General features: G+C 69.5%; 46 protein-coding genes and 2 pseudogenes (2 of these 48 cut by a window edge). 30 read left to right on the top strand and 18 right to left on the bottom strand.

Annotation, left to right across the window (positions count from 1 at the left end; genetic code table 11):
• Both OHB49_RS36240 and OHB49_RS36245 read right to left on the bottom strand, forming a co-directional pair.
• Nucleotides 1–109: the 5' end (the start) of a fumarylacetoacetate hydrolase family protein gene (locus OHB49_RS36240; protein ID WP_329165117.1), read on the bottom strand. 830 nt of this gene lie to the left of the window's left edge; 109 of the gene's 939 nt are visible here — the first part of the coding sequence; the start codon lies at nt 107–109; its stop codon lies off the left edge, out of view.
• Nucleotides 106–1,251: a VOC family protein gene (locus OHB49_RS36245; protein ID WP_329165118.1), complete on the bottom strand. Its 1,146-nt coding sequence runs from the start codon at nt 1,249–1,251 to the stop codon at nt 106–108. The genes OHB49_RS36240 and OHB49_RS36245 overlap by 4 nt, the downstream gene beginning before the upstream one ends.
• A 136-nt stretch (nt 1,252–1,387) precedes the next feature.
• Here OHB49_RS36245 and OHB49_RS36250 point away from each other — a divergent pair, with 136 nt between their 5' ends.
• A complete protein-coding gene (locus OHB49_RS36250) occupies nt 1,388–2,023 on the top strand; it encodes a TetR/AcrR family transcriptional regulator (protein WP_329165119.1) in 636 nt (211 codons plus the stop codon).
• Nucleotides 2,024–2,791: 768 nt separating this feature from the next.
• Here OHB49_RS36250 and OHB49_RS36255 read toward each other — a convergent pair.
• Together OHB49_RS36255 and OHB49_RS36260 are read right to left on the bottom strand one after the other, a co-directional pair.
• Nucleotides 2,792–3,838, bottom strand: coding sequence for a zinc-binding dehydrogenase (locus OHB49_RS36255; protein WP_329165120.1), 1,047 nt, complete (start codon nt 3,836–3,838; stop codon nt 2,792–2,794).
• Between the two features lie 134 nt (nt 3,839–3,972).
• Nucleotides 3,973–7,188: a bifunctional cytochrome P450/NADPH--P450 reductase gene (locus OHB49_RS36260; RefSeq protein ID WP_329165122.1), complete on the bottom strand. Its 3,216-nt coding sequence runs from the start codon at nt 7,186–7,188 to the stop codon at nt 3,973–3,975.
• 246 nt (nt 7,189–7,434) lie between these two features.
• Here OHB49_RS36260 and OHB49_RS36265 point away from each other — a divergent pair, with 246 nt between their 5' ends.
• Complete coding sequence (locus OHB49_RS36265) at nt 7,435–8,064, top strand: TetR/AcrR family transcriptional regulator (RefSeq protein ID WP_329165124.1); 630 nt, start codon at nt 7,435–7,437, stop codon at nt 8,062–8,064.
• Between the two features lie 629 nt (nt 8,065–8,693).
• Nucleotides 8,694–11,072: an ATP-binding SpoIIE family protein phosphatase gene (locus OHB49_RS36270; RefSeq protein ID WP_329165126.1), complete on the top strand. Its 2,379-nt coding sequence runs from the start codon at nt 8,694–8,696 to the stop codon at nt 11,070–11,072.
• A 428-nt stretch (nt 11,073–11,500) separates the two neighbouring features.
• Here the strand turns inward: OHB49_RS36270 and OHB49_RS36275 are convergent, their stop codons facing one another.
• On the bottom strand, nt 11,501–11,893 hold the full coding sequence (locus OHB49_RS36275) for a hypothetical protein (RefSeq protein WP_329165101.1): 393 nt from the start codon (nt 11,891–11,893) through the stop codon (nt 11,501–11,503).
• 581 nt (nt 11,894–12,474) lie between these two features.
• Here OHB49_RS36275 and OHB49_RS36280 point away from each other — a divergent pair.
• Both OHB49_RS36280 and OHB49_RS36285 read left to right on the top strand, forming a co-directional pair.
• Nucleotides 12,475–12,822: pseudogene (locus OHB49_RS36280) on the top strand (amino acid permease); the annotation flags it as partial.
• A 34-nt stretch (nt 12,823–12,856) separates the two neighbouring features.
• The gene (locus OHB49_RS36285) at nt 12,857–12,997 is read left to right on the top strand and encodes a hypothetical protein (RefSeq protein ID WP_329165127.1); all 141 of its coding nucleotides are present in this window, start codon (nt 12,857–12,859) and stop codon (nt 12,995–12,997) included.
• A gap of 160 nt (nt 12,998–13,157) precedes the next feature.
• Here the strand turns inward: OHB49_RS36285 and OHB49_RS36290 are convergent, their stop codons facing one another.
• Nucleotides 13,158–14,429 carry an FAD-dependent oxidoreductase gene (locus OHB49_RS36290; protein WP_329165128.1) on the bottom strand — a complete coding sequence of 424 codons (1,272 nt, stop codon included), beginning with the start codon at nt 14,427–14,429 and terminating at the stop codon, nt 13,158–13,160.
• 107 nt (nt 14,430–14,536) lie between these two features.
• Here OHB49_RS36290 and OHB49_RS36295 point away from each other — a divergent pair, with 107 nt between their 5' ends.
• Nucleotides 14,537–15,763 (top strand): cytochrome P450 family protein, encoded by a 1,227-nt coding sequence (locus OHB49_RS36295; protein WP_329165129.1) that lies wholly within the window; start codon nt 14,537–14,539, stop codon nt 15,761–15,763.
• A 108-nt stretch (nt 15,764–15,871) separates the two neighbouring features.
• Here OHB49_RS36295 and OHB49_RS36300 read toward each other — a convergent pair whose 3' ends face one another.
• Complete coding sequence (locus tag OHB49_RS36300; protein ID WP_329165130.1) at nt 15,872–17,362, bottom strand: UDP-N-acetylmuramoyl-L-alanyl-D-glutamate--2,6-diaminopimelate ligase; 1,491 nt, start codon at nt 17,360–17,362, stop codon at nt 15,872–15,874.
• Between the two features lie 920 nt (nt 17,363–18,282).
• On the opposite strand from OHB49_RS36300, the gene OHB49_RS36305 reads away from it, so the two are divergent.
• The 11 genes and pseudogenes from OHB49_RS36305 to OHB49_RS36355 all read left to right on the top strand — a co-directional run bounded on the left by OHB49_RS36305 (nt 18,283) and on the right by OHB49_RS36355 (nt 28,643).
• Entirely contained in the window at nt 18,283–18,777 is a 495-nt protein-coding gene (locus OHB49_RS36305; protein ID WP_030977469.1) for a lamin tail domain-containing protein, read from the top strand.
• 172 nt (nt 18,778–18,949) lie between these two features.
• Nucleotides 18,950–20,209, top strand: coding sequence for a sensor histidine kinase (locus OHB49_RS36310; RefSeq protein ID WP_329165131.1), 1,260 nt, complete (start codon nt 18,950–18,952; stop codon nt 20,207–20,209).
• Nucleotides 20,181–20,876, top strand: a complete 696-nt coding sequence (locus OHB49_RS36315) for a response regulator transcription factor (protein WP_030977465.1) — start codon at nt 20,181–20,183, stop codon at nt 20,874–20,876. Before OHB49_RS36310 ends, OHB49_RS36315 begins: the two co-directional genes overlap by 29 nt.
• 149 nt (nt 20,877–21,025) lie before the next feature.
• On the top strand, nt 21,026–21,964 hold the full coding sequence (locus OHB49_RS36320; RefSeq protein ID WP_030977463.1) for an ATP-binding cassette domain-containing protein: 939 nt from the start codon (nt 21,026–21,028) through the stop codon (nt 21,962–21,964).
• Nucleotides 21,961–22,779: an ABC transporter permease gene (locus tag OHB49_RS36325; RefSeq protein WP_329165132.1), complete on the top strand. Its 819-nt coding sequence runs from the start codon at nt 21,961–21,963 to the stop codon at nt 22,777–22,779. The genes OHB49_RS36320 and OHB49_RS36325 overlap by 4 nt, the downstream gene beginning before the upstream one ends.
• Nucleotides 22,780–23,117: 338 nt before the next feature.
• Entirely contained in the window at nt 23,118–23,585 is a 468-nt protein-coding gene (locus tag OHB49_RS36330; protein WP_078852962.1) for a zf-HC2 domain-containing protein, read from the top strand.
• Nucleotides 23,586–23,920: 335 nt separating this feature from the next.
• Complete coding sequence (locus OHB49_RS36335; RefSeq protein WP_329165134.1) at nt 23,921–24,598, top strand: hypothetical protein; 678 nt, start codon at nt 23,921–23,923, stop codon at nt 24,596–24,598.
• A 166-nt stretch (nt 24,599–24,764) separates the two neighbouring features.
• Nucleotides 24,765–25,010, top strand: a complete 246-nt coding sequence (locus tag OHB49_RS36340; RefSeq protein ID WP_329165136.1) for a ferredoxin — start codon at nt 24,765–24,767, stop codon at nt 25,008–25,010.
• On the top strand, nt 25,000–26,394 hold the full coding sequence (locus OHB49_RS36345) for an NAD(P)/FAD-dependent oxidoreductase (RefSeq protein WP_329165138.1): 1,395 nt from the start codon (nt 25,000–25,002) through the stop codon (nt 26,392–26,394). Before OHB49_RS36340 ends, OHB49_RS36345 begins: the two co-directional genes overlap by 11 nt.
• 75 nt (nt 26,395–26,469) lie before the next feature.
• The gene (locus tag OHB49_RS36350) at nt 26,470–27,711 is read left to right on the top strand and encodes a cytochrome P450 (protein ID WP_329165139.1); all 1,242 of its coding nucleotides are present in this window, start codon (nt 26,470–26,472) and stop codon (nt 27,709–27,711) included.
• A 103-nt stretch (nt 27,712–27,814) separates the two neighbouring features.
• Nucleotides 27,815–28,643: pseudogene (locus OHB49_RS36355) on the top strand (SDR family oxidoreductase).
• Between the two features lie 164 nt (nt 28,644–28,807).
• Here the strand turns inward: OHB49_RS36355 and OHB49_RS36360 are convergent.
• The 5 genes from OHB49_RS36360 to rhaI form a co-directional block, all read right to left on the bottom strand.
• Nucleotides 28,808–30,475, bottom strand: coding sequence for a carbohydrate binding domain-containing protein (locus OHB49_RS36360; protein WP_329165140.1), 1,668 nt, complete (start codon nt 30,473–30,475; stop codon nt 28,808–28,810).
• 379 nt (nt 30,476–30,854) lie between these two features.
• On the bottom strand, nt 30,855–32,324 hold the full coding sequence (locus OHB49_RS36365; RefSeq protein WP_329166754.1) for a rhamnulokinase: 1,470 nt from the start codon (nt 32,322–32,324) through the stop codon (nt 30,855–30,857).
• A 229-nt stretch (nt 32,325–32,553) separates the two neighbouring features.
• Entirely contained in the window at nt 32,554–34,599 is a 2,046-nt protein-coding gene (locus OHB49_RS36370) for a bifunctional aldolase/short-chain dehydrogenase (RefSeq protein ID WP_329165141.1), read from the bottom strand.
• Nucleotides 34,599–34,808 (bottom strand): hypothetical protein, encoded by a 210-nt coding sequence (locus tag OHB49_RS36375; RefSeq protein ID WP_329165142.1) that lies wholly within the window; start codon nt 34,806–34,808, stop codon nt 34,599–34,601. Before OHB49_RS36375 ends, OHB49_RS36370 begins: the two co-directional genes overlap by 1 nt.
• 55 nt (nt 34,809–34,863) lie before the next feature.
• Entirely contained in the window at nt 34,864–36,033 is a 1,170-nt protein-coding gene (gene rhaI / locus OHB49_RS36380) for an L-rhamnose isomerase (RefSeq protein ID WP_329165144.1), read from the bottom strand.
• 211 nt (nt 36,034–36,244) lie between these two features.
• Here rhaI and OHB49_RS36385 point away from each other — a divergent pair, with 211 nt between their 5' ends.
• The 7 genes from OHB49_RS36385 to OHB49_RS36415 all read left to right on the top strand — a co-directional run bounded on the left by OHB49_RS36385 (nt 36,245) and on the right by OHB49_RS36415 (nt 43,990).
• On the top strand, nt 36,245–37,774 hold the full coding sequence (locus OHB49_RS36385) for a sugar ABC transporter ATP-binding protein (RefSeq protein ID WP_329165145.1): 1,530 nt from the start codon (nt 36,245–36,247) through the stop codon (nt 37,772–37,774).
• 31 nt (nt 37,775–37,805) lie between these two features.
• Entirely contained in the window at nt 37,806–38,882 is a 1,077-nt protein-coding gene (locus OHB49_RS36390) for an ABC transporter permease (RefSeq protein ID WP_443079598.1), read from the top strand.
• On the top strand, nt 38,879–39,865 hold the full coding sequence (locus tag OHB49_RS36395; protein WP_329165148.1) for an ABC transporter permease: 987 nt from the start codon (nt 38,879–38,881) through the stop codon (nt 39,863–39,865). The genes OHB49_RS36390 and OHB49_RS36395 overlap by 4 nt, the downstream gene beginning before the upstream one ends.
• A 45-nt stretch (nt 39,866–39,910) precedes the next feature.
• Nucleotides 39,911–40,999, top strand: a complete 1,089-nt coding sequence (gene rhaS, locus OHB49_RS36400; RefSeq protein ID WP_030977431.1) for a rhamnose ABC transporter substrate-binding protein — start codon at nt 39,911–39,913, stop codon at nt 40,997–40,999.
• Between the two features lie 16 nt (nt 41,000–41,015).
• The gene (locus OHB49_RS36405) at nt 41,016–41,345 is read left to right on the top strand and encodes an L-rhamnose mutarotase (RefSeq protein WP_329165150.1); all 330 of its coding nucleotides are present in this window, start codon (nt 41,016–41,018) and stop codon (nt 41,343–41,345) included.
• Nucleotides 41,342–42,796: an arabinose isomerase gene (locus tag OHB49_RS36410; RefSeq protein ID WP_443079599.1), complete on the top strand. Its 1,455-nt coding sequence runs from the start codon at nt 41,342–41,344 to the stop codon at nt 42,794–42,796. The genes OHB49_RS36405 and OHB49_RS36410 overlap by 4 nt, the downstream gene beginning before the upstream one ends.
• 333 nt (nt 42,797–43,129) lie before the next feature.
• A complete protein-coding gene (locus OHB49_RS36415) occupies nt 43,130–43,990 on the top strand; it encodes a methyltransferase domain-containing protein (protein ID WP_329165153.1) in 861 nt (286 codons plus the stop codon).
• A 4-nt stretch (nt 43,991–43,994) separates the two neighbouring features.
• On the opposite strand, the gene OHB49_RS36420 is transcribed toward OHB49_RS36415, so the two are convergent.
• Nucleotides 43,995–44,171 (bottom strand): hypothetical protein, encoded by a 177-nt coding sequence (locus tag OHB49_RS36420; RefSeq protein WP_158711241.1) that lies wholly within the window; start codon nt 44,169–44,171, stop codon nt 43,995–43,997.
• Between the two features lie 77 nt (nt 44,172–44,248).
• Nucleotides 44,249–44,797: a DoxX family protein gene (locus OHB49_RS36425; protein WP_030977423.1), complete on the bottom strand. Its 549-nt coding sequence runs from the start codon at nt 44,795–44,797 to the stop codon at nt 44,249–44,251.
• Nucleotides 44,798–45,527: 730 nt separating this feature from the next.
• Between OHB49_RS36425 and OHB49_RS36430 the strand changes: the two genes are divergently transcribed.
• Together OHB49_RS36430 and OHB49_RS36435 are read left to right on the top strand one after the other, a co-directional pair.
• Complete coding sequence (locus tag OHB49_RS36430) at nt 45,528–47,879, top strand: molybdopterin cofactor-binding domain-containing protein (RefSeq protein WP_329165154.1); 2,352 nt, start codon at nt 45,528–45,530, stop codon at nt 47,877–47,879.
• A gap of 16 nt (nt 47,880–47,895) precedes the next feature.
• Nucleotides 47,896–48,372: a (2Fe-2S)-binding protein gene (locus tag OHB49_RS36435; RefSeq protein WP_030977418.1), complete on the top strand. Its 477-nt coding sequence runs from the start codon at nt 47,896–47,898 to the stop codon at nt 48,370–48,372.
• A gap of 131 nt (nt 48,373–48,503) precedes the next feature.
• Here OHB49_RS36435 and OHB49_RS36440 read toward each other — a convergent pair whose 3' ends face one another.
• A complete protein-coding gene (locus OHB49_RS36440) occupies nt 48,504–49,043 on the bottom strand; it encodes a DinB family protein (protein WP_329165156.1) in 540 nt (179 codons plus the stop codon).
• Between the two features lie 272 nt (nt 49,044–49,315).
• Between OHB49_RS36440 and OHB49_RS36445 the strand changes: the two genes are divergently transcribed.
• Nucleotides 49,316–50,482, top strand: a complete 1,167-nt coding sequence (locus OHB49_RS36445; RefSeq protein WP_329165157.1) for a PP2C family protein-serine/threonine phosphatase — start codon at nt 49,316–49,318, stop codon at nt 50,480–50,482.
• Here OHB49_RS36445 and OHB49_RS36450 read toward each other — a convergent pair.
• Nucleotides 50,466–53,009: a polysaccharide lyase family 8 super-sandwich domain-containing protein gene (locus tag OHB49_RS36450; RefSeq protein ID WP_329165158.1), complete on the bottom strand. Its 2,544-nt coding sequence runs from the start codon at nt 53,007–53,009 to the stop codon at nt 50,466–50,468. The genes OHB49_RS36445 and OHB49_RS36450 overlap by 17 nt on opposite strands.
• A gap of 202 nt (nt 53,010–53,211) precedes the next feature.
• On the opposite strand from OHB49_RS36450, the gene OHB49_RS36455 reads away from it, so the two are divergent.
• Both OHB49_RS36455 and OHB49_RS36460 read left to right on the top strand, forming a co-directional pair.
• A complete protein-coding gene (locus OHB49_RS36455) occupies nt 53,212–54,129 on the top strand; it encodes an adenosine kinase (RefSeq protein ID WP_030977411.1) in 918 nt (305 codons plus the stop codon).
• Between the two features lie 61 nt (nt 54,130–54,190).
• Complete coding sequence (locus tag OHB49_RS36460; RefSeq protein WP_329165159.1) at nt 54,191–54,631, top strand: GNAT family N-acetyltransferase; 441 nt, start codon at nt 54,191–54,193, stop codon at nt 54,629–54,631.
• A 303-nt stretch (nt 54,632–54,934) separates the two neighbouring features.
• Here the strand turns inward: OHB49_RS36460 and OHB49_RS36465 are convergent, their stop codons facing one another.
• Nucleotides 54,935–55,402: a DUF5709 domain-containing protein gene (locus OHB49_RS36465; RefSeq protein ID WP_030977409.1), complete on the bottom strand. Its 468-nt coding sequence runs from the start codon at nt 55,400–55,402 to the stop codon at nt 54,935–54,937.
• 466 nt (nt 55,403–55,868) lie between these two features.
• On the opposite strand from OHB49_RS36465, the gene OHB49_RS36470 reads away from it, so the two are divergent.
• Nucleotides 55,869–56,618, top strand: a complete 750-nt coding sequence (locus tag OHB49_RS36470; RefSeq protein ID WP_030977401.1) for a DUF4118 domain-containing protein — start codon at nt 55,869–55,871, stop codon at nt 56,616–56,618.
• Between the two features lie 95 nt (nt 56,619–56,713).
• Here the strand turns inward: OHB49_RS36470 and OHB49_RS36475 are convergent, their stop codons facing one another.
• Nucleotides 56,714–57,671 carry the 3' portion of a discoidin domain-containing protein gene (locus tag OHB49_RS36475; protein ID WP_329165160.1) on the bottom strand. The gene runs 1,226 nt beyond the window's last position, so the window shows 958 of its 2,184 coding nt (coding positions 1,227–2,184); its start codon lies beyond the right edge, outside the window; its stop codon occupies nt 56,714–56,716.

Genomic DNA, 57,671 nt, shown 5'->3' on the forward strand with positions numbered 1-57,671 from the left:
GGTCGGCGAGCAGATCGGCAGTGGTGACTGCCTGGGTCTCGATACGGACGGCGCGCTCGTCCCGGACGGCCCACCAGCCGTCGGTGGTGCGCATAACGTTGGTGCTCATGAGCTCATCGCTTTCATCAGGCCCAGCAGGCGTGCGGGGTCGAGTTCGTTGTCGTCGCGCAGGGCCGTCATGACCTCGCGGAGCTTGGCGGGAGACGGGTTTGTGCCCAGGAAGTCGCGGGTGACCGGCGGGCCCCACTGGGCCAGGCCGCTCCCCGACATCGGCGCCCAGCCCGGTTCGAGGTCGCAGGAGAACAGGTCGCCGTCGGCGAAGTGCTCCAGCATGAAGTGGTCGGGGTCGCGCCAGTAGTCGAAGAGCTGGCTGCCCTGGATGTGCCGGCCGATCCCCCAGCTGCGCCGGTAGCCACGCTCGGCAAGGTACTCACCGCCGACGGCGATCGCGTCGAGGTCGGTGACCTGGTAGGCGGAGTGGACATAGCCGGTTCCGGGTCCCAGGTGCAGGGCCAGCGTGTGGTGATCGACGGCCACGCCTCCCTGGTCGCACCGGATGAACGCCATGGTCGGCCCGCGCCCGCGCTGCCCGTCCAGGAACAGGAAGTCGGACACGATCATCCCGAGGGTGTCCAGGTACCAGTCCAGGGTGCGGGCAAACACCCGAGTCTCCAGCACCACATGGCCCAGCCGCTGGATACGGGACGGCTCACGGGGCGGACGCTGGGCGGTGTTCGTACGACGGGGCTCGGTGCCGAAGTTGAGGATCAGCGGCTGCTGCTCGGGCAGCGCGGGTAGCTGCTCGGCGCAGTACACGACCCGGACCGCCAGGCCCGAGGGATCGAGCAGGGCGACCGACTGCCCACCGCCAGGTACGCCGATGTCCCGGACGGTACTGCCGGTAGCGCGGGCGAGCCGGTCCAGGTCGGCCCGCTCGGCCGCGCGGAACGCCGGCCCGACGAACCGGGACGCACGCCCCAGCCGGATGACCATGCAGGGTGAGCCCGCGAACGTGCCGCGCAGCCACAGCTCCTTCTCGGTGCGGGCGGCGATCGCGAACCCGAAGTCACGCGCGAACACCTCGGCCTGGTCCAGGTCCGGCTTCTCGAACTCCAGCCAGGCCAGATCCGCCACCTTGAGCACGGGATTCCGGGAACGTCCGGGGTGCTCTCCGCGCAGGGCGCCCTGCTCACTGTGAAGGTCTTGGTGGGGCGTCGGGGGAGTGGCCCTGTTAACGGGGGTGTGGGACATGGTGTCCTCCAAGCAACATTGCCGTAATGAGAAAATCATCAACTTTGACTTGCTCATCGTCAATGGGTTCGGGCCAAATAATTGATAATCTCATCAGTAATGGCAGACTGATCGTAACGGTTGTTACACTCGCCGTATGCCGACGTCAGCCCTGACCAAGAACCGCTTCGAGCGGCGCCGCGCCGAGACCCGGCAAGCGCTCGTCCGCGCGGCCCGGCAGATCCTCGCGGAGACCGGGGACACCAGCGCCAGCATCCAGGCCATCGCCGAGCGCGCCGACGTGGGTTTCGGCTCCTTCTACAACCACTTCGAGTCCAAGACGGAGCTGTTCGACGCCGCGGTGACGGACGCCCTGGAGGAGTTCGGGCAGGTCATCGACGACCGTGTCGAAGGGATCGAAGATCCGGCCGAACTGGTCGCCGCGGGCTTCCGGCTCACCGCCCGGATGGCCGACTCTCACCCGGAACTCATGCGGATCCTGCGTGATCGCGGTCTGGCCCACATTCACGCGGACCGTGGCTTGTCACCGCGAGCCCTGCGCGACCTGGAGATCGGAATCGCCTCGGGCCGCTTCAACTGCAGCAACGCGACCACCGCTCTGTCCGCCCTGGGCGGGACCCTGCTGTCCCTCGTGGCGCTGAGGCTGGCCCGCCCGGACCTCGACGGCGACGAGACCGCCTCCGACCTGGCCGAAATGGTCCTGCGCATGCTCGGCCTCCCGCCGGACGACGCCCATGAGGTCACCCGGCGTTCCCTGCCCGCCCTCGACTGACAGCTCAGGGACCGGCGTCCGTCCAGAAGCCTCCGGGCCCCTGCGTGCTCGCACCGGATGGCGGCGGCCCCGCCGCCGCTGCAACGTAAGGCCAGCAGCCAGCTTCAGCACTGCCGACTCGAGTGCATTGCAGTCGAGAGGGAACTGCCGGCTCGGGGCGTGCGGACACGGGCGATCTACTCGATCCAGGTGCTGGCCATGCTTGAGCACACTGAACTGCTCCAGCACCTCGTGCTCCTCGGGGGAACAAGCCCGGGTGCTGCCCCATGTGCCGTCGAAGCTGCTGGTATTCGACCGCCGCGATGCCGTCGTTCCGCTCACCGCCGGCGCCGACGGCCTGCGCAGTACCGCCCCCTGGTCCACTGGGCACCGCCGGGCGACACCCTCGTCGACCTCTTCGAGGCCAGCTGGCAGCAGGCCACCCCGTGTTCGGCAACGGGCCCAGGAGACGGATGACCATCCCGACCTGATCGACGCCGACTGTGCTGTGCTCCACCTGCTCCACGCGGGGCTGAAGGGCGAGACCTTAGCCCCCCAACTCGGCCTCAGCGAACGTACCCTGCGCCGCCGAATCACCGACCTGACCACCCGCCTTGGGGCAACGAGCCGACTCCAGGCGGGCGCGCAGGCGGTCCGCCGCGGGTGGCTCTGAACCCCCTGTGCTTCAGGGGGCCGTGAGCGAAAGACCGTGGGCGCCGGTGCTCTGTCAAGCTCCGGCGCCCACTCACCCCTGCCCGAGGTGGTCTTGATGAACTCTCTGTTCAGTTATTAGGGGACGAGGATGAGGCGGATCGGGTCGCCGATCTTGTTCTCCAGCCGGTTGACCGCGTCGGCGGCCTCGGTGAGCGGGATGTGGTCGGTGATGGAGGGCGCCAGGTCGAGACGGCCGACCTCGGCCAGCCGGACCAGCTCGGTGACGGACTCGGGGCTGCCGCCGTAGTGGCCGCGCACCTGCTTGCCCAGGTAGTTGAAGGTCAGGCCCTCGGTGATGGTGAGGGGCCTGGGGCTGATGCCGACCAGGATGAGGGAGCCGCTCAGGCCGAGTGCGGCGGCGGCCTGCTCGCGGACCGCCGGCACGCCGGCGCAGTCGAAGGCGAAGTCCAAGCCCCTTCCTCCGGTGGCCGTGCGGACCTGGTCGGCGAAGTCGGGGGCGGCGGGGTCCAGGGCGAAATCCGCGCCAAAGGCCAGGGCGCGTTCGCGGGCGCTGGGCAGCGGGTCGACGGCGATGATCGGCGCGGCGCCGGCCAGGCGGGCGACGCGGACGTTGTGGGCGCCGACTCCGCCCACCCCCCAGACGCCGACGGACTGGGCGGGGCGTACGCCTGCGGTGGTGACGACGGCGGCGTAGGGGGTGGAGACCGCGTCGGGGATGATCGCGGCCTGGTCGAAGGGGAGGTTGTCGGGGATGGGGATGAGGGTGTCCTCGCGGGCGACGGTGTACTGGGCCCAGCCGCCGTTGTAGTCGATGCCGGCGGTGCGCATCTGGGTGCAGGGGCGGCTGCGCACGCAGCCGGCGCACTGGCCGCAGGTCTTGCCGGCCTCCAGGGTGACGCGGGTGCCGACGGTCAGGCCGCGCTTGAGGTCGGGGCCGAGGGTGTGGATCACACCAGCGACCTCGTGGCCGACGGTGACCGTGTCGGAGGTGGCGAACAGCGGGACGAGGGAGCCGTCGAGCAGGTGGACGTCCGACAGGCAGACGCCTGCGGCCTTCACCTCGATCAGGATTTCACCCGGGCCCGGAACGGGGACGGGGACCTCCTCCACGGCGAACTTCTTGCTGTCCAGGTGGAAGCGTCCGGCGAGCATGGTGTCCATGGTGATCTTCCTTCTATAAGTGGCGCTTCCGGCCGGTTCGGGCCGATGGGTGCCGTGTGGTGGCTGGTGGGCTTGTGGTGGCCGGGAGGCGTGCGGGGGGAGAGGTACGCCGCACGCCTCCCGGGGTCTGGGGGTCAGGCGAAGACGTCCTGCTGATAGCGCTCGTCGGCCTCGAGCTGGGCGAGCCACTGCTGGGCTGTCTCGTCGTCGGCGCCGGTCCGCTGGCGGTAGATCGCGGCCAGGGCCTCGCGCACGGCGGGCGCCATCCGGCGGCCGTCACCGCAGACGTAGACGTACGCGCCGTCTTCGATGGCCTGCCACACCGTGTCGGCGGCATTGGCGATGGCGTTCTGCACGAACCGGGCCGGGTGACCGGCCACCGCGGAGAAAGCGGTGTGGACCTGCGCGATCCCGGACTGCTCCCAGTTCTGCATCTCCTGCTGGTAGAAGTAGTCGTGCTCCGGGTGGCGGCAGCCGACGAAGACCTGCGACAGGCCCACCGCGGTGCCGTTCCCCTGCTGCGAGGCGCGCTCCTCCAGGAATCCGCGCAGCGGCGCGATGCCGGTGCCCGGGCCGATGAGGACCAGCGGCGTGGCCGGGTCGGCCGGCGGGGCGAAGGTCGGGGAGGGCACCCGTACGTAGCCGTAGAAGACGTCTCCGGGCTCGAGGCCTGCGATGTAGGACGAGCAGGTACCGCGGTACTGGCCGTCGCCGGACAGGGCCGGGCCTTCCAGCAGGCCGACGGTCAGCCGCACCTGGCGCGGGTTGGCCAGCGGGGCAGAGGAGATGGAGTAGAACCGCGGGCGGATCGGGCCCATCATCTCCAGGAAGACCGCCAGCGGCAGCTCGACCGCCGGGAAGCGCTCCAGCAGGCCCAGCACCGAGACCCGCTTGCCCAGGATCTCAGTCTGGTAGCGCTCCTCGGCCTCCTCGGTGTCAGCCGTGTAGGCCTGCAGCTGCGGCCGGGTCCACGGGCACTCGGTGTGCTCGGTCAGCGTCTGTATCTGGGAGCGCGTGGCTACGTCCTGCAGCTCCAGGAACTCGGTGAGCAGCAGGCCTGCGGTCACGGGGGTGCCCACCGGGAGGTGGGTGCGGCCGCCTGCCGGCAGTTCCAGGCGCAGGACCTGGTCGCGGTCGACGCCGAGGCGGGCGAGGGCGCGGTTGACCAGGGCCGGCTCGTTCTTGGCGAAGACGGCCAGGTGGTTGCCGGTGTCGTAGGTGACGCCTTCCGGCAGTTCGATGGTGATGGACTTCGCGGCGGGGCGCGGCGGCTCGATGCTGAAGTCCCACAGCCCGGTCGCGTCGCTGACGAGTTCCTCGTTGGCGACGACGGTCAGCGAGTAGGCCTGCTCGGAGACGATCGCGGGGCGCACGTCGGCCTCGGTCAGCAGCTGCACCTGGTAGCGCGGGCCGCTGGCCTGGGAGGTGTCGGCCGCGTACTCCTCGGCCAGGGTGGTCCACAGGGTGTCCATCCAGCGGGTGGCCATGCCGTCGAAGTCACCGGCGGCATCCGCGATGCCGCGCTGGATGATGGGGGTGGCGCCGGCGGCCAGCAGGCCTGCCTCGATCCGCTTGGGGAAGCCCTGGTAGGTGGCCACCCACTGGGTGTTGCCGGCACCCAGCAGCGCGAACTGCACGTTGGACAGCGAGCCCTCCGGGAGTCCGGCGGCGAGCAGGTCGTCGAAACGCTGCGAGTTGTCCGGGGCCTTGCCGTTGTAGCTGGAGGCCACGACGACGAGCAGGCCCTCGGTGGGCAGGTTGTCGACCAGCTCGTCCAGGCCGACCAGGGTGGTGCCGAACCCGGAGCGCTCGCTGCGGTCGGCGATGGTGCGCGCCAGGTCCTCGCACGAGCCGAGGCTGGAGCCGTAGGCGACGGTCAGGTTCACCCCGACACCGCTGACCGTGGCCTGCGCCTGCGTGTCGTCGGTCTGCAGGTCCACTGCGCCGAAGACGGTCCGCTCGTGGTCCCGACGGGACCGCACTTTCAGTTCGAAGCCGCCGGGCTTGCGCGTCAGCGCCTCCTTGACGTCCATCTTGTAGTCGTCGGTGTCGGCGAACTTGAACTTCTGCAGCACCAGTGCGAGGGCCAGACGGGCCTCGGTGAGCGCGAACTGCCGGCCGATGCAGGCACGCACGCCGTTACCGAACGGCTTGTAGGCGTGCGGGTGGTGGTTGACCCGGTTCTCCGGCAGCCACCGCTCGATGTCGAACTCCTCCGGCCGGTCCCACGCCTTGGGGTGGGTGTGCAGCGGGCCCTCGAGGAGGTTGACCTGTGTTCCCTTCTTCAGCTCGTAGCAGCCGCCGATGACCGTGTCCTCGATCGGCGACTTGCCGATCATCGGGATGGGAGCCCACAGACGCAGGGTCTCCTCCAGGATGCGCGGGATCACGTCCATCTGCATGATCGTGTCGTAGTCCGGGACAGTGTCGCCCGGCAGCAGCCGGTCCACCTCGGCGTAGGCCTGGGCCAGCACCTGCGGATTACGCATCAGCGAGTACGTGGCGAACGACAGCAGACCACTGGTGGTCTCGTGACCGGCGATCAGGAACGTCACCACCTGGTCGCGGACGTTGTCGTCGTCCAGCCCCTTGCCGGTCTCCGGGTCGGTGGCCTCCAGCATCAGACCCAGCAGGTCATCCTCAGCGATGCCCTTCCCCTCACGGCGCTCCTTGATCACACTCTCGACCAGGTCCCGCATCAGCTGGATGTTCGCGCGGTACTTCTTGTCATCGGCCTTGCGCATCTTGGTCATCATCGGCAGCTCCTGCGAGCGCCGCAGCGACTCAACCAGCGCCTCCAGCAGCGCTTTGAGGAAGGGGTGCAGATCCTCCTTGGCGAAGGAGTCGAACCGGTAACCGAACCCAGACAGGGCGATGGTGTCCAGGGTCAGCCGGGTGTAGTCGTCGGTGATGTTGACCGGCTGGCCCTCCTTACGCTCCCACTTGCCCACCAGGTTCTGGGCGATCTCCAGCATCTGCCCGTAGTAGCCCTTCATGGCCCGCTGGCTGAAGGCCGGGAGGAGGACTCGGTGCGCCATGCCCCATTCCTCCTCGTGCTGGTGGGCCGTGAACAGACCGGCTCCCGTGTAGTCCCGGACATGGGCCAGCGGCGTCTTGTCGATCTGCTTGAAGAACCGCGTCTCGTCGCAGACCTCGGCCACCAGGTCCGGGTCCCAGACGAAGACCTGCTCGATGCCGGCGATCTCCAGGCCGTAGAGCCCCTCGGGAAACTGCTTGGACAACTCGCCGAAGTACTCCACTGGGTTGGTGCTGGGGATCTGCGGCGTGTGGCCGAGGAAGGGGACCCTGCGCGGGGACCGAATGGGGCGAAGGTCGTTCGACGTGGTCATGGCTTGCTCCTTTGGGTGGAGAGGGATAGGCAGGGGCGCCGGTCGATGCCGGGATGTACCTCAGAAACATACGCCGTATGGAAGAGAACCGTACGCCGTACGGAACGTCGAGCGCAACCCGGGGCGCGGGAAGTGTCTGCTCGGTCACGGTGTGGCCGAGCCCATTTCCGTACGACGTATGGAACCGATACCGTACGGTGTATGACAAAAGCGAAGCGTCCCCAGCGGGGGACAAGGAAGAGAGACGTGCCTCTGACCGAGGCCGGGATCTATGCAGCCGCCCTACGGCTTATCGACGCGGACGGGGTCGAGGCGCTCACCATGCGCAAACTCGCGACCGCGCTGGATGCGAACCCGATGTCGCCGTACCACCACGTGCCGAACAAGGACGCCCTGCTGCGCGGAGTGGCGAGCATGATCGGCGCCCAGTTCCGCACCGTGACTCTGGAGGACGCTCCCTGGCAGGAGCGCCTCCGCCTGCTCGCCACAGATTTCCGGACACTGGCGTACCGCCACCCCAACCTCATGGCCTACTCATTCAGCCACCCTGACTTCATCCAGCCCGACGACCCGTTCTGGGCCGCGCTCATCGCGACACTGGCTGCCCTAGGGGTACCGCCCTCAGAGATCCAGCAGATCGCCGCTCTCATGTGCGCCGTCGTCATCGGTGTCCTCATCGCCGAACTCAACGGTGCGCTTCACCAGTGGTCGAACCTCAAGCCCACCGCCCCCGCTTCCGGCGAAGACGGCGAAGACGGGCCCCCGGACGGAGCCCCTGACGAGGACCGCATGTTCCGCCTGGTGCTGGACACGATCATCACGGGCCTGGAAAGCCGACTCACCGCCAATCGTGACGGCCAGGGTGCCAGCCATTGAGTCCTGAGGCATTGCGTGCGGCCTGGGGCAGGCCCGTGACCGAGCGAGCTCGGCCTACGCGTGGTCACAGATTCCCCCTCGCCGGCATCCGAACCAGGTCGACGTCGTCATCTTCCACAGGGTCCGCGGCAGCGAAGGTACGTCCGAGGCGTCCCAGTACCTTTGCGGCCGCTGGGGCGTGGCGCAGTTGATGGGGCTCGTCGGGTCGGACAATGCCGCCGCGCGGTCGTTCCACTCGCTCCTCACGGTCGAGTACGTCCACCGGCGCACCTCCGCCACCCGCACCGAGGCGCGGCTGAAGTGACTCCATGCAGTCCACGGCAGCACCGATGACAGGTGACCGTCCCGCCGACGCTCGCTACCGCGCCCGGGCGAAGACCGCTGTGGCGGTTCGCCGGCGTCGGAGCTGGGGCCACCCAAAGACCAGCAGGGACTGACAGCACCTACGGCGGGCCAGGCTTGCCGTCTAGCCCTCTGCGCCCAGCCCCGCATCCAAGGCGCGACATACATGATCACGATAATCTGGGCAAGCGGCCACAGATCCCCACTCGCCAGCATCCGACAGTGGAGTGAAAAATGGGCACGAAAGGAACGACTGTCCGGCGCTGGATTGCCAGAGGACAACGAGCATGATCAGTCCGAAACCTGGCGGTTGGCCGTACGCCTTCGACGGCCTGGCCACCGCCGTACTCGACAGCCGGGGGACCGTGCTGGGGTGGACCGAGACGGCGGCGGACCTGACTGGGCTGACGGCCAAGGATGTCTGCGGCCGCCCTGTGCAGGAACTGCTGGCCGACCTCCCGGGCGACGCGGATACGGCCACGGAGATACCTGCATTCGGCCAGGTACGGCTGCGCCGCCGTTCTGGAGAGATCATCCCCGTCACATTCCGGGCGACGCGGGTTACAGGGTCTTCCGATCTCCTCGTCGTGGCAGCGCCTACACAGAACGTGTCCGATCAACAGCAAGGCGTAGAACTCCTGCGCGCGTTTTCCTCCCAGGATCGGATCGCAATCGCCCTGCATGATCGGGACCTGGTCATCGTGCACAGCAACAACGTGTCGGGCGTCTTTGGCTGTCCCTCCGTGCCGCCGAGGGGCCGGCTGCGCGACGTGCTGATGGACGGGGACGCTGAGGAAATCGAAATGTTCCTGCGTCAGGTCCTCGACACGGGCGCACCGTTGGTCCGCAGGGACCAGCCAGTGAGGTGGCAGCACGACCAGGCACGGCAGCGTGCCATGTCACTGTCCGCCTTCCGCCTCGAGGACGGGCGGGGGCGACCGACCGGAGTGGTAGCGCTGTACATCGATACCACTGATCAATGGCGGGCTCGTCGGGACCTGGACCTCGCTCGTAAGACGGCCGAGCGCGTCGGGGGGTCCCTCGATGTCGTGCGCACGGCGCAGGACCTGGCGGATGTAATGGCGCCGGCCTTCGGAGACTTCGCCGCGGTCGATCTCGCGGAGGCCGTATTCGACGGTGACGAACCCGCGATGCGGCTGGGCGGTGGAGATCTTTGTCTACGCAACGCTGCGATGGCACCGGCCGCCGAGGGGTGGCCGGCTGGCATCGAGCGCGGCGACCCGGTTCCACCGTTCCTCGATCACCCCATCCTGCGCAGTTTTCAACACGGTGAGACGGTCATCCTCAGCCGCGACGAGTACATTTCTGTGATCGGCGATCCGCAGCTGGTCGAGTTCCTTCTGCCGAAGGGCTGTCATTCGGTGATGGTGGCGCCGTTGCACGCTCGCGGCCTCACGCTCGGCGATGTGTCCGTCTGGCGCGTCGGTTCCTCCGTTCCGTTCACTGAGGACGAGGCGGATCTCATGGCTCAGATCGCGTCGAGGGGCGCACTCGCCATCGACAATGCCCGCCGTTACACGCGAGAGCACCGGGCGGCTGTTGCATTGCAGCGACGTCTTCTTCCTCCGGCCACGACCGACGCTCCGGCAGGCGAGACTGCAGGTGTCTACCTGCCCGCGGGCGGCGGAGCGGAGATCGGCGGCGACTGGTTCGATGCCATTGCTTTGCCTTCTCTCCGGCTGGCCCTTGTCGCCGGGGATGTCGTCGGCCATGGCATGCCCGCGAGCGCCACCATGGGACGCCTGCGCGCCGCCATCCAGACGCTCGCGGACCTCGAACTCGAGCCCGACGAGCTGCTCACCCGGATCGCGGACTTGGTCCAGCGCCTTGCGACCGAAGCCCCACCGGCAGACCAGGACACCGTCGGTGCCACGTGCCTGTACGCGGTCTACGACCCAGTCACTCAATGCTGCACCCTGGCCAGTGCCGGGCATCCGCCGCCCGTTCTGGTCCGGCCCGACGGGACCGTCGAGGTGGTTGAGGTCTCCCCGGGACCACCACTCGCCATCTGCGGCATGCCGTATGAGACCACCACGATCGACCTCGAGCCGGGTAGCGTCCTCGCCCTCTATACCGACGGGCTGATCGAACGGGAGGGCGACGACATCGGCCAAGGGCTGCGGCACCTGATGGACACTCTCGCCGCGACCTGTCGGCCGGAGCGCCCTCTGGAAGAAACCGGCGCGGCTCTCCTCGCCAACCTGGCTGACCAGGCGCCGCGCGACGACGCGGCCCTGCTGCTGGCTCGCACCCGCGCCGTCCCGGCGAAGGACACCGCTCAGTGGCAGATCCCGGCCGATCCTGCCGCCGTCTCCGAGGCCCGAGCATGGACAACCCGCCAACTCACCAGGTGGGGGCTGGACGACCTCCTGTTCACCACCGAACTCATCGTCAGCGAACTGGTGACCAACGCCATCCGCTATGGTCGTCCGCCTGCGGAACTGCGTCTGATTCGCCACGACGTTCTGGTCTGCGAGGTCACCGACTCCAGTCCCACCCAGCCTCGCCTGCGGCGTGCCGCAACCACCGACGAGGGAGGACGTGGCCTGTTCCTCGTCGCCCAGCTCGCCATGCGCTGGGGCTGCCGCTACAACCCAGGCGGCAAGACGATCTGGGCCGAGCAGCTCGTCGAGTACCCGCACTGAACCGCGGCCCCCTCGTTGTGCTGCAGGCGACGACGCGGTGAGCGCGGCTCCTGCGCAGTGAGAGTCGCTGCGCGCCCTTTAACGCAGATTGTTTGCACATAGTCATTAAGTGCGGCTGGGTTGACCTGGCCCATTGAAGTGAGCGAAGACCACGCATGACAGCCGCGCCCACGGCCACTGACAGCGCCCGTTCTGCCACGGGCCGAGCCTGGCTGAGGTCGTAGCGGTCCCGGTCGGCGGGGCCCTCTGAGCCGAGGAGCACAACGGTGAACTGTGGGGTGCACGGGTTCCCCCTGCCCCTGGCGGTCGCCGAGCATGGCGACTCGCAAGTCCGTTCCGGTCAGGTGCGTTCGCGGTCGATTCAGGGCGCGCACAGCCTGCCGGCGATGCGAACGGTTTGGGCCTGTGGGCGCAAGGTGGTGTGTGTCTCAGTGGTCGTTGTGGTTGCGGTTGTGGTGGTTCCAGTCGCGGGCGTCGTGTTCATAGCGGTTCCAGTGGTGCCGGTACGACCTGTCGAACTTCCAGCCGCATTCAGTGTCATCCCAGCGGTAGCAGTGACCATCGCGGCTGTATCGGGTCGAGTCGTTGACGCGGTCGTCGTGATGCCGGCCGCGGACTCCGTCCCAGCAGTAGCCCTGCTCGATCAGGTAGCTGACACCGTGGTCCCAGCGGTAGTCGGTGGCCTTGACGCTGACGGCCGGACGCTGAACGTGTGCGAAGTCAGGAGTCGCGGCCGAAGCGGTGCCCCCGGCACCGAGAACGGCAACACCTGCCACCACTACGGAGGTAGCAGTGAGAGAGAGGCGCTTCTTGAGCTTCATGGTCATTCCTTCCGGATTGGTGCAATCTGCACCATCAGTTGCTTGCGCAGGCGATGTGATGCGCCCGGCGTCCTCGAAGAGTGCCTTTCCATACGCCGTACGGAACTGCCCTTCATTAATACCATACGGCGTATGGAAGTGTCGAGGGCGACTCACGGAAGAGGGGCTAGGGCGGACTGGGTGTCCGTCTAACGAGCAAAAAAATTTCCCTCGGCCAGTCACCTGGGCGCTGTGGCAGTTGCATCTGCTCCTCGGCCACGGAGTACGACCGTGGGCAGCCATCCACACGTATGGTTTTGGCCAGCTTGGCGGCTGGTGCACGCTCACGGAGCCCGAGTGTGGATACCGCAGGTCAGGAGAACTTCGCATTCGCGGGGCCCGTGGTTCTCCCACGGGAAAACGGCGGGGAGCTGAAGCGGCTTGAAGCGGGCCAGAACGGGTTGATGCGGGCCGAAGCGCTGAGTGTCTAGCCTGGTCAGAGGGAATTCGCAGGTCAGCGCGCCGCAAGGGGCCCACTCGCAATCGGCTCCGGCCCAAGCCCCGGCCTCCGTCGGCACGGAGCACCTTCCGTCCCCGGGGGAGTGGGCAGCCGGCACGCCCGGCGCCTCGGGCTTCCGGTCGCCACCGCGCTGGTCATGGGAAACATCATCGGCGGCGGCATCTTCCTGCTCCCCGTGTCCGTCGCCCCGTACGGCACCATCAGCCTCGTCGCCTTCGGTGCCATCGCCCTCGCGCTCGTCTTCGGGCGGCTCGCGCAGCGCGACCCGCGCACCGGCGGGCCGTACGTCTACGTGCGCGAGGCCTTCGGTGATTTCGCGGGCTTCCTGGCCGCCTGGTCGTACTGGATCACCTCCTGGGTGAGCAACGCGGCGCTCGCCGTCACCGCAGTGGGCTACCTGGACGTGCTGCTTCGTGTCGGGGCAGCGCGACCGGGTCCGCCCGGCTCGGCTCACCCGTGACGCCGTGCTCGCGCAGGCCGCCTTCGGCTTCTCCATGTGGCTCCTGGCGGGTTCCGGCTACGCCGCCGTCTACCAGGGCGTGCTGTTCCTCTTCGCGGGTGTCCTGGTCTACGCATGGATGTCGGCCCGCAAGGCTCGCGCCTGACGCCTCGGCGGGGCCGGTCGGCCGACCGGCCAGGTGGCGTCGGGCGCATCGGAATGCATGTGCTCGATGTGCCGGCGGGTCGTCAGGCGCAGTCCTGCACAGCCGCGTGCGGGAAGCGGGACGGGCGCGGTGTCCGCCCCGCCGACGCGAGGTGTCCCGCTCAGCGCACCGACGCGGCCGGCGGGCGCTCGCGCAGGGCGCCGTAGGCGAGGAAGTACGCCGGCAGGCGGTTCAGCCACCGTGAGGTCGTGATCAGCTCGCTCAGCCGCTGGGCGCGCTTACGGCTGCCGAACGCCGGGCGGCCCGACAGGACCGGTTCGATGACGTTCGTGTGGGCGAAACGCTGCAGGGCCTGCGTCGCGGCGGTGGTCGGCCAGCGGCGGCGCTGGACGCGGCGTACGGTCCGCAGACCGACCGCGCCCGCGCGCAGCGGTTCGACGAGATACCGGGCGGCGGCCACCGCGTCCTCGACGGCGAGGTTGATGCCGATGCCGAAGACCGGTGACATCGCGTGTGCCGCGTCGCCGATGCACAGCAGTCCCGGGCGGTGCCAGCGCCGTAGGCGGTCGAGACGCACGTCGAGCAGCTTCACGTCGTCCCACGACCCGAGCGCCTGCACCCGGTCCGCGAGCCAGGGGACGGCAGCCGTGAATTCGCCCATGAACCGGCCGAGACCGGCGGCCCGGCGCCGGGTGTCGGTTCCCTTGGGGATCAGTGCGGCGCACTGCCAGTAGTCTCCGCGGTCGATCATGGCGCTGAAGAACCGGTCGCCGACGCCTCCGACGAGCCCGTGCGGGTCGTCCTCCCGCCGCGGCAGCCGGAACCACCAGGCGTCCATCGGGCAGGTGAACTTCCGCAGTCCCAGTTCGGGCAACGCCCTGGCCAGCGAGGACCGGCCATCGCAGGCAACGGTGAGGGTGGCCCGCAGCTCACCGGTACGGCCGTCGGACGTGCGGTACCGGACCCCCGTGACCCTCTCGCGAGATCTCGGCCGGGCTCGACCAGGAGGGACCTCGACGCGGTCCATGAGGAAGGCGGTCGCCTCGGTGTTCATCCGCACGGAGAAGGACGGCTCCCGCTCGGCCTCGTCCACGAGGAGGTTGAGCAGATCCCACTGGGGCACCATCGCGATGTAGTTGTACTTGCCCCGCAGCGCGCCGATGTTTCCGACGGTGACCAGCGAACGGTTCGGGCCGAGCGGGAGCTGGACGGTCGTCACCCGCCGTTGCGGCAGCCGGCCGAATCGCTCGGCCAGCCCCAGGTCCTCCAGCAGCGCCAGGGTGGACGGATGCACGGTGTCACCGCGGAAGTCGCGCAGGAAGTCGCCGTGCTTCTCCAGGACCGTGACCGCCACCCCCGCCCGGGCCAGCAACAGCCCGAGGACCATACCGGCGGGGCCACCGCCCACCACGCAGCACGTGGTCCGCTCCATCGCAACCGCTTCCTTCGGTGAAATTCCCGGGTCAGTCATATCGGGAGATATACCCTCAGGTCTGATAAGTCCGAACTAATGGGTCGTAACGTATCCCTGGAGGCATCATGAGCCAGCAGCCGGTCCTTCTGCCCTACGCCGACCCGGCCTTCGTCTCGGATCCCTTCCCGCTCTACCGGCAGCTGCGCGAGGAGGGCCCGGTACGCCGTGCCGTGATCGCCGGTGGCCTGGAGGCGTGGCTGGTCACGCGGTACGACGACGGTCTCGCGGCCCTGGCGGACCCCCGGTTGAGCAGCGACGTCCGCGACGCCTCGGATCCCCGGCTGCTGCGGCAGCTGCCCGTGACGGAACGCGAGTCGATGATCAGCAACATGCTCCGCTCCGACCCGCCCGACCACACCCGCTTGCGCCGTCTGGTCTCCAGGGCGTTCACGGCACGCCGGGTGGCCGAGTTGCGGCCCCGTGTCCAGGAGATCAGCGACCGGCTGCTCGACGCGGTCGTGCCGGCCGGCCGGGCCGAACTCGTCGCGGACTTCGCGCTTCCGCTACCGGTCACCGTGATCAGTGAGCTGCTCGGCGTGCCTGTCGAGGACCGGCACGACTTCCAGCGGTGGACGGACGACATGCTTCTGCGAAGGGCGGAACTTCCGGACCCGGCACTCGTGGACGAGTCGTGGCAGCGGATGCACTCGTACCTGACCAAGCTCCTGGAGACCAAGCGGGCCCGGCCCGGGGACGATCTGCTCGGCGCGCTGATCACCGCCAGGGACGAGGAGCAGCAGCTGAACGAGGACGAGCTGATCGCCATGTCGTTCCTGCTGCTGGTCGCGGGATACATCACCACCGTCAACCTGATCGGTGGCGGCATCGCGGCACTGCTGGCCAACCCCCGTCAGCTCGAGATGCTGCGGGACGATCCGACGTTGCTGCCGGGCGCGATCGAGGAGTTCCTGCGCTACGACGGGCCGGTCAACCCCGGCATCGCCCGGTTCGCGCGCGAGGACGTCGAGATCGCGGGCGTGAACATCCCGTGCGGCGCGACCGTGCTGATCGCCTCCGCCATCGCGGACCGCGACCCGGCACGGTTCTCCGATCCGGACAGGCTGGACATCACCCGGCGGGACACCGCCCACCTTGCGTTCGGGCACGGCATCCACTACTGCCTGGGGGCGCCGCTGGCCAGACTGGAGGGTCAGATCGCCATCGGAACCGCCCTGCGCCGCCTCCCGGACCTCGCGCTGGCCGTGCCCCCGGGCGAGCTGCGCTGGCGGCCGGGCGGGCTGCGCGGCCCCGAGCGACTGCCTGTCACCTTCGCCTCCGGCGGCGCCGGCTGAGAGCGCCGGAATCGAGAGCGTCCCGGCGCACAGCCCCTCCGCCCCGCCTCTCGGCACCACCTCCGCAGCCGCACCGTGCGAGCGAGGGTGACCTGAGACCGCCGCCTGTTACCGCTGCGCGGCCGCGAGTTCGCGCACCGTGGCCATGTCGCTGAACGGAATCAGCTGTTCCCCGATGATCTGGTACGGCTCACTGCCCTTGCCCGCAACCAGGACGACGTCATCCGGACCGGCGGCGGACAGGGCGAAGGCGATGGCCCGGCGGCGGTCCGCGAACCTCTCGAACCGGGTGCCGGTGGCCACGAGCCCGGGCGTGATCTGGTCCATGATCGCCTCGGGGTCCTCGTTCCGTGGGTTGTCCGAGGTGAGGACACACAGATCGGAGTGGGTCCCGGCGATCTCGCCCATCTGCGCGCGCTTGGTGGCGTCCCGGTCGCCCCCGCAGCCGAACACGGTGATGACCCGGCCCGGCGCGAAGTCCCGGATGGCGGAGAGCACCTTGTCCAGGGAGTCGGGGGAGTGGGCGTAGTCCACGATCACGGACGAACCGTGGGGGGTCTCGAAGCGTTCGAGCCGCCCGGGGACCGGGGGCATCCGGTCGAGCGCGGCAACCAGACCCGCCAGGTCGTGCCCCAGGAGGTGGCAGGCCGCCACGGCGGCCAGCGCATTGGCCACCGAGAACCGGCCGGGCACCGGGATCGCCGCGGGGTACTTGCTCCCCGCGTGGTGGAGGGTGAAACGCGTACCGAAGGCGTTCATGCTCAGGTCCGTCGCCCGGTAGTCGGCCTCCGCGTCGATACCGTACGTGGTGACCGGGCCTGGCATGATCCGCTTGATCCCGGCCCCCACGGGGTCATCGGCGTTGACCACGGCGAGCCGGCAAAGCCCCTGGAAGAGGCGGAGTTTGGCGTCGCGGTAGTTCTCCATGGTGCCGTGGTCGTCCAGGTGGTCCTGCGTGAGATTGGTGAAGATCCCCACGTCGATGAACGCACGGTCCACCCGGTGGTTCAGCAGGCCCATCGAGGTGGCCTCCAGGACGACGGTGCCCACGTCGTGGTCGCGCATGTGTCCCAACAGGTACTGGAAATCCGGCGATTCCGGTGTGGTCAGCACCGAGCGCGGCATCGGGATCAGTTCGTCGCCGATGCGGCTGCCCGATGTCCCGATCACACCCACCTTCGCGCCTTCGGCGATCCTCAGGACGGACTCGACCATGTACGACACCGAGGTCTTCCCGTTGGTACCGGTCACGGCCACCATGTCCATGTCCCGACCGGGTTCGCCGTAGTAGCGCGAGGTGACGACGGCCGCCGCCACCCGGGTGTCCGGCACTCGGACGACGCATGCATCGCCTGCCGACGCCCATACTGCCGCCGGGAGATCGGGCGCTGCCCTGTCGACGAGTACCGCCACGGCGCCACGTGCCAGTGCCGAGCCGACGGCCTCGGGGCCCCCTTCCCGATGACCGGGCACGGCGATGAACAGCGAACCCGATGAAACGCGATGGGCGTCGAAACAGGCCCCTGCGCTGATCCTCGTATCCGGATCGCCGAGGAGGACCTCGTGATCGTGACCGGCCAGCAACTCCCTCAACTTCATGCAGGGTCCTCTCGAAAATGCGACACGCCCCTTCGGCCGTCGCCGAAGGGGATGCCGACGGCACGCCGAGGAGCTGCGCGAGTGTGGGGTGCTGCGGAACGCACAGCGAAGGGGGTGGAGAAGCGCTCCATGGGCGGAGCGGAAGCGGTGGGAGAACGCGCGGATCAGACCATCGGCACTGAAACCGTGAAGTCCGTGAGTGCCTGGCTAACCGTGACCGTGCAGCGCACGGCAGAGCGCCTTGGGCGCGACTGGGCCCAGCACGTGAGGGGCCTGGCGCAGGCACTCCCTCACTGCATGTGTGTCGCCCATGGGTGGAGTGTACGTCCCGTGGAGCGGCGCCGAATCCGCACTGCTCGCCTCGACCGGCCGGTCGGTTTGCGTTCGCGGCTGCCTTTCCGAAGTTCGGTGCGCAGCTAAGGGCTGTCCCGTAATCCCTGGTGGATCGGCGCGCGGCGTCGGATGCGGTGCATCGCAAGGCGGAGGGGCGTCCTCGTACTGGGCGTATTCGGGCGTTCCGACAACGCGGCGAGGTGCCGTAGCTGTCGTCGCGCGCCCGCCAGGGATTACGGGACAGCCCTTAGGGCTGATCGCGCACCCGTGCGCCCGGCGAAGTGGTGGCGTCGCTCAGCAGGAGGCCGCCGATGCGGGTCTTTCGCCGGGCACCACCGCGGCGACGCCGGGCGGCACGGCGAGATCCTGGGCGACGAACGCGGAATCGCGAGAGGTTCCGCTCGGCGGGTTCGCTCTGATGACGTGGTCTGCCAGGTCCGCCAACTCTTCAGCTGTGACTGGCACTTGAGTAGCACCGGGCATGCACTGCACGACTGCCTTCACATATTCCTCACCTTTTCGACACTTGGTCATCACGGATTGTGTAGGCTCCGGGGCCTCTGTACGTACCACTGGGGGGATTCCTCATGCGCATACGCCATGTCATATCCACTGTTGTCGCTGTCGGGACCGTCGCGGTCGTTACCGCAGCTCCGGCACAGGCAGCCGAGTACTCGTCGGCGCTGAAGGTCAAGGGTGTCCAGTACGACGCGCCCGGCACGGACTCCAACAAGTGCTCCACCGGGAACAGCAAGGACGAGTACCTGACGATCAAGAACTACTCGTCGACGGCGACCATCAATCTCAAGGGCTACGTCGTCAAGGACGCCACCGGTAATCGCTTCATCTTCCCGGCCGGCCACTACCTCCAGCCCGGCGACTACGTAAAGCTGCGGGGCGGCCACGGCACCGACTCCGACGCCAAGAACGTGGTCTACCGCCAGAACTGCAACTTCATCTGGAACAACGACAAGGACACCATCTACCTGTACAAGCCGTCGGGAAGCCGGGCGGACGTCCACTCCTACACCAAGACCGGCTCCGACCGCGACCGCAACGGCTACATCACCTACCACGGCTGATGCACTCCTGCTGACCACCGATGGGAACGGCGGCAGAGGGCGAGTGCTCTGCCGCCGGTTCGCCGGCGGGCGTCCCGCTGTCGCCCCACATCGTCGACTGCGGATCGGTCAGTGTGCTCCGAGGCGGCGCTGCCGCACTGCCCGGCCCGGCCACCGCGCTTACGGTGGTGGGATGGCAGTGATCAACGGTTGGAGGCGGGAGGCACGAGCCCGGCCCGGCGCGGTGGACGCGCTGGTGTCGGCCGTGCTGTTCGGGCTGTCGGTCGTGGCTTCTGCTGTTGTGCCGGACGAGCACCGGATCTCGTTCCGGTGGCCAGGCGTGGTGCTGGCGGCGGTCGGCTGCGCGGCGTTGATGTGGCGACGTCGCCACCCGTTCGGCGTACTGGCTGTCGCGGTCGGCTGCGGGGTGGCATTTCAGGTGCTCGGGTTCCGGGAGAGTCCGCTGGTGTCCAGCCCGGTCGTGGTCTCCCTCTACACCGTTGCGGTGCGGACCGACCGGCGCACCACCTGGACCACGGCGGCGGCCACGGCTGCCGTCCTGGTGGGGGCTGCCTTGCTGTTCACTCCGGGATCATGGCTGGAGCCGGAGAAGGCGGTGATGCTGGCGTGGACGGCTCTGGCGGCCGCCATCGGCGACGCAGTGCGGTCACGCCACGCCTATGTGGCGGCCGTGGAGGAGCGGGCGGAGAACGCGGAGCGGACCCGTGAGCAGGAGGCACAGCAGCGGGTGGCGGCCGAGCGGGTCCGGATCGCGCGCGAGCTGCACGACGTCGTCGCGCACCACATCGCCCTGATCAACGCTCAGGCGGGTGTCGCCGTCCATCTCGCGGAGCGGCAGCCGGAGCAGACACTCGCCGCCCTGGAGAACATCCGGGACACCAGCCGGTCGGCACTGGATGAACTGCGCGCGACCGTAGGCCTGTTGCGGCAGACGGGTGATCCGGCGGCGCCGCGCGATCCGATGCCGGGTCTGACACAGCTGCCGGACCTGCTCGCATCGTTCGAAGGCGCCGGACTGGCTGTCAGGCACAGCCAGCGAGGTATCAGCGAACCGCTGGCGCCGGCGGTGGACCTGGCCGCGTACCGCATCGTGCAGGAGGCCCTGACCAATGTGCACAAGCACGCCGGCGCGGACCAGGCCCGATTGTTTCTGCATTACCGCCCCGAATGGCTGACGATCACCGTCGAGGACGACGGATGCGTCGGTCCGTACCACCGCGAACCCCACCAGGGGACCGGCCACGGGCTGATCGGGATGCGCGAGCGTGCTGCCATCGTCGGGGGCACGCTGTACGCGGGAGCCCGCCCGCAGGGCGGCTTCGCTGTGACTGCCGATCTGCCCCTGCGAGCCGGCACCGCAACGGGCGGTCCGGCAGCGGACGGACCGCCGAGGAGAGATGGGTATGACGACCCGCGTACTGCTAGCCGATGACCAGGCCCTGCTACGGGGCACCTTCAGGATGCTGTTCGATTCTGCGGACGACATGGAGACCGTGGGCGAGGCGTCCAACGGATGCGAGGCGGTGGAGCTGGCGCATGCCCAGCACCCCGATGTGCTCCTGATGGACATCCGCATGCCCGAGATGGACGGCCTCGCCGCGACACGGCTGATCAGCGAGTCGGAGGACCTCGCGGGGGTCAAGGTCCTCATCCTGACCACCTTCGAGGACGACGAGTACGTCGCCGAGGCGCTGCGTGCGGGTGCGAGTGGCTTCCTGGGCAAGGGCGCACGGCCCGAGGAGCTTCTCGATGCCGTGCGCACGGTCGCCGGCGGGGAGGCCCTGCTGTGCCCGTCGGCCGCCCGAGCGCTGATCACACGATTTCTGACGCAGCCGGAAGCATGCCCGGCCGTCATGCACGAGCGGCTGGCGTGCCTGACGCCACGGGAACGCGATGTCCTGGCACTCGTCGCACTGGGGTTGTCGAACGACGAGATCGCCGATCGCCTGTTCATCAGCCCGCTGACCGCCAAGACCCACGTCAACCGGGCCATGACCAAGCTGGACGCTCGTGACCGGGCCCAGCTCGTGGTCATCGCCTACCAGTGCGGCCTGGTGAGCGCGGCGATGGAGCCGAGCGGTCCGTCGACACCCGTGTAGTCGCCGGCACGGGTACGTGCGGCGCTCTGTCCCGGCCGTAGGCCGATGCGCCCAGTACCGCGGACGTGGTAGCCGGGAATCGCTGCACGGGGACGATGTGCGAGGGGCCGGTCACGGGCGAGAGTGAGGTGGTGAACGGAGGTTTCGCAATGATCGAAGCCCACTGCCTTACCAAGAGGTACGGCAGCAAGACAGCCGTCGAGGATTTGTCCTTCACGGTCCGCCCCGGCATCGTGACGGGGTTCCTCGGTCCCAACGGGGCCGGCAAATCCACCACCATGCGGCTGATCCTCGGCCTGGACGCCCCCACCGCCGGGTATGCCACCGTCAACGGCCGCCCTTACGCACACCACGAAGCGCCCCTGCACGAGGTCGGGGCGATGCTGGAGGCCCGCGCCACCCACACCGGCCGCACCGCCTACCACCACCTGCTGGCCCTGGCCGCCACTACCGGCATCCCCCGCCGGCGCGTGAACGAGGTCATCGACCTCGTCGGCCTGCGCGAGGTCGCCGGCAAACGAACCGGCGGTTTCTCTCTGGGCATGGGACAGCGCCTCGGCATCGCCACTGCGCTTCTCGGCGACCCCGCCACCGTCATCCTCGACGAGCCGGTCAACGGTCTCGATCCGGAGGGCATCCGGTGGATCCGGCATCTCCTCAAGAGCCTGGCGGGGGAGGGACGAACGGTGTTCGTCTCGTCGCATCTGATGGGTGAGATGGCGCTCACCGCCGAACATCTTGTCGTCATCGGCCGCGGTCGGCTCATCGCCGACACCTCGGTCGAGGAATTCACCCGTAGCGCTGCCCGCACCGTGGTGCGCGTGCGCTGCCCGGACATCGACCGCTTGAAAGATCTGCTGGCGGGTCCGGACGTCACCCTTACCACCTGTGCGCCGTACACCTTGGATGTAGTGGGCCTGACGAGTGACCAGATCGGCATCACGGCCGCCGACGACGGGCTCACCCTGCTCGAACTCTCTCCCCAGCGGATCTCCCTGGAGGAGGCATTCATGGAACTGACCCGGGACGCGGTCGAGTACCGCTCCACCATCGCCGACGAAACGGTCGCAGCAAGGAGCGCGTCATGACCACGACCCTCACGCGCCCGCTCGACGCGACAGCGCGCCCGGGCAAGGTGACCCTGCTCCGGGTGCTCAGGTCCGAATGGATCAAGCTGCGCACCGTGCGCTCCACGTCGGTCACCTTGCTGATCGCCGTGGCCGCGATGGTCGGGTTGGGCATGCTGGTCACCCACCTGCGGGCAGGCGACCTCAATGCGCGGGAACTGGCGCACTTCAACGGAGCCGAGCTCAGCCTGAGTATGTTCCGGCCCGCACAGTTGGCCGTCGGTGTCCTGGGCGTCCTGATGTTCACGGGCGAGTACTCCACCGGATTGATCCGTGCCACCCTCACGGCCGTCCCCAGGCGGCTGCCCATGCTGGCGGCCAAGGCAGCCGTCTTCACCGGCGTCGTCCTCGTCCTGATGACCGCGGCCTCTTTCGCCGCCTTCTTCGGTGGCCAGTCCGTCCTGTCCTCCGCGCACCCTCACCTGGCCATGAATCTCTCCGACCCCGGGGTCGCCCGTGTGGTCTTCGGTACCGGCCTCTACCTCACCGTCGTCGGACTGCTCGGTGTCGCCCTGGGCGCCATCATCCGCAGTTCTGCGGGAGCCATCGCCACACTGGTGGGCATCCTGCTCGTCCTGCCCGGACTGGGAGCCCTGCTTCCGGCCGACTGGGCTCAGCACATCGACCCCTACCTGCCCAGCAATGCCGGACGAGCCGTGCTCTCGGTCGTCCCCGATCCCGCGATGGCCCCCTGGACAGGTCTGTCACTGTTCGCCGGATACGTAGCCGCCCTCCTGGGTATCGCCGCCTGGCTCCTCAAGCGACGCGACGCCTGACCGGCGCAGCAGGAAGCCGCGCAACAGCGCCACCGGCCCGGACAAGGGCCGTTGCGGGACCTGCGGCCTGATCGACACGCTGCGGACGGAGTCCGCCCACCGTATCCCCGATCCATGGACGACCCTCTGGATCACCATGCTGCTGTTCCTCGCCAGGGCACGACCCGGTAGCCGAACCCCATCGGGCTCGTGCGCACACCGAAGGCGACTCACACCCCTCAGGACAGCACCGCAGAACAGGCACCTCCGTGGACGTCACCGACACCACGATGACGCCCGCACCCGAACCCGTGGCCGCGCCGACCGCGCGGACCCCCCCAGCACGGAGAGGACCCATCATGTTCACCTCGCCCCAGGAATGCCGCACCATCCGTGAGCTGCTCGCCGGATACGCACTCGACGCCCTCGCGCCCGAGGAAGCCGCTCGGGTCCGCGCCCACCTGACCACCTGCCCCGCTTGCCGGGACGAGCACGACTGCCTCGCAGCGGTATCCGCACACCTGCCCATGCTCCGCGATGCTCTGGCCCGCGACATCGGGCGCCGGCAGCAGAGGTACGTGCCCGCCCCGGCCGAGAGCTGCCACACCTCACGTCCGCAGCTCCGTCGGCGTCGTCCGGCCCGCTCGATACTGGGCACGCCGCTCACGGTCACCCAGTTGCTGAGCAGGATGCGGGCGTCAGGTGAGCCGGGCGAGCGAGCGGGCAGAAGTGCCCCGGGCCCCCGCGCAACGGCAGACGGGGCGGAGGGGCGGCCGACGCCTCAGTCTCTCCGCCCGGTGGTCACACCGTGGCCGGCCGCCGGCTGAGGCCGTGGGTGCTCGACGCCCAGGCCCGGGCCGCTGGGAACGGCGGAGACGGTGAGTGCCGCGGTCCCGGGTCCGAGCCGGGCCCACGCGCCCGGCAGCAGGGCGACGAACGAGGTCGGGGATGTTCCGTGGGCCCGCACGAGTGCCGGGCCACGGCCGTCGCCGTCGTCGGCCGGGGAAGTGTTCCGGACGACCGACCCGTACACAGCTCCCGCTCCGCTCCTCGTTCTCTCGACGGGTACGGCGGACTGCCGTTCGGCCGCCTCCCGGTGGCGCCACCGCACAGCCGGCTGCTTGCTGGTCCCAGGGTCCCCTGGGAGAGGAAGCGAGTGCTCATGGCGACACCGAGGACCAAGGGACACGCGCTGCAGACTCCGCGGGCGGCAGGACTGGCCGGGGTCGTCTTCGCGGTGCTGCTCGCGGCCGCCATCATCCTGATCCGGCTGGCGATCCCCGAAGGGGCCGACGCGGTCACGATCCGGGGCTTCGACGACTCCTCGCGCCGGAACGCGGTGAAGACGGCGCTCGCGCTCGTCCCCTTCGCGGGCATCTTCTTTCTGTGGTTCGTGGGCGTGCTGCGCGCGCACGTCGGGGACGCGGAGGACAAGTTCATCGCCACCGTCTTCCTGGGCAGCGGTCTGATCTTCGTGGCTTCGATGTTCGCGGCGGCCGCGGCCGCAGGGGGCGTGCTGTCCGTCGGGGCTCCGTCCGGGAACGACCCGGGGCTGCCCTCCTGGGACTTCGGCCGCCACTTCGCGTACACGCTGCTGACGGACTACGCGATGCGGATGGCCGCGGTGTTCACGCTCACGACGTCGACCTTGGGGTACCGCCTCGGGATCTTCTCCCGGTGGCTCACCCTGCTGGGCCTCCTCGTCGCCGTGACGCTGCTTTTCGTGGCGGCCACCGTCGCCTGGTCCGAGCTGGTCTTCCCGCTCTGGTCACTGATCGTCAGCATCTACATTCTCGTGGTCAGCCGCGCCCCCGGGCCCGATGGAGCGAAGGCGGCCTGACCGCGGCTGCGGCCCGCAGCTCGGGGCACGCTCACTCCTTCGGCTCTCCTGGGCGAGCGCCGAACCCACCGGTCCTTCGATGCTGGCGTGGGGGAGAAGACCCGCCGTCCCGCCGCCAAAAACGCGGACGGCGCCGGACCAGGCTGCCGGAAGGGGCGGAGCGTCGATGAGGCTTGTCGTCGATCTCAACAAGTGTCAGGGATACGCGCAATGCGCGTTCCTCGCGCCCGATGTCTTCGCCATGCACGGCGAAGAGGCGCTCACCTACAACCCACGGGCCGACGAGGACCAGCGCGAGAACGTGGCGCGCGCCGTCGCGGCGTGCCCCGTCCAGGCCATTCTGGCCGACGCGCTGGACACACCGGGAGAGATGACGGCCATGCCGGGCGAGGAGGAGTCCCATGGCCGCTGACGCATTTCTGGCGTGGCTCAGGCGCGAGGGCCGGATCGTGATCGTGGGCGCCTCGCTGGCCGGCCTGCGGGCGGCCGAGACGCTCCGCGACGAGGGCTTCGAGGGGTCGCTCACCATGATCGGTGACGAGCCGTACGAGCCGTACGACCGGCCGCCGCTCTCCAAGTCGGTGCTGCTGGGCAAGGCGTCGCCGGCCCATACCGAGCTGCCCCGGCGCCGATCGGTGGAAGCGAAGTGGCGGCTCGGTGTCGCGGCGACCGGGCTGGACATGGCGGCCAAGCGGGTGCTGCTGGCCGACGGCGACGAGGTGGAGTACGACCGGCTGCTCATCGCGACCGGTGTACGGGCCAGGCCGTGGCCGCGCCAGGCGGAGGCCGAGCTGGACGGCGTCTTCGTCCTGCGGACGCGCGACGACGCGGCCGGGCTGCAGCGCCGGCTGATGGCCTCGCCCCGCAGGGTGTTCGTGATCGGGGCCGGTTTCACCGGCTCGGAGATCGCGTCCGCCTGCCGCGCGCGTGATCTCCCGGTCACCGTGGCGGAGCGCGCCGACGCGCCCCTGGTGGGTGCGCTGGGAGGGGTGGTCGGCGCGGTCGCCGCGGAGCTGCATCGCGAGAACGGGGTGGACCTGCGCACCGGCGTCATGGTCACCGGCCTCGAGGGCGACTCGGTGGGGCGGGTGCGCGCCGCTCATCTGTCCGACGGCAGCACCGTCGAGACGGACGTGGTGGTCGTCTCGCTCGGCGCGACCCGCAACACCGAATGGCTGGCCGGATCCGGACTCGGCGCGGGACCCCGCGGGATCGCCTGCGACGCGGGGTGCCGGGCGTTCGACTATCGGGGCATCGTGACCGACGACATCTTCGTCGCCGGTGATGTGGCGCGGTCCCCACATCCGCTCTTCGGCTATCAGTTCCTTTCCCTCGAACACTGGGGCAACGCCGTCACACAGGCCGAGGTGGCGGCGCACAACATGATCAGCTCCAGCACGGACCGCCGCCCGCACATGTGGGTACCGGCCTTCTGGTCGTCCCAGTTCGGGGTGAACATCAAGTCGGTCGGCGTCCCGTCCATGGGCGAGGAGATCCTCATTGCGCAGGGGGCGCTCGCCGAGCGCCGTTTCACCGGTGCGTACGGCTATCAGGGCCGCGTCATCGGTGCGGTCACCTTCGACAATTCACGGTGGCTGCAGTTCTACCAGGGGCTGATCGAGACGGCTGCACCGTTCCCCCCGGCGTTCCTGACCGTGGACCGCCGGCCCGAGGGCAGGCAGCCCGTCCCGGCGGACTTCCCGGACCCCTCGCTGCCCACCCACGGGCCGACCGTCACCCTCAGCGGCTACTCGCCGGCCGACCGACGGCTGGTCTTCAAGCCGGCCCGCTCCTGACCACCGGCGGGGCCCGACATCCCGCTGCCCGACGCCGATACGGCCCCTTCTGCTCCCACGCCCCAAGGACCCGCCATGACGCAAGCCCCGCTCCTGCGCCAGATCACCGATTACGCCAACCGTGCCGACCCGTATCCGCTGTACGCGGAACTCCGCAGGACCCCGGTGTTCCAGGAAGAGGACGGCGGCCCGTTCGTCATCAGCACGTACTGGGACATCCAGAGCCTGCTCCACGACCCGCGGATCAGCTCCGACGCCTCCAATCTCACCGCCCACGGCGGCGACGAGGTGACCGGGCAGGAGGAGGAGACGGCTCTGCCGCCCAGCTTCCTGCGGCTCGACCCTCCGGAGCACGACCGGTTGCGTCGGATGGCCAACCGTCCGTTCGGCCCGCCGCACAGCCCCAGGCGTGTCCACGACATGCGCGGCGAGCTCGCCGGGATCGTCTCGGACCTGGTCGCCGGCTTCGGGGACACGGACCGGATCGATGTGGTCGACCAGTTCTCGTATCCCTTTCCCGTGACCGTGATCTGCCGGTTGCTCGGAGTGCCGCGGGAGGACGAGGCACGCTTCCACTCGTGGGCCGACACCATCGCCGCCGGCCTGGACCCGGTTCCGGGCGACGACCTCGCCGAGCGGAACCGCGTCACGCACGAGGCCAGGATGCAGCTGGGCATGTATCTGGCCGGGCTGGTCGAGGAGCGCCGCAAGGCACCCGGTGACGACATGCTGTCCGAGCTGGTGACCGGCCATGGACCGGACGGTCCGATGACGACGATGGAGGTGCTCAGCACCGCTGTCCTGCTGCTGATCGCCGGCCATGAGACGACGGTCAACCTGATCACCAACGGGATGCTCACCCTGCTGCGCCACCCGGAGGCACTGCATCGGCTGCGGGACGACCCGCGCCTCGCCGTCAACATTGTCGAGGAACTGCTGCGTTACGAGCCGCCGGTGCAGTTCGTGCCGCATCGCACGTGCATCGCGGACATCGAGGTCCGAGGGGTCACCATTCCGAAGGGCTCGTCGATCTGGCTCGTCCTGGCAGCCGGAAACCGGGACCCGGAGCGCTTCGAGGACCCCGAGCGATTCGACCCGGACCGCAAGGACGTCCAGCACCTCGGCTTCGGCAGCGGCATCCACAGTTGCTTCGGCGCACCGCTCGCGCGGCTGGAGGCGCAGTTCGCCCTGACCGAGCTGGCCCGCAGGCTCGACAACCCTCGCCTGGTGGAGGACCCGCCCCCTTACCGGCAGAACGCGGTCCTGCGTGGCCCCCGCCATCTGAACATCACGTTCGACGGCCTGCGCCCCCGGTAGGGCCGAATCGGCGTGTCGCCGGCTGTGTGCGGTGGTCCTGAGAGTGAACAGTCCGCGCCTGCGTGCGCGCCTTTTTGACGGCCCGTCATGAGACGGTGCGGAGATGACGTCATCACCCGTACTCGACGGCAGGGCGGCTCTGGTCACCGGCGCCTCCCGGGGGATCGGCCTCGCCACGGCGCAGGCCCTGGGCGAGGCGGGAGCGATGGTCTGCATCACCGCTCGCGATCCCGCGGGAGTGGACGTGGCCGTGGACCGGCTCGCCGCCACCGGCGTCAGGGTGGTGGGCTGTGCCGGCTCGGTCGCGGATCCCGCACACCTGGCGGCGTGCACGGATCTTGCGGTGCGGGAGTTCGGCCGGCTCGACATCCTCGTCAACAACGCCGGGACCAATGCCCCGTTCGGCCCGCTGATGGAGGCCGAGCCCGGGGTCTGGCGCGACGCTTTTACCGTGAACGTGGAGGCACCGCTGCGCCTGATCCAGCTCGCCTGGCGGGCATGGATGCGCGAGCACGGCGGGGCAGTCGTCAACATCTGCACCGAGGGCACCTACGGCGTGGGGCCGCACGTCGGCGCGTACGGCACGAGCAAGGCGGCCCTGCTGCACCTGACCCGCCAGCTCGCCGGTGAGCTGGCGCCCGGCGTGCGGGTGAACGCTGTCTCGCCGGGTCTGGTGCGCACCGAGATGGCGCGATTCGTGTGGGAACGGGCCGAGGAGAGGATCGCCCGGAGTCTGCCGCTGGCCCGGATCGGCGAGCCGGAGGACGTGGCACGCGCAGTGCTGTGGCTGGTCTGCGGACTGGGTCACCGGCACGGACCTGCTCGTCGACGGCGGCACGAGGGTGCGAGCGGCCGGCCGGGCCGGCTCCGGCGTGCCCACGGATGCCGTACACGACGTTCTGGCGCGAACGGACCCGCGGAGCAGCACGTAGCCGCCGACATCAGCCCGGGTGCGGAGTGGTGAAGCGCCGGCCCACGCTGCGCGGCGAAGTGGCGGAGTCCGGCCGCAGGTGCGCGGACCGACAACTGACCTGCCGACCGAAATGCCGGTGGGGCACCCGAAGTCCGGGTACCCCACCGGCTGTTGGATTCCCGGTCAGCCGGTGAAGCCGGCAGTGATCGAGGTGAACTGCCAGTCGCTCTGGGCGATGCCCGAGCAGGTCTCCTGCAGGCCGCCGCCCGGGCAGCCGTGGTCGCGGTTGACGGACCAGAAGGCGAGACGCGCGATGTGGTGCGAGTTGGCCCAGTTGCGGATGTCGGTCCAGTTCTGGACGGTGGTGGTCTCCTGGTTGTCGCTGACACCGTTCATGCCGGAGATGCCGATGTGGGCGTAAGCGGTGGGGTCGTCCCAGCCGAAGGTGGACTTCAGCTCGGCCTTGAGGCCCTCGGTCGCACTGACAGTACTGGCGTACATGTCGGTGGATGCGTTGCCGAAGTCGAAGGGCATGATGGTGAAGACGTCGATGTCGGCGCCCAGAGCCTTGGACTGATCGATGAGACGGTTGCCGTAACTGTTCGGTCCGGTGGTCGTGGTGCCGAAGGTGACGATGGTCTTCAGACCCGGGTTGTTCTGCTTGACGATCTTCAGAGCGCCGAGAATGCGGTCCTGCACAACGGCGTTCTCGAACTCGTCGGTGTTCTCGATGTCGATGTCGATCGCCTTGAGCCCGTACGCGTCGATCACCTGCTGGTAGGCACCGGCCAGCGCTGCCGGGGTGGAGCAGTTCGGGCCGAGCTTGTTGCCCTGCCAGCCGCCGAAGGACGGGACGATGTCACCGCCGGCCGCCCGGATGGCGGCGATGGCCGACTGGTCGACACCGCCGGTCAGCGCGCGCTGGCCGTCCCAGGCCGGATTGCAGCCACCGGAGGACAGGATGAAGGCCATGGTGAACCACTTGACGCCGGTGGCGTTCATCACCGTGCTCGGGGCCGGCGGGTTGCCCCAGCCGAGGTAGAGGTACGGGGCGGCCTGCTTGAAGCCCGTCCCGCCGCTGCCCCCGGAACTGGTGGTGACGCTCACCGCGTTGGACGCTGCCGAGACGTTGCCGGCCGCATCGCGCGCCCTGACGGTGAACGAGTACGTCGTGCTCGCGGCCAGGCCGCTCACGGTGGCGCTGGTTCCGGTGACGGTGCTGACCTTGGCGCCGCCCTGGTAGATGTCGTACCCGGTGACGCCGACGTTGTCGGTGGCGGCGGTCCAGGAAAGGGTGGCACTGGAGGAGGTCTTGCCGGTGGACTGGAGGCCGCTGGGCGCGGTGGGGGCCTGGGTGTCGGCGCTGCCTCCCGGCCCGTCCAGGCTGATGTCGTCGGCATAGTAAGTGCCCTGGCCGTACCAGCCGTTGAGGTAGATCTCCGCGCTGGTCTGCGAGGCTCCGGTGGTGAAGGACAGTGAGAGCTGGGAATAGCCGGACGTCGACGTGGTCCAGGTGGAGCCGCCGCCGGTGACACCGAGGTAGACGTAGCTGCCCCGCACCCAACCGGACAGTGTGTAGGTGGTGTTGGGCTGGACGGCGACGGTCTGGGTGCACTTGGCGTTGTCACTGTCGCCCGCGGCCCCGGCCAGCGCCTTGCTGCCGCTGTGCACCGGACTGGACACCACGGAACCGAGGCCGCCGGTGCAGGACCAGCCCGACAGCGTTGCGGATTCGAAGCCGGAGTTGTTGACCAGGTTCGCAGCGGATGCCGTGCCGGGAACGGTCAGGGTGGCTGCTGTACCGAGCAGGACTGCACCTGCCAGGGCGAGCAGGCGTGATCGAGTGCGCACGAGACCTCCGTTGTGAGAACGAGGGAGAAACGCGAACCGCGACAGCGTCGACACCGACGCTGGTGACACAGGCGAAATGGCCTCTCCGGCCCGCTGGGGACGGGCGGGGAAGAGCATGTCCGGCTGGCTCGACAGCTTCCCGAAGCGGCAAATCGCTTGTCAATAGGTTGATTAGGAAACTTTCCTGTTCATCGTTCCGGCCCGATCTGCAAGGCACTGTTGCGCTGAACCGGCCCCGGTCGGACATCAAGTCACCTACCAGGACGAGCCGTTGGGACAAATCGGCGCAGCGCCCGTCGCCACCCTCCCCATACGGCATCGGTCGGCACGGCGCCACCAGCCAGGAAGAGCGCGTCGTGAAGACAGGTGACGAAGAGCGTCAGCCGCGCGGCTGTTCGTCCTTGTCGCCCGTCTTCTGCCGGTGGGCCTCGCGGCCGTCCGCGATGCGGGCCTCGGCCCGCTCCCAGGCTCTGCTGTCACCCATGGGCGCATGGCGCCGCAGGTCCTGTGTTTCGCGCAGCAGTTGGCGCAGGTCGGCCAGGCCGCCTGCCACCGCGCCCGCCGTGCGGGCCTGCACCAGGACGTTGCCGAGAGCCGCGGCCTCGGCCGGGCCCGCCACCACGGGCAGCCCGCACGCGTCCGCCGTCAGTCGGCACAGCAGCTCGTTGTGGGCGCCGCCGCCGACGATGTGCACGGCCTCGACCGTACGGCCGGAAAGCCGCTGGGCGTCCATGATTGCGCGGCGGTGGGCGAGGGCCAGGGAGTCCAGCACGCAGCGGGTTGTCTCCGCCGCGTCGCGCGGGACGGGCTGACCGGTGCGTCGGCAGGCCTCGGAGATCCGCTCCGGCATCCGGCCCGGCGCGATGAACTCCGGATCGCCCGCGTCCACGACCGAGCGAAGGGGCGCGGATTCGGCGGCGCGGCGCAGCAGTTCGTCCAGTTCGTACGTCCGGCCCTGCGACTCCCAGGTGCGCAGGCACTCCTGGAGCAGCCACAAGCCCATGATGTTGCGCAGGTAGCGGACGGTGCCGTCCACTCCCAGCTCGTTGGTGAAGTTGGCGCGGCGGCTGTCCTCGGTGAGGACGGGCGCATCCAGTTCGAGCCCGGCCAGCGACCACGTGCCGGTGGCGATGTACGCGAACCGGTCACCGTGCGCGGGCACCCCCACCACGGCGGACGCGGTGTCGTGCGACCCGACGACGGTCACGGGCACGGGCCCCGCGAGCCCCGTCTCGGCCAGCACCTCGGGCAGCAACTGCCCTGCCGGGTCGCCGGGCCGGCGCAGGGGCGCGAAGAGCGAGAGATCGATCCCGAGGGTGTCGGCGACGGGCCGGGCCCAGTCGCGGCTGCGCGGGTCGACCAGCTGGGTGGTGGAGGCATTGGTCAGCTCGGTGCCGACCTCGCCCGTCAGCCAGTACGAGACGAGGTCCGGGATCATCAGCAGCCTGCGGGCCGCGGCGAGGGCGGGTGTGCCCTGGGCGGCCACCAGCTGATAGACGGTGTTGAAGGGGAGGTACTGCAGCCCGGTGGCGGCGTACAGAGCGGTGGGCGGCAGCGCCCCGGCGACCTTCGCGGTGGCGCTCCCCGTACGGCCGTCCCGGTAGTGCACGGGATTGCCGATGAGCGCGCCGTCCGCGTCGAGAAGGCCGTAGTCCACGGCCCAGGAATCGATCCCCACGCTCGCCGGGGGCCCGCCCGCGAACCGGCCTGCGGCGTGCAGACCTTCGAGCACGCCGCGGTACAGGGCGAGGATGTCCCAGTGAAGGGTGGAGCCGACCCGTACGGGAGTGTTGGGGAAGCGGTGCACTTCCGTCAGGTCGAGCGTTCCGGCTCCCACCCGGCCCACCATCACGCGGCCGCTGGACGCGCCCAGGTCGACGGCGGCAAAGGGGCGGGGATCGGTCGGTGCCACGTCTTGTCAGTCCTTCGTGAGGGTTCGTACGAGCCGGGCTGTGGTGCGGGCGTCACGCCTGCCCGCAGCACGGCGGAACGACTCTCCGCGGGCGGCGCGGGCGGTGACCCGTCGGCCTGCGGCGGTGCGGGGCCGCCCGCCCCGCACCGCGCCGCACGCGCGAGCGCTACCGCAGGAACGCCGCAGCGACCCCCGCGTCGACCGGCACATGGAGCCCCGTCGTATGACTCAAGTCCCCTCCGGTCAGGGCGAACACCGCGTTGGCGACATGCTCAGGAAGCACCTCCCTCTTCAGCAGGGTCCGCTGGGCGTAGAACTCACCCAGCTTCTCCTCCTCCACGCCGTACACGGCCGCCCGCTTCGCCCCCCAGCCGCCCGCGAAGATGCCGGAACCGCGCACCACCCCATCAGGGTTGATGCCGTTGACCCGGATGCCGTGCTCACCCAGCTCGGCCGCCAGCAGCCGGACCTGGTGGGCCTGGTCGGCCTTGGTCGCCCCGTACGCGATGTTGTTCGGGCCCGCGAACACGCCGTTCTTGGAGGCGATGTAGACGATGTCGCCGCCGATGCCCTGCGCGGTCATCACCCGCGCCGCCTCGCGGGAGACGAGGAAGGACCCGCGGGCCATGATGTCGTGCTGGAGGTCCCAGTCCTTCGCCGTGGTCTCCAGCAGCGGCTTGGAGATGGAGATCCCCGCGTTGTTGACCACCAGGTCGACGCCGCCGAAGGCGAGCGACGCGGCGGCGAAGGCGGCGGCGATCTGCTCCTCGGAGGTGACGTCCACGGTCACCGCGACCGCCTTGTCGGGGCCGCCCAGCTCCTCGGCCACCGAAGCAGCGCTGTCCGCGTCGACGTCGGCGACCACCACGCACGCGCCCTCGGCGGCCAGCCGGTGCGCAATGGCCTTGCCGATGCCGGACCCGGCCCCCGTCACCAGCGCGACCCGGGTCGCCAGGGGCTTGGGTGGCGGCATCCGGCGGAGCTTGGCCTGCTCCAGTTCCCAGTACTCGATGCGGAACTTCTCGGACTCCTCGATGGGCGCGTACGAGGAGACGGCCTCGGCCCCGCGCATCACGTTGATCGCGTTGAGATAGAACTCGCCGGCCACCCGCGCGGTCTGCTTGTCCTTGCCGAAACTGAACATGCCGACGCCCGGGACGAGGACGACGGCCGGGTCCGCGCCGCGCATGGCGGGGGAGCCGGCGTCGGCGTGCCGCTCGTAGTACGCGCGGTAGTCCTCGCGATAGGCGGCGTGCAGCTCCTTCAGCCGTGCGACCGCCTCCTCCAGCGGGACGCCGGCCGGCAGGTCGAGGACCAGTGGACGGACCTTCGTCCGAAGGAAGTGGTCGGGGCAGGAGGTGCCGAGCGCGGCGAGCCGCGGGTGCTCGGCGCGAGCCAGGAAGTCCAGTACGACATCGGAGTCGGTGAAGTGGCTTACCTGCGGGCGGTCGGTGGAGGCCAGACCACGGACGACGGGGGCGAGCGCGGCGGCGCGGGCCCGGCGCTCGTCCTCGGCCGGCGCCCGGTACCCGTCGAGTACCGGCCCGAACGGTTCCGCCTTGCCGCGCTCGGCGAGGAATGCCTCCGCGGTGCGGATGATGTGCAGGGAGTTGCGCTCGCACTCCTCGGAGGACGCGCCCCAGGCGGTGATGCCGTGGCCGCCGAGAACGCAGCCGACGGCCTCGGGGTGGGCAGCCTTGACGGCCGCGATGTCCAGGCCGAGCTGGAAGCCGGGTCGGCGCCACGGCACCCACACGACCTGGTTGCCGAAGCACTCCTTGGTCAGCGCCTCGCCGTCGGCGGCGCAGGCGAGCGCGATGCCGGAGTCGGGGTGGAGATGGTCGACGTGGGCGGCCTCGACGAGGCCGTGCATCGCGGTGTCGATGGACGGCGCGGCGCCCCCCTTGCCGTGCAGGCAGTAGTCGAAGGCCGCGACCATCTCGTCCTCGCGCTCCACGCCCGGGTACACCCCGATCAGCGCGCGCAGCCGGTCCAGCCGCAGCGCGGCGAGCCCGTCGGCCTTGAGCGTGCCCAGGTCGCCGCCCGAACCCTTGACCCACATCAGCTCGATGTCGCCGCCGGTCACGGGATCGGTGGCGGTGCCCTTCGCGGAGGTGTTGCCGCCCGCGTAGTTGGTGTTACGGGCGTCCGCGCCCAGTCGGTGGGATCGAGCGAGCAGCTCCGCCACGCGCTCGTGAGGTGCGTCTGTCATCACTTGCTTCCTTCGAGTTTCGTCATGGCTTCCTGCTGACGGGGCGCGGCGGGTTCGCGGCGCCGCGCTGCGCCGCGCGGGGCGCCCGCCCGGCGCGGGATGTCTGTCGTGGTTTCGCCGCGACGGCGCGTGCTTCCCGACGCGACAGCGGGCGTACCGGCGTGCTGCGGCACGCCGGTGCCGATCCGGCTGCGGGCGTCGTACTCCACCCCTCTCCACCGTGGTGGCCGCGCCCGCCGCCCCTCCGCATTCCCGCGGGAGGCCTTACGCCCCCCAGCCCGCCTGTGTGCCGCCGACCCGCTCGGCGACGATCTTCTCCGCCCAGCCGGAACGTCGGTACGCCGCGATCGGGTCCGGGTCGAGGTCCAGCTCCTCGCGCACCTCGGCCAGCAGTGGCCGTACATCCGTGTTGTACGCGTCCATCAGGACGGCGTTCGCGGCCAGTACGTCCCCGGAGCGCTGCGCAGCGCCGAGCGCCTCGCCGTCCACGAGCAGCGCCTTCGCCGTCGCCTCCTGGACGTTCATCACGGAGCGGATGATGGCCGGGATCTTCGCCTCGATGTTGTGGCACTGGTCGAGCATGAAGGCCACGTCGGGTGTGAAGCCGCCGCCGCGGATCACCTCGTACATGATGCGGAACAGCTGGAAGGGATCGGCCGCGCCGACCATCAGGTCGTCGTCCGCGTAGAACCGGGAGTTGAAGTCGAACGCGCCGAGCCTCCCCTCGCGCAGCAGCAGCGCGACGATGAACTCGATGTTGGTGCCGGGCGCGTGGTGGCCGGTGTCCACCACGACCTGCGCCTTGGGGCCCAGCTTCAGGCAGTGCGCGTACGCGGTACCCCAGTCGGGGACGTCGGTCGCGTAGAAGGCGGGCTCGAAGAACTTGTACTCCAGCAGCATCCGCTGGTTCTCGCCCAGCCGCTCGTGCACCGCGGCCAGGGCCTCGGCCAGCCGGTCCTGACGGGCCCGGATGTCGTCCTGGCCCGGGTAGTTGGTGCCGTCGGAGAACCACAGCTTGAGGTCGCGCGAGCCGGTCGCATCCATGATGTCGACGCACTCCAGCAGGTGCCCGAGGGCCTTGCGGCGGACGGCCGGGTCGGGGTTGGTGACCGAGCCCAGCTTGTAGTCGTCGTCCTGGAAGACGTTGGAGTTGATCGCGCCGAGCCGGAGTCCGAGCTCCTGCGCGTACGTGGCGAGGTCCGCGTAACCATCGGAGCCCTCGACCTTGTCCCACGGGATGTGCAGGGCGACGGTCGGGGCGACGCCGGTGTGCTGGTGGACGCGCGCCGCGTCGTCCAGCTTCTCCCGCGGGGTGCGCGGCACTCCGGGCTGCGCGAACACCTTGAAGCGCGTGCCGGAATTGCCGTACGCCCATGACGGCGTCTCGATGGCCTGGGTCTTGAGGGCCGCCTTCACGGCGGGTACGGCAGTCATGGATCAGCGCTCCCCGGGGCCGAGCAGATGGGTGAATCGTTTCATCGAGGGTGAAGTTATGACCACCCAGCTGGCATGTCAAGGGATTGAGTCGGTTCAGAGGTTTCGCGGGTTGACCCATTGACGCCGTGGGTGTTGCGCGTCTAGCTTCCGTGAAACTTAGTTGAAACCTTTCACGGCGCCTTCGGGACGTACCTTCCACGGAGCATCCATGAACCAGCCCGACACGGGCCCGGCCCCCGTCCTGGCCCTGACGGACGTGTCCAAGTCCTTCGGTGCCGTACGGGCGCTGCAGGACGTCTCCCTGCAACTGCTCCCGGGCGAGATCCACGCGCTCGCGGGTGAGAACGGCGCGGGCAAGTCCACGCTCATCAAGACGCTGGCCGGGGTGCACCGGCCGGACTCCGGCCAGGTGCTGCTCGACGGGGAGCCGGTCGTCTTCAACGGCCCGGCCGACGCCCGCGACGCCGGCATCGCCGTCATCTACCAGGAGCCCACCCTCTTCCCCGACCTGTCGATCGCCGAGAACATCTTCATGGGCCGTCAGCCGCGCGCCTCGTTCGGCCGGATCGACCGCCGTGCCGTGCGCGAGGCGACCGCCGCCCTGATGACCCGGCTCGGCGTCGACCTCGACCCCGAACGGCTCGCCCGTGGACTGTCCATCGCCGACCAGCAGATCGTCGAGATCGCCAAGGCGCTCTCCTTCGACGCCCGCGTCCTGATCATGGACGAGCCCACCGCCGCTCTCACCGGCAGCGAGACCGCCCGCCTCTTCTCGGTCGTCAAGACGCTGCGCGCCTCCGGCGCCGCCGTCCTGTTCATCTCGCACCGGCTCGAGGAGATATTCGGGCTCTGCCAACGCGTGACGACGCTGCGCGACGGCCGCTGGGTCGCCTCCGAGCCCCTGGACGGCCTCACCGAGGACGACCTCGTACGCCGCATGGTCGGCCGTGACCTCGACGAGCTCTACCCCAAGCAGGCCACGACCGTCGGCGAGACCGCCCTGTCGGTGCGGCGGCTCACCCGCGAAGGCGTCTTCCGGGACGTGTCGTTCGAGGTGCGGCGCGGCGAGATCGTGGCGCTCGCCGGGCTGGTCGGCGCCGGCCGCTCCGAGGTCGTCCAGGCCGTCTTCGGCGTGGACAAGGCGGACGCGGGCGAGGTACACGTGAACGGCGCACCGCTGCGCGCCGGTTCGCCGACTGCCGCCATGGACGCCGGAGTTGCGCTCGTACCGGAGGACCGGCGCCAGCGCGGGCTCGTCATGGAGATGTCCATCGAGCGCAACATCGGCCTCACCGGGCTAGGCAGCCTGGGCAGCGGCGGGATGGTGCGCCGCACCCTGGAGCGCGGGCGGGCCGCCGACTGGGCGGTGAAGCTCCAGCTCAAGTACAACAAACTCTCCGACACGGTCGGGGTGCTGTCCGGCGGCAACCAGCAGAAGGTCGTCCTCGCCAAGTGGCTGGCCACCGACCCGTCCGTGCTCATCGTCGACGAGCCCACGCGCGGCATCGACGTCGGCACCAAGGCCGAGGTCCACCGGCTGCTGTCCTCGCTCGCCGCCGAAGGGCTCGCCGTGCTGATGGTCTCCTCCGACCTGCCCGAGGTGCTCGGCATGGCCGACCGCGTGCTGGTCATGCACGAGGGCCGACTGGTGGCGGAGATCCCCCGTGAAGAGGCCTCCGAGGAGACGGTCATGGCCGCGGCCACGGGTCGCCTCACCGGCAAGGAGAAGGCGGCATGACAGTCGAGCCAGGTCTCAGTGGCCGCCGCCGATGTGGCGGCTCGCACGACACACACGGAAGGACAGCGGCGTGACGGCCACCCTCGAATCTCCGCCGGCCGCGCCGGAGGCGGACCGGCGATCCGCGCGCTCGCTCATGGATCTGGTCTTCCGCGCCCGTGAGTTGAGCATCGGCGGCGCGCTCGTGGTGCTGATCCTCGGCACCTGGATATCCAACCCGTCCTTCCTGGACGACCAGGGCATCAAGGATCTGCTCCTCAACTCCTCGATCCTCGTGCTGCTCGCCGTCGGCCAGTCCGTCGTCGTCATCACCCGCAACATCGACCTGTCCGTCGGTTCCGTCGTCGGACTCACCGCCTTCGCCTGCGGCAGCTTCGTCTCGGGCACGGACCACAGCGCGCTGACCGTCGTCCTGCTCGGCATCGGACTCGGCGTCCTGTGCGGCCTGGTCAGCGGCCTGCTGGTCAGCTTCGGCCGGGTGCCCGCGCTGGTCGTCACCCTCGGCATGCTCTACGTCATCCAGGGCATCGACCACGCCTGGGCGCACGGCAAGCAGATCAACGCCGCCGACGTCCCCGACGACGTGCTCGGCCTCGGCAGCGGCAGTGTCATCGGCATCCCGTATCTGCCGCTGATCTCCGCCGCCGTGCTGGTCGGCACCGCCTACTACCTGCGGACCTACCGCAGCGGCCGGGAACTGTACGCGATCGGGTCCAACCCCGAGGCCGCCCGCCTGGCCGGTATCCCCATCCGCCGCCGCGTGCTCGCCGCGTACGCCTTCTCCGGCGCCGTCGCCGGCCTTGCCGGGGCGCTGTGGCTCGCCCGCTTCGGCACGGTCGTCGCCGACGCCGCGAACGGCTGGGAGCTGACCGTCGTCAGCTCGGTCGTCGTCGGCGGCGTCGCCATCACCGGCGGCGTCGGCACGGTCTGGGGCGCGGCGCTCGGCGCGCTGCTGCTCACCACGATGGGCAGCGCCCTCGTCGTCCTGAAGGTGGACTCCTTCTGGCAGCAGGCCATCACCGGTGTGCTGCTGCTCGCGGCCATCACCACCGACCGCATCGTGAACCTGCGCACCACCAGCGCGCTGAGGAAGAGGAGCCGACGATGAACACCCTCGTCAAATACCTGCGCTGGGACACCGTCGTCGGCGTACTCCTGATCGCCGTCTTCCTCGCCGGATCCGGTACGACGGAAGGCTTCTCGGACACCGCCAACCTCTCCGCCGCGCTCGACGACACCGCCGAGATCGCCCTCATCGCCCTGCCGATGACCCTGCTGGTCGTCGCGGGACAGGTCGACCTCTCCGTGGCCTCCATGCTCGGACTCTCCAGCGCGCTCGCCGGCTCGCTGTGGGAGGCCGGCTGGGCCTTCGAGACGATCGTGCCCCTGTGCCTGCTCGTCGGCGCGCTCGGCGGCCTCCTCAACGGATGGCTCGTCACCCGCGTCGGGCTGCCCTCGCTCGCCGTCACCATCGGCACGCTCACTCTCTACCGGGGCCTGGCCTCCGTCGTTCTCGGGGACAAGGCGGTCGCCGACTTCCCCGAGACGTACTCCCAGTGGGCCACCTACACGCAGACCGTGCCGGGCACCTTCATCCCGTACCCCGTCGCCCTGTTCGGTGTCCTGGCCGTCATCACCGCCGTCGTCCTGCACTGCACGGCCTTCGGGAGGTCCCTGTACGCGATCGGCGCGCAGGAGGACGCGGCCTACTTCGCGGGCATCCGGGTCAAGCGCATCAAACTGGTGCTGTTCGTCCTCGCGGGCTTCGTGGCCTCCTTCGCCGGGATCGTCTTCACCCTGCGGTACGGCAGCGCCCGCGCCGACAACGGGGTCGGACTCGAACTGGTCGTCATCGCCTCGGTGCTGCTCGGCGGAGTCGACTTCGACGGCGGGCGGGGCACCCTCGGCGGCGCGGTCGCCGGGGTGCTGCTGATCGGGCTGCTGAACAACCTCCTCACCCTGAACGACGTGTCCAACGAGATCCAGGTGATCGTCACCGGCCTGCTGCTCGTGGCCTCCGTCCTCACCCCGCGGGTCGTCGCCGCCGTCTCCGAGCGCCGCCACCGGCGGGCCGCGACCGCCTCCGCCTAGCTCCCCCTGCTCCCTCAACTCCCGCCCTCCGAAAGGGACGTCACCATGTCTGCGCACTCCCGCACGCGCCGCCGTGCCACCCTCACCGCCACAGCTGCTGCCTGCGTCCTCGCCGTCACGCTGGCCGGCTGCTCGGGCACCACGAAGAACGACACCAAGAACGACACCAAGGAAGCGGCGAGCAGCGCCAAGGCCGACCCGAATGCGCCGCTGAAGAAAGGCCTCAAGATCGCCTTTCTGCCGAAGCAGATCAACAACCCGTACGAGAAGATCGTCGACGACGCGGGGATCGGCGCGGTCAAGGAGTTCGGCGGCTCCGGCAAGGAGGTCGGACCCTCCGACGCCAAGGCCTCCTCCCAGGTCTCATACATCAACACCCTCATCCAGCAGCGCCAGGACGCGATCCTCATCGCCGCCAACGACCCCAACGCGGTGTGCGGCCCGCTCAAGCAGGCCATGAAGCAGGACATCAAGGTCGTCGCCTACGACTCCGACACCGCCAAGGACTGCCGCCAGCTGTTCATCAACCAGGCCAGTTCCGAGGAGATCGGCCGCAGCCAGGTCCAGCATCTCGCCAAGCAACTCGACTACAAGGGCGAGATCGCGATCCTCTCGGCCACCCAGAACGCGACGAACCAGAACACCTGGATCGGGTTCATGAAGGACGAGCTGAAGAAGCCCGAGTACAAGGACCTGAAGCTGGTCAAGGTCGCCTACGGGGACGACGACGACCAGAAGTCCTTCCAGGAGACCCAGGGCCTGCTCAAGGCCTACCCGAAACTGAAGGGCATCATCTCGCCCACCACGGTCGGCATCGCCGCCGCCTCCCGCTACATCAGCGACTCCAGCTACAAGGGCAAGGTCGTCATCAACGGCCTGGGCACACCGAACCAGATGCGCAAGTACGTCAAGGACGGCACGGTCGAGCAGTTCTCCCTGTGGGACCCCAAGAAGCTCGGCTACCTCGGCTCGTACGCGGCCGCCGCTCTCGCCTCGGGCCAGATCACCGGTGCGGAGGGCGAGAAGTTCAAGGCCGGTGACCTCGGCGAGTACACCATCGGCAAGGACGGCGAGGTCATCCTCGGCCCGCCGACCGTCTTCGACAAGAACAACATCGACGACTTCGACTTCTGAGTTCCGGGATCGCCCGATGCAGCGCGTCTGCTTTCTGCTGAAGGTCCGGCAGGAGCGGCTTGAGGAGTACCGCGAGCGTCACGCGGCCGTATGGCCCGAGATGCTCGCGGCGCTCTCCGCCGCCGGCTGGCACAACTACTCGCTCTTTCTCCGGGAGGACGGCCTGCTCGTCGGCTACCTGGAGACCGAGGACTTCGCGGCTGCGCAGGCCGCCATGGCCGCCACGGACGTCAACACCCGCTGGCAGGCCGACATGGCGGCCTTCTTCGAAGCCCTGGACGGCGCCAAGCCGGACGAGGCGATGAAGCCGCTCACCGAAGTCTTCCATCTCGATCGACCGCAATGACCCGGCACAGGAGGGGATCGACCGTGACCGCAAGGACTCCCGCCACCGCACGCAGGCCGAAGATCGGGCTCGTCGCGGGCGGACTCGGCGCCTACTGGCCCCAGTTCCCCGACCTCCTCCCGCAGCTGCGGCGCTCCGCCGACCGCGTCACCGAGCGGATGCGGGAGTTCGACGCGGACGTGGTGGACGTGGGCTTCATCTCCGACGCCCAGGAGGGCGCCGCCGCGGCCGAGAAGCTCAGGGCCGAGGGCTGCGACCTGATCGTCGGCTTCCTCACCACCTATATGACCGCCACCATGCTGGTGCCCATCGCCCAGCGCAGCGGCGCCCCCGTGCTCCTCATCAACCTCCAGCCCACGGAGGCCATGGACCACGCGTCCTTCGACACGGGCGCCTGGCTCGCCTACTGCGGTGCCTGCCCGCTGCCCGAAATGGCCGGCGCCTTCGAGCGCGCGGGAGTTCCCTTCCGCTCCGTCTCGGGGCACCTGGAGGACGAGCGCGCCTGGCAGCGCATCGGCCGGTGGATCCGGGCCGCGGGCGTACGGTCGGTGCTGCGGCACGGACGGCACGGGCTGATGGGTCATCTCTACCCGGGCATGTACGACGTGTCCACCGACCTGACCATGGTCCCCGGCAACCTGGGCGGCCATGTCGAGGTCCTGGAGTTCGACGACCTGCGGGTGCGGGTCGAGAAGGCCGGGGAGGAGGAGGTCGAGGCCAAACTCGCCGAGGTCGGCGACGTGTTCGAGCTGGCCGAATCCGTTGTCCAGGGCGACCTGGTCTGGGCCGCGCGGGTGTCCGTGGGACTCGACCGGCTCGTCGAGGACTTCGACCTGGACTCCCTGGCGTACTACCACCGCGGTCTCGACGGCGAGATCCACGAGCGGCTGGGTGCGGGCATGATCCTCGGCTCCTCCCTGCTGACCGCGCGCGGCGTGCCCACGTGCGGCGAGTACGAACTGCGTACCTCGCTCGCCATGCTGGTCGCGGACCGGCTGGGGGCGGGCGGTTCGTTCACCGAGTTGCAGGCGCTCAACTTCCGTGACGGCGTGGTGGAGATGGGCCACGACGGCCCGGGACACCTCGCCATCAGCGAGCGGAAGCCGCTGCTGCGGGGCCTGGGTGTCTATCACGGCAAGCGCGGCTGGGGCGTCTCGGTCGAGTTCGACGTCAAGCACGGCCCGGTCACCCTCGTCGGGCTCGGCCAGTCCCGCGACGGCCGCTACCGGCTGATCGCCTCCGAGGGCGAGGTCGTCGGAGGTCCACTGCTCCAGATCGGCAACACCACCTCGCGGGTGGACTTCGGGACCGACCCGGGGGAGTGGACGGACGCCTGGAGCGCGAGCGGAGTCGGCCACCACTGGGCGCTGGCAACCGGCCGGCTGCTGCCCGAACTCCGGGCGCTGGCGGACCTGGTCGGCCTGGACCTGGTGGAAGTCACCGGCCGATGACCTCGTGGCCGGGCGGCGGGCCACCTGGTGGGCGTCACGGACGTGGCGCGGGTGGTCGACGACAGGATTGATGAGGCGGTCGGCGCGGGCTTCGCCGTGGAACCGGGGCAGACACGCCACAGGACACCGAGCATGAGCAGGACGTGGTCGGCGAGCCCGGCAGTACCCGGGTCGCGTAGCGGGCGCAGCGTGACGTCACCCGCAGTCACGCCGGGAAGGCGCCGAGCACTCCGCTCATAATGGAGATGTACGCGCCGCGGGCGGTGACCGTCACCCCAGGGGCACCACGCCGCTCGCACGATGCCCTCTCAGGCACAGAGGCGGTGGATGTTCATGTGCGCACACGCCCGGCCCGGCGGAGTGCGGCCGGGGCTGTCCACGGGAGGCCACTACGGCGAGGCGGTGTTCCGGCCCGAGCAGGCGGGGGAGGACGACCGTATCGACCTCGGCGCGCTCGCGTACGACGACATCACGATGGCCCGCCTGCGGAGCCTGGGGGTCGGGCCGGGCTGGAACTGCCTCGACGTGGGAGCCGGCACCGGCACCGTCGCCCGGCGGCTGTTGTACGAGGCGGGCGTCGCGACCGTGCTCGCCGTCGACCGCGATGCACGTTTCCTCACCGCCCACCCCTTGCCCGGGCTCGGTGTCCTGGAGGCGGACATCAGCGCCCCGGGTTTCGACCCCGGCCGATTTGAGCTGGTCCATGCCCGATTCCTCCTGATGCACCTGCCATCACGGCAGCGCCTGATCGCCGGGCTGGGCGAACTCCTGGCTCCCGGCGGGGTGCTGGTCCTCAGCGACGCCGTCGACCTGACCACCGCGACTGCGCCAACGACGCCGTACACCCGGGTCATGCACGCCATGTGGGAAGGGTTGCGGGACACAATCGGCACCGACGTCTCCTGGGTCCTCGACTATCCACATCTGTTCCGCACCGCGGGGCTCGCGTCCGTCGCCGCCGAGATCCAGGTACTGCCCTTGGTCCCCGGGAGCCCCATCAGCCACTTCTGGGCCCGTAGCTGGGACCGGGCGAGGGAGGTGATCCTGGCCACCGGACTGGTGGACGACGCGACTGTCGACGCGGCGATCCGGTATCTCGACTCGCCCGACTGCGCTGCGCTGTCGCCCGGAATGATCACGACCTGGGGATGGAGACCCCAGGAGGCGATGCCCGGCGTCCGGCCGCAGGGCTGACCGGTCAGGCTTCCAGATCGTGGGCCCTCGGCCGCGGCACCTGCTCGTGTCCGACGCGGCTGCCGTATTCGCCGATGCGGGCGGCGAGGACCTGTTCGATCACGTCGGGCAGGAAGTGGCGTACCGGCGTCGGCCGGACACGCAGAGCGATGTGCGAGTGGTGCAGGCCTGCTGCATCCACTCGGGGGTGCCGACGGATTCCAGCACGAGCGGTGTCCGGAAATCCACGAACGGTGTCGGGCAATCACAGGACGACCCTCAGAGGCTCAGCACGATCGCGGACGCTATGCCGCTGAGGAACAGAGCGAAGGCGGCTTCGCGCCAGCCGCCCTTCCCCCAGCGGAAGGGGCGGTCCAGGGCGAGCCGCCCAGGGCCGATGGCCGCAATGCCGAGCGCGACGACGGCGATGCACAGGTTGTACTCCATGCCACCGTCCTGGGTCCACAAACCGTGTGCCGCCGTAACGGTCGCCATTGCGTTGATCATCACACCGATCACAGCGGCCGCTGCCAGTGGCGTGAACAGCCCCAGAGTCAGTCCGAGGCCCCCCAGGATCTCGGATGCGCCGGCGATGACGGCGTAGACCTTCCCGGGGCGGTAACCCGTCGCGGCGAACCACGCACCCGTGGCGGTGAGGCCGTCGCCACCGAACAGGCCGAAGAGCTTCTGGGCGCCGTGTCCTGCCAGGAGCAGGCCGAACGTCATCCTGATAAGAAGCAGACCGCAGTCGGCTGCGGACACTGCGGGCCGCGCCGGAGCGGAGGCGGGCTGGGGGGAGGCGCGAAGTTGTTCGGGGATGTACTTCACCGGGGGCTCTTCTCTGCTCCGAGGTCCCGCGGCGGTGCCGACTGACCACCGAGGACACAGCAGGGCGGTTGTCTGGTCACCATGGCGCCTTCAAGGGCATGCCATGTGTGGCCGACCGCGACACAGCCGGAGCAGGAAGACAGCAGGACCACCGCCGGCGTTCTCGCGTCAGTCCGGTCAGGCCGCCGGTCGTTGTCGTCATGAGCTGAGTGACATCGGCTTGTTGTCTTCCATCATTACGCCCTTTCGCCTCCGGTGCCGAGCCGGTTCGGATGCCTGGCCCGGGGGCGCGTGGTGATCAGCACGGGGGAGTCGGCGTGCCCGGATTCTCCACCGACGTACAGCGGACCCTCGTCGCGTACCGGATCGACCAGTGAGCCGATGCGGAGCCGTTCACCAGGCCGGGGCCGGCCAGGAACGCGCGGCCGGGGAGATCAGGTCGTCCCGCGGCCGGCAGCCTGCTCGCCCGCGTGCCCTCCGCGGACGGTGGGGCAGCAGGCCATCGAGGCAGGTGAGCTCGGCGAGGCGGGACACAACTGGTGCGTTCTTCATGCCGATACGGTGGAAGTTTTCCCCACCCAGCCCGGCGCGAGGCTTCACCTCGCGTATAACTCTGATGATTCCGACGACATGACAGGTGGTTCCGGGCGGTGGTCAGGTGTGAGCCGGGCCTGTCGCGCCCGGCCGTCGCCGGTCCCAATCCGACTCCGACTCCACGAGAGGACAGTTGATGGATGTGGAGAAGCGCCTGCGGGACGAGAACCCGGGCGATGGCTGCGGTCGTGGGACGGCCGGGGTCAGCAGACGGCGGTTCCTCGGATACGTCGTGGCGGGATCGACGCTCACCGTCGCCGCCCAGCTGGGCGAGGTGGTGCTGGCGCCGTCGCGGGCCGCCGCCGTGGTTCCCTCGGTGCCGGGGCCGTCCGAGGTCTACGACCTCAACGACATGCTGACCCACGCCGCACTGCCCACGTCGAATCTGATCACGATCCGGATCGGTGCCGACGGCACGGCCTCCTTCGCCCTGCCGCGGGCGGAGGTCGGGCAGGGCATCACCACGTCCTCCGCGATGCTGATCGCCGAGGAGCTGGACCTCCCGCTGGAGAAGATATCGGTGACGCTGGCCGATGCCCGGCCGGAGCTGCTGTTCAACCAGCTCACCGGCGGCTCGAACACCACCATCTCCACCTTCACCCCGATCCGGGTGGCCGCGGCCGTGGCACGAGGGCAGTTGCTGAAGGCCGCGGCTCTGGAGCTGGGTGAAGCGATCGGCTCCCTCACGGCGAAGGCCGGCGTCATCACCTCCCTGGCCGGGGCGAGCATCACCTACGGCGAGCTGGCGGTGAAGGCGGCCGCCCACGCGGACGCCCAGGTCGAGGTCACGCTCAAGGAGCCCTCGCAGTTCAAGGTCATCGGAACGGCGCAGCGGCGCATCGACGCCCTGGCGGCGGTGACGGGCCGCAAGAAGTTCGCGATGGACGTGCAGGTGCCAGGCGCCCTGCCCACGATGGTGTGCAGGCCGCCGACGATCAACGGCACGGTCCGCTCGGTGGAGAACCTGGACGAGGTCCGGGCCATGCCGGGCATCACCGACGTCGCGCGGATCTCCACCGGCGTCGCCGTCCGCGGCCGCACGTTCGGACAGTGCATCGACGCGGTCCGCGCCCTGAAGGTCACCTGGGCACCCGGTACCGCCGAGGGTGCGTCGGACACGACTGTCCTCAAGAAACTGCGCGCAGCCGAACTTCCCCTTGTCGTACCGCCGCTGCCCCTCCTCACCAAGGCCGTCGACGCACGGTTCACCTTCCACTTCGCCAGCAACGGCGCCCTGGAGACCAACTGCGCCGTCGCAGACGTACGAGCGGACTCCGCCGAGATCTGGGCGAGCCTGAAGTCACCGATCGCCGCACAGGAAGAGATCGCCCTCCAGCTCGGTCTGCCGCCCACCGCCGTCAAGGTCCATGTCACGGAGGGCGGCGGCTCGTTCGGTCGCAAGCTCTTCCACGACGCCGCACGCGAGGCCGCCGAGATCTCCCGGGCCATGGGCAAGCCGGTGAGGCTGATGTGGCACCGGACCGATGACTTCCGTCAGGGCCGCACGCATCCGATGTCCACCTCGCGGGTGCGGGCCACGTACACGCTCGGCGAGGTCCTGACGTACGAGCAGCGGCACACGTCCGTGGCCACCGACTTCGGCCATGGCCTGGGCGAGATCATCACTGCGGAGGCGGCCCAACTGCCGGTCGGTGACTTGACGTTCTCCGAGACGATTTTCGCTCTGACGCAGCAGAGTCCGTACCACTTCGGGGTCACCACCCAGCTCCTGGCCGAGACCGACAAGGGCTTCAACACCGGCTCGATGCGGAACATCTACTCGCCCAACGTCCGCTGCGCGCAGGAGCTCGTCGTGGATGAGCTGGCGAAACGGACGGGGAGGGACGCCCACGCGTTCCGGCGTCGGTTCCTCAAGGACGAGCGGGCCAGGGCCGTCCTCGACAAGGTCGCGGAGGTGGGCCGGTGGGGCCGGTCCATGTCTGCCGGGACGGGACAGGGGATCGCGGTGCACCCCGAGTACCACGGTTTCGTCGCTGTCCTCGCCGAGATCGACTGCCGGCCGGAGACGACCGGGCGGAAGGTCCGTGACGCCTATACCGGCCCTCGTGTCACCAAGGTCGTCTGCGCCGTCGACGTAGGCCTCGCCGTCAACCCGCGCGGTCTGGAGGCCCAGATGATGGGCGGCATCATCGACGGCATCGCCATCACCCTCACCGCTGGCCTCCACCTCCAGAACGGGCATTTTCTCGAGGGGAGCTGGGACAACTACTTCTACACCCGGCAGTGGAACACCCCGCCCGAGCTCGAGATCGTCGTCATGCCATCGACCACCGGCAAGCCCGGTGGTGCGGGGGAGCTGGCGGTCGCCGGCGCGATGGCGGCCGTGGCCTGCGCCTACGGCCGGGCCACCGGCACCATGCCCACCACCTTCCCCATCAACCACGGTGAGCCTCTCGGCTTCGAGCCGCTGCCCACCACCCCGCCGATCCCCGCCTCGCCCACCGACGGCCTCGACCGCACCTTCTAGAAGACCAGGAGCTCCCGTGCCGCAACACACCTTCATCCTCAACGGCAAACCGGTGACCGTGGACATCGAGGACGACGTCCGGCTGCTCTGGGTGCTTCGCGACGTCCTGGGCGTCACCGGACCGAAGTACGGCTGCGGGCTCGGCGTCTGCCAGGCGTGCACCAGCCACATCAACGGCAAGGCGTTCAACCCGTGCAGCGTCCCGGTCAAGGATCTCGGCCCCGCCGACGAGGTGACCACGATCGAGGGCCTGCCCGCCACGGTCGGCCGGGACCTGCACCCGATGCAGGAGGCATGGCTGGAGTACGACGTGGCGCAGTGCGGCTATTGCCAGCCCGGCCAGATCATGACCGCTGTCGCCAAGGTCCGGCGCGCCCGGGAGGAGGGACGCGAGATCGACCAGGCCGACCTCGACGAGATACGCAACATCTGCCGGTGCGGCACCTACAACCGCATCCGTGAGGCCATCACGGCAGGCGCGGAGAAGTTCTGAACCGATTGCGGGAATTGCGGGACGGGAGTACGGAGCGGGCGCGCGGCGTGGTGGGAGGAGAAAACACGGTCGGTGGCCGCTTGTCCGCTCGGTGACGCCGGGGCTCGCGGGAACGATCGGTGCCCCGGTGGCTACTCCCCGGTGCGCCCGTCCAACGACTCCCGGAGGAGGTCGGCATGCCCGTTGTGTCGCGCGTATTCCTCGACCAGATGGACCAGGATCCATCGCAGGCTGGGTGCGCGACCGTCGGGCCAGGTGCGCCGGGCCAGTCGCTCCAGGCCGCCGTCGGCCAGCGCCTGTGCGACCAGGGAGCGGGAGCGGGCCACGGTGTCCTGCCAGAGCGTATGAAGCTGTTCGGGGGTGTCCTCGGCAGCTGAGTGCCAGTCCCAGTCGGGGTCGGCCTTCCAGTCCACCGTGTCCCACGGGGGCTCCGGGTCCCGCCCGTGCAGCCAACGTGAGCACCAGTAGTCCTCGACGAAGGCCAGGTGCTTGAGCATCCCGCCCAGCGTCATCGAGGAGGCACCGACGGTCGCCCCGAGGCTGCCCGTGTCCAGTCCGGCGCACTTCCACGTCAGGGTCGCGCGGTGGAACTCCAGGAAGCCGAGGAGGGTGCTGGCCTCGTCGGCCGCGAGGGGAGGTTCCGGGCGACCCTGTTCGTCCATGTCGGGCATGGGCGGTGAGCCTACCGGCGGGGCCTGCGCCGGGCCAGGGACTCGGGTGCAGTCGGCCGGATCTGCAGGTGCTGCGGCCCCGGGGCCGCCGGAACAGAGAGCCGCCGGTCTGCGTCGCACCTTCCGCAGCCGATGCCGAAGCCTCCGGGTTCACCGACGGGTGGAGCAGCGTGTGTGAGATCCGAGATGCGGCAGCGCCCGGACGGGTGCCCGCACCGGGAACCGAGGGCACCGAGAGGGCGGTCGCAGACGGTCTGAGGTATTCCGGAACTATGAACTCGCAGCGGTTCCTGCGCTCGCTCCACGCGACCCGGCGGCACTCGAAGGCACTCGTGGCGATGCCTTTCGCCTTGATCGCCGCCGTCACCGTGGTGGACATCAGCGCGCCGCCGGACGTCCACCTGGGTCCGTTTCTCGTGGCAGCGCCCGCTGTGACCTCGTCGTTCGCCGGCCCGCGTATGACTGCCTTCGTGGGCGCGGTCGCCGTGCTCGCCCAGTCCGTGGTGGCCATCGCACGCACCAGCCTCAACGACCTCAATCACACCTACCAGATCATTGCCCTCTGTCTGATCTCTGCCTTTGTCACGTTGTTTGCACACCTGAGGGAACGGCACGAGCAGGAGATGACGCAGCTTCGCTCGGTGGCGGAGGCGGCACAGCACGTGTTGATGCAGCCCTTGCCGCGCCGTAGCGGCCCCTTGCGCATCGCCTCGGTCTACCTGGCCGCAGAGGCGGAGGCGCAGCTGGGCGGCGATCTGTGCGCGCTCGCCCGCACCGCCGACGGCACCCGCGTCATCGTCGGCGATGCTCGCGGCAAGGGACTCGATGCGATCGGTGAAGCCGCCGGCGTACTGGGCGCATTCCGTGCTCTGGCCCACAAGGAACCGCGGCTGCCCGAGCTGGTGGGGCACCTGGAGGACGGGGTCACAGTGGACCACAGCGGCGCCACGGACGGTGAAGCGGAGGACGACCACAGTGCGGAGGCCTTCGTCACCGCGGCCGTGCTCGACATCCCGGATGCCGGTTCCGAACTTCGCCTGGTCAGCTGCGGTCATCCACCGCCGTTGCTGCTCCACGCGGGCGAGGTGCTGTCCCTCGACGTGCGTGAACCCGCTCCGCCTCTCGGGCTCGCGCAGTTGCTCGCCCCCGCATTCACCGCGGAGACGTTCACCTTCGGCGCCGGTGATGTTCTGCTGCTGTACACCGATGGCGTCATCGAGTCCCGTGACCGGTCAGGGTGCTTCTACCCGCTGTTCGAGCGGGTCGCGTCCCGGTCCCGGGACGGTGCGGAATCCCTGCTGGAGTACGTGCGCGCCGACCTCCTACGGCACGCGGGCGGGCGCCTGGGAGACGATGCGGCCATGGTCGCCATCGAACGGCTTCCGGATGCCGCTGCGCCGACAGCCACGTCACGGCACGGACTCAGTCCTGCAGGGTGACCGTGAAGCTACGGCCGTAGGCGTGGCGGGTGTCGACGTCGACGCGGGTTCCGCCGTGGACCGGGCTCACGCGTACCCCGTCGTCGGACGACACCTTCCGCAGTGACCTGCCTCGGATCAGGACACCGATCGTGTCCCGGCCCATCGTCGGGTCGGACACGGCGACGGTGGTCGGGCCACGGTGTCCGCGGCGCTGCACGATCACCGACGCCGGGCCGTCCATGCGCAGGCCCGCGACCTCGTGCCGGCCCGGTGTGAACGCATTGGCCGCCCTCAGACCGAGGCCGGTGTGGGATACGGCCTGCAGGCGCGGGGTGTTGGCCAGGACCTGCAGCGGACCGTCCGGGTACGAAGCCAACTGTGTCCCGCCCGCATTCGGTACCAATGCGTACGCGATGCGGGCGGGTTGGGCTCCGAGTGCCTGGTCGACCGTCACGCCGAGGACGGTGCGGGTGACTGCGGTGTCCGGGTTCGAGGTGCGCACGACCCGGCGGCTGCGGGTGACCTCGTCCAGCGAGACCCGGACCTGCGGCGTGTCGAGGAAGACGTAGCCGACAGCGGTGCGCTGTGTGGTGTTGGCGTAGCGCAGCCAGTGCAGGTCACCGGTGCCCGCGCCGGTCCACGGACGGCCGCCGCGGAGCATCCCGGTGAGAGAGACCTGGTCGCCCGGCGAGGCGGTGCGGGCGTCGACGGTCGTGGTCACGGCCCGCCCGGCAGGATCACCGACCCCTGCGGCAAGGACCACGATCTCCTCGTCGAGCAGGAACCACGATTTCGTCGCCGTCGCATTGCGGTAGACGACGAAATCGTCCGGCAGCAGGCGCCTGTCGCGGTCGGCGACATCGCCGGACTGCACCATGCCGACCGCGGCGTACGCCCCGAGAACGGCGCCGCCGGAGCGTCGATCGGTGCCACGAGGGAAGTAGACGTACGTGTTCTGCGACTCGGACGACGAGGTGAAGTTCAGCGGGTGGCCGGGGTTGTCGTAATACGGCTTCCCGTACAGGTCGGGGACGGTCCGTCGCTGCTCGACCGGCGCGGTGACACCGGCGAGGCCGTACGGCGAGACCGTGGTGAAGTAGTCGACGCCGTACGCCTGCGACTGGTCCTGCCCGGAGAGATAGAGGTAGTACGCCCCGTCGCCCTGGAACCACGGCATGAGGTTCTCGCCGCTCATGTACTCGTACTTGCTGATCCGGTCCGAGCTGCGGGCGAGCGCGAAGGCGTAACCGGGCCGGCGATGCACGTTCCTGTCCATGGCGTTGAAGGCGACGCTGCGCGAGGCGGCGTTGAGATCCTCGGCAGGCACCGACGGGTCGCCGATGATGTCGGCGTAACGCACGACACTGACCGGGGAGACGAAACGCCCTGGATCGAGCGTGCCGCGCGAGGTCGACCGGATGTGCTTGACGTAGCTCTTGAGAGCGGTGGCGTCGGCGCCGCTCGCGAGTGAGGCCAGGTCGACCACGGCCTCGACGACCACGGCGACATCGGTGTAGCCGCTGTCCGTCCGTGACACCGCCCGCCCCTTGACGATCTCCATCATCCAGCCCTCGAAGATCAGCGGCGCGAAGCCGTTCTGCACCCAGCTCCGCACCGTCGGTACGAGCTCCTCGCCGTGCGCGAAACCCGTACCGTCGAGGATCTTGAGGGTCTGTACGACGCGGGTCAGGAGGCCCTTTCCGTACGAACCGGTGTAGGCGACGGAGGCGTGCTGGATGAAGGATCCGTCGGCGTAGTACCCGTCCGTGACACCGTGGTCGAGGTGGTACGGGTCGATGGTGGCGAACACCGTCAGCTGGTCGGTGAGGGCCTTGTGGATGCGGGCCTCGTCGCCGAGGAGTGCGCCCTGCAGGATGCGGTTGGTGGTGATGTCGGCGAGGTTGGCGCCGGTGTGGAAGCGCGAATCGAGGTTCACGTCGCCGTCGATGCCGTTGCGGAGGTAGGCGTCCATGGAGGCGACGTAGGTCTGTGCGAGGTCGGGGCGGTAGGCCCGCACCTCGTCGGCGAGGAGCACGAGGGTCTTGCTGATGTACTGCGCGAGACCGATCTCCCAGTAGAACCAGTTGCCGTAGTAGCCCTTGGACTGGTCGCCGTAGTAGTGGTCGTGCAGCCAGCCGAGGCCGTCGAGCACGCGGCGCTGCGCGACGGTGTTCCCGTACAGGTCCGAGGGGGTGCCGCCCGGGGGTGTGCAGGTGGCGAGAGCGATCTCGTACAGCCGCTGGAAGGCGCTGTTGAGGTTGGCCTCGTTGCTGCCGAGCACCAGCCCGGCGAACAGCTCGCCGGGGCCCGCGGAGTCCATCGCCCTGAGATTCGTCCGGGCCACGTTGTCCACGGCGGCGAGCTTGGCAGCCGTCTCGGGACGGGAGTTGGACTCGGCGGTCCCGGCGAAGACCGCCACCGTGTTGGCCATCAGACGTGCGGTGCCCGCGGCGACACCGGCGGCGGTCGCCGGTTGTGCGGGGATCACCGTCAGGAGACCGGCGGCTGACAGAGCGGCCAGCAGGCGTCTGCGGGTGATCTCCATGTGGCGTCCTCCGCCTGTGAGTCGGCGACCCGGCGGGCGGAGTCAACCAGAACGGCTGGGCAGCGACAAGGGGACGCGGCCGGGGGACCGCTGTCCACGAGTGCCGAGCCGAAGTGAACGGACCGGGCCGCGGCCATGCCCTTCGGTGGGTTGCTCCCCGCCGATACGCTGCACCCGGAGTGCAAGAACCGGAGGAGTGCCGTTGAGTATCGAGACCGACATCCTCGTCCTGGGGGGTGCCGGCGTGGACACCATCGTGTACGTCCCCCAGCTGCCTCTTCCGTACGCCGACAGCTACATGGTGCCTGCCATCGAGACGCGGGCGGGACAGACCGGCGACTTCGTGGCGCTCGGGGTACACGCTCTGGGGTTGCGCACGCATCACATCGACATGATCGGCGATGACGACGCAGGCAACCTGATCCGCGCGCTGCACCGCGACCGGGGCATCGCGCTCACCGAAATCCCCCTGCCCGCAGGCACCAAGCGCGCGGTGAATCTCGTCGGCCCCGACGGGCGGCGGCTGTCGTTGTACGACAACAGTCGCTCGCAGGCAGCGGACCGGCTGCCCCCGGAAACGGTGGGCGCGCTCGCCGCGGTCAGCCGCCACGCCCACGTCTCCATCACCTATCCCTGCGCGTTCGCCCTTCCCACGCTGCGTGAGGCGGGGGTGACCATCTCGACCGACCTGCACAACTGGGACGGTGCGGAGGCGTACCACGAGGCATTCGCCTACGAGGCCGACCTGGTCTTCCTGTCGACCGCCGCACTGGTGGACCCGGAGAAGACCATGCGGCAGATCGCCGAACGCGGTCGGGCCCGAGCGGTCGTCGCCACAGCGGGAGCCGAGGGGGCGTATCAACTGTTCGACGGGGAGCTGACCCACATTCCGGCGGTCACACCGCCCGCGCAGGTGGTGGACTCCAACGGTGCCGGCGACGCGTTCGTGGCGGGCTATCTGTTCGGCCGGCTGTCCGGCGAGTCGCCACAGCGGTGCGGCCTCTACGGCGCGATCGCCGGAGCCCATGCCTGCATCGTGCCGGCGACGGGGACCGACCTCATCAGCCGGGCTGAACTGCTCACCCGCGCCGCGGCGGAAGGAAGCCCGACCGACCGATGACATGACGTGCCGGACGGCTATTGCAGTTGACGGGCCACCATGCGCGCGGTTTCCTGCTGCGATGACTGATCTTCGCATCGAGCAGGCGGACGGCGACGCCATGCTTCGTGACTGGCAGCACGTCCATAACGCGATCATCCCCACGGCCGCTCTGTCTCTGGACGAGGTACGTGAGCGCGTCGAACGCAACCGGTTGGAGGTTGCGTATCTGGGCGACGTCCTGGTCGGCTGCTCGACCGTGCGCCCGCCCACGAGCGAAGCATCGGTGGCCACGGTGATCGCCAGAGTGCTCCCGGCGCACCGGCGGCAAGGGTTTGGCGGATCACTCTACGAGCGAGGGCTGGCGCAGGCGCGAAAGCTCGGAGCCGACGTCATCGAGACAGTGGTCCTGGAGTCCAACCCGGACGGGCTGCGGTTCGCGCAGACGCGGGGGTTCGTCGAGGTCGAGAGGTACCTGTTGCCGGGTGACAGTGTGCGCTTCATCGACTTGAGGCTGGTCTGACCCGTCGACCGGCAAAGGGTCCTCAGGACTACCTGCCCGACCGGAGCGGACCCCGCGTCGGCTCGTGCGGCCGCGAGAGCATCGGCCGGCGTCCACCTCGACCGGCCGCCCGTGCTCGCTGCTCAGCAACTCGGCCACGTCGTCGTTCGGCTCGGCGCCGTCGAGCAGGCATGTGCGGGACGTGGCCGGAAGCGCGCCGAACGGGCCTGCCCCGGTCGGCGTGGCGCCGGATGTGGCATCGCGTCGCCACGATCCGTGCGACCCCGTATCCCGGAGCGCGGCGGCCGGTGGCGCGGGGCGGGTCTACGGACCTTCCGGGGCGGGGACCACGTGCATGGCCGCTTCCTCGGCCGAGGCCGCTGCGCCGTCGACGCCGATGTCGAACGCGATCATGTCCTTCTCGTCGTCCTCGTGAGCGCCCTCGTCGGGTGCGACGAGCCGTCCGGCGCGCAGACCGCCGACCTCCTCGTCACGGACCTCACCGTCGGTGTCCAACACATCGCCGATCTCGTCTCCGTCGGGTACGACGAGATCCGGCTCCTCCTCGCTGAGGCGCTGGTCGAGCGTTTCACCTTGGTGCTGCTCGGCCGCCGTGACACCGTGGTGTTCCACGGCCCACGGCCGCTCGGGGGGCGAATAGCCTGCATCGAGCGGATCCGCACCGGCCCGGTCGTCGAGAGTGTCCTCCACGTCGAGCAGCCCGGCGTCGTCCTGCACCTCCGAGCCGTCCGGCTGGTAGACCTCGTCGCCCATCGTGGTGTCGATGTCCATGTCACCTCCAATGTCGGGAGTGAACCGTCGGGGCGACGTCCCCTTCGCGTCATGCCCTCTTTCTCATCATGTGCGGTGTCGGCCGTCGGGACGAGCGGAAGCGCACCGGCGCACGCTGTGGATGCGGAGGCCAGGACCTTTACCGGTGACGCGGCGTGAGCGAGGCAGCGCAATGGGTATCGGTACGCTGCACGCGTCGGTTCACATGCCCGGCGGGACGCCTGATTCATCACCCGCCCCGTTGTCAGCGCGGCGTCAATCCGGCTGTGCGACGTGTCAGGGCCGTATCAACGCATGGCGTCCGCGGATCGCGGCGGATCCAGACTGAACTGAACGGTGGCGCGGACGGCCGGTCCGTGGCGTGGCCCGGGCGGGCGAGTGATCATCACCGCCCGGGGTGCGCACATGAAGATCTCGCCGAGCGGCCGCCGGCGGCCCGTGATACGGAGGGCGTAGGAGGTGACACATGACCGGCCAACCGCTCCGGGACCGGCTCGTACTCGTGGCTGCGCTGGTGGGGCCGCTGCTGGTCGCGCTGGCACTGGTGCCGTTCCGTACGGACCTGTCGAGGACCAATGCCGCCCTCGTGCTCGTCGTGGTCGTCGTCGCGGTCGCCGCCTTCGGCAACCGCGTCGCGGGCGCGGTGGCGGCGCTGTCCGCGGCCGCCTGGTTCGACTTCTTCCTCACCCGGCCGTATCAGCGGTTCACCATCAATGGCGGCGAAGACATCGAGACGGCCGTGCTGCTCCTGATCGTCGGTCTGATCGTCTCGCAGCTGGCCGCCCGGGTACGGCGGCTCGAGGTGATCGCCGTGACCGATGCGGGCCATCTCGCCCGAATCCATGACACCGCCGAACTGGCGCAGGCGACGACCTCCGCCGACGCCGTCGTCGCCCATGTGCGGAGTGAGCTCGTCGAGCTGCTGGAACTACGGGGCTGCCGGTTCGAGTACGGAACCCTGCTGGGGCGGCCACCGCGGCTGGAGCAGGACGGCAGTGTGTCCGTCGGCCGAAGGCGCTGGGACGTCGCGCGCGGCGGCTGGCCGGACGGCGAGATCGAGTTGCGGGCCAGCGGACAGGGCCACTACGTCGGCAGGTACATGCTCGATCCCACGCCGGGAACCGTACCGACACTGCAGGCCCGCCTGGTCGCTGTGACACTGGCCGACCAGGCGGGCGCCGCGCTCGACACGGCAGGCCGGCCCGCGGGCGGCTGAGGTACGGGCAGCGGTGAGACGCGGCTGTGGGGCCCGGCAGTGACTGCCGGGCCCCACGTCATCCGTTCATTCCACCAGGTCCTGGTGGACTCCCCTCAGGGGAAGGACACCACCGTCGAGGGAACGGTCGAGGTGCCGGACGTGGGCGAACCGGTGCTGTTGATCACGTGCTCGTACTGTCCCTGGCCACCCAGGGACACCACCAGCAGATCGTGGAACCTCACTCCAGGCTTCACCGGGGCCTCGAAGCCGTGGTCCTGACGGATCGTCGGATCGACGTTGAAGTAGCAGTAGCTGCCCAGGCCCCAGCCCTCGTGGTTGTTGACCGAGTCCGCGACCTTGTAGGCGGCGTACCCCTTGATGGTGCCGTTCTGGATGGCGGCCTGGTTCGGTGCGTCGTACGCCTTCTCGTTCTGGAAGAAGATCGTCCTGCCGTTCTCGCCGTTCCACTGCACGTCGTACTTGTTGAAGTGCTCGACGAAGAGGCCGGTGGCGAGGACGTCGTCCCCGTCGACCCGGAGCCCGTAGTCGGCACGGTTGGTCTCCCAGCCGACCCCGTCCCCGTGGTCGGCGCGCCAGATCCAGGTGTGGTCGACGATGGTGTCGTCATTGTTGATGACCATGCTGGTGGTGGCCTTGCCGGCGCCCGCGCCGCCGATCCGGATGAACACGTCCTGCACGGTGGTCGGATTCGCCGAGTGGTCGGCGGAGGCGCCCTCGGGGCCCACCTGGAGCAGCACCGAGGAGTTCTGGGGACCGGCGTCGATCAGGAGACCGGCGAGCTTCACGCCGTCCACGTCGCCGACCTTGATCGCTGTCACACCGTTGTCCGGGATGATCGTCGCGAGCCCCAGACCGAGGACGACGGTGTTCGCCCGGTCGATGTCGATGGTCTGGTCCACGTGGTAGACGCCGGGCGTGAACAGCAGGTGCAGGCCCTGCTGCACCGCGGCGTTGATGGTCTGTGCGGTGGCGCCGGGCTTGACCACGTAGAACTGGCTCAGCGGGATGGACTCACCCTGCGGTGTACCGGTCCACGAGACGCCGCGCGCG

The sequence above is a fragment of the Streptomyces sp. NBC_01717 genome (assembly GCF_036248255.1).
In the GTDB taxonomy this organism is placed as follows: domain Bacteria; phylum Actinomycetota; class Actinomycetes; order Streptomycetales; family Streptomycetaceae; genus Streptomyces.

Coding starts and splice junctions, on each gene's coding strand:
- OHB49_RS36290 (WP_329165128.1), bottom strand. CDS start 14,429: ATGGAGCGGACCACGTGCTGCGTGGTGGGCGGTGGCCCCGCCGGTATG.
- OHB49_RS36365 (WP_329166754.1), bottom strand. CDS start 32,324: ATGGTGGGCCGGGTGGGAGCCGGAACGCTCGACCTGACGGAAGTGCAC.
- OHB49_RS36300 (WP_329165130.1), bottom strand. CDS start 17,362: ATGAAGTTGAGGGAGTTGCTGGCCGGTCACGATCACGAGGTCCTCCTC.
- OHB49_RS36410 (WP_443079599.1), top strand. CDS start 41,342: ATGACCCGGCACAGGAGGGGATCGACCGTGACCGCAAGGACTCCCGCC.
- OHB49_RS36440 (WP_329165156.1), bottom strand. CDS start 49,043: ATGCCCGACATGGACGAACAGGGTCGCCCGGAACCTCCCCTCGCGGCC.
- OHB49_RS36250 (WP_329165119.1), top strand. CDS start 1,388: ATGCCGACGTCAGCCCTGACCAAGAACCGCTTCGAGCGGCGCCGCGCC.
- OHB49_RS36470 (WP_030977401.1), top strand. CDS start 55,869: ATGACCGGCCAACCGCTCCGGGACCGGCTCGTACTCGTGGCTGCGCTG.
- OHB49_RS36335 (WP_329165134.1), top strand. CDS start 23,921: ATGGCGACACCGAGGACCAAGGGACACGCGCTGCAGACTCCGCGGGCG.
- OHB49_RS36385 (WP_329165145.1), top strand. CDS start 36,245: ATGAACCAGCCCGACACGGGCCCGGCCCCCGTCCTGGCCCTGACGGAC.
- OHB49_RS36260 (WP_329165122.1), bottom strand. CDS start 7,188: ATGACCACGTCGAACGACCTTCGCCCCATTCGGTCCCCGCGCAGGGTC.
- OHB49_RS36340 (WP_329165136.1), top strand. CDS start 24,765: ATGAGGCTTGTCGTCGATCTCAACAAGTGTCAGGGATACGCGCAATGC.
- OHB49_RS36255 (WP_329165120.1), bottom strand. CDS start 3,838: ATGGACACCATGCTCGCCGGACGCTTCCACCTGGACAGCAAGAAGTTC.
- OHB49_RS36315 (WP_030977465.1), top strand. CDS start 20,181: ATGACGACCCGCGTACTGCTAGCCGATGACCAGGCCCTGCTACGGGGC.
- OHB49_RS36345 (WP_329165138.1), top strand. CDS start 25,000: ATGGCCGCTGACGCATTTCTGGCGTGGCTCAGGCGCGAGGGCCGGATC.
- OHB49_RS36395 (WP_329165148.1), top strand. CDS start 38,879: ATGAACACCCTCGTCAAATACCTGCGCTGGGACACCGTCGTCGGCGTA.
- OHB49_RS36330 (WP_078852962.1), top strand. CDS start 23,118: ATGTTCACCTCGCCCCAGGAATGCCGCACCATCCGTGAGCTGCTCGCC.
- OHB49_RS36275 (WP_329165101.1), bottom strand. CDS start 11,893: ATGAAGCTCAAGAAGCGCCTCTCTCTCACTGCTACCTCCGTAGTGGTG.
- OHB49_RS36270 (WP_329165126.1), top strand. CDS start 8,694: ATGATCAGTCCGAAACCTGGCGGTTGGCCGTACGCCTTCGACGGCCTG.
- OHB49_RS36245 (WP_329165118.1), bottom strand. CDS start 1,251: ATGTCCCACACCCCCGTTAACAGGGCCACTCCCCCGACGCCCCACCAA.
- OHB49_RS36465 (WP_030977409.1), bottom strand. CDS start 55,402: ATGGACATCGACACCACGATGGGCGACGAGGTCTACCAGCCGGACGGC.
- OHB49_RS36405 (WP_329165150.1), top strand. CDS start 41,016: ATGCAGCGCGTCTGCTTTCTGCTGAAGGTCCGGCAGGAGCGGCTTGAG.
- OHB49_RS36295 (WP_329165129.1), top strand. CDS start 14,537: ATGAGCCAGCAGCCGGTCCTTCTGCCCTACGCCGACCCGGCCTTCGTC.
- rhaS (WP_030977431.1), top strand. CDS start 39,911: ATGTCTGCGCACTCCCGCACGCGCCGCCGTGCCACCCTCACCGCCACA.
- OHB49_RS36390 (WP_443079598.1), top strand. CDS start 37,806: ATGTGGCGGCTCGCACGACACACACGGAAGGACAGCGGCGTGACGGCC.
- OHB49_RS36310 (WP_329165131.1), top strand. CDS start 18,950: ATGGCAGTGATCAACGGTTGGAGGCGGGAGGCACGAGCCCGGCCCGGC.
- OHB49_RS36305 (WP_030977469.1), top strand. CDS start 18,283: ATGCGCATACGCCATGTCATATCCACTGTTGTCGCTGTCGGGACCGTC.
- OHB49_RS36350 (WP_329165139.1), top strand. CDS start 26,470: ATGACGCAAGCCCCGCTCCTGCGCCAGATCACCGATTACGCCAACCGT.
- rhaI (WP_329165144.1), bottom strand. CDS start 36,033: ATGACTGCCGTACCCGCCGTGAAGGCGGCCCTCAAGACCCAGGCCATC.
- OHB49_RS36450 (WP_329165158.1), bottom strand. CDS start 53,009: ATGGAGATCACCCGCAGACGCCTGCTGGCCGCTCTGTCAGCCGCCGGT.
- OHB49_RS36445 (WP_329165157.1), top strand. CDS start 49,316: ATGAACTCGCAGCGGTTCCTGCGCTCGCTCCACGCGACCCGGCGGCAC.
- OHB49_RS36415 (WP_329165153.1), top strand. CDS start 43,130: ATGTGCGCACACGCCCGGCCCGGCGGAGTGCGGCCGGGGCTGTCCACG.
- OHB49_RS36430 (WP_329165154.1), top strand. CDS start 45,528: ATGGATGTGGAGAAGCGCCTGCGGGACGAGAACCCGGGCGATGGCTGC.
- OHB49_RS36460 (WP_329165159.1), top strand. CDS start 54,191: ATGACTGATCTTCGCATCGAGCAGGCGGACGGCGACGCCATGCTTCGT.
- OHB49_RS36320 (WP_030977463.1), top strand. CDS start 21,026: ATGATCGAAGCCCACTGCCTTACCAAGAGGTACGGCAGCAAGACAGCC.
- OHB49_RS36370 (WP_329165141.1), bottom strand. CDS start 34,599: ATGACAGACGCACCTCACGAGCGCGTGGCGGAGCTGCTCGCTCGATCC.
- OHB49_RS36325 (WP_329165132.1), top strand. CDS start 21,961: ATGACCACGACCCTCACGCGCCCGCTCGACGCGACAGCGCGCCCGGGC.